Origin of the sequence: Microcoleus sp. LEGE 07076 (assembly GCF_015207455.1) — a bacterium.
Lineage (GTDB): Bacteria > Cyanobacteriota > Cyanobacteriia > Cyanobacteriales > Microcoleaceae > Microcoleus.
Map to the genome: position 1 here is coordinate 1 of NZ_JADEWV010000027.1, position 46298 is coordinate 46298.

At 45.6% G+C, this 46298-nt stretch carries 32 protein-coding genes and 1 pseudogene; 14 read left to right on the forward strand and 19 right to left on the reverse strand.

The window, feature by feature from the left end; all coding sequences use genetic code 11:
• Positions 1-3286, reverse strand: a 3286-nt coding sequence (locus tag IQ270_RS06755; protein WP_193972478.1) for a PAS domain S-box protein, incomplete at its 3' end; no start/stop codon positions are given.
• 328 nt (positions 3287-3614) lie between these two features.
• Between IQ270_RS06755 and acnB the strand changes: the two genes are divergently transcribed.
• The 7 genes from acnB (at position 3615) to IQ270_RS06790 (ending at position 9198) form a co-directional block, all read left to right on the forward strand.
• A complete protein-coding gene (gene acnB, locus IQ270_RS06760; RefSeq protein ID WP_193972479.1) occupies positions 3615-6230 on the forward strand; it encodes a bifunctional aconitate hydratase 2/2-methylisocitrate dehydratase in 2616 nt (871 codons plus the stop codon).
• Positions 6231-6492: 262 nt separating this feature from the next.
• The gene (locus tag IQ270_RS06765; RefSeq protein WP_193972480.1) at positions 6493-6951 is read left to right on the forward strand and encodes a hypothetical protein; all 459 of its coding nucleotides are present in this window, start codon (positions 6493-6495) and stop codon (positions 6949-6951) included.
• A 3-nt stretch (positions 6952-6954) separates the two neighbouring features.
• A complete protein-coding gene (locus tag IQ270_RS06770) occupies positions 6955-7410 on the forward strand; it encodes a nucleic acid-binding protein (protein ID WP_193972481.1) in 456 nt (151 codons plus the stop codon).
• Between the two features lie 8 nt (positions 7411-7418).
• The gene (locus tag IQ270_RS06775) at positions 7419-7583 is read left to right on the forward strand and encodes a hypothetical protein (protein WP_193972482.1); all 165 of its coding nucleotides are present in this window, start codon (positions 7419-7421) and stop codon (positions 7581-7583) included.
• 210 nt (positions 7584-7793) lie between these two features.
• The gene (locus IQ270_RS06780) at positions 7794-8222 is read left to right on the forward strand and encodes a hypothetical protein (RefSeq protein ID WP_228056131.1); all 429 of its coding nucleotides are present in this window, start codon (positions 7794-7796) and stop codon (positions 8220-8222) included.
• A 52-nt stretch (positions 8223-8274) separates the two neighbouring features.
• Positions 8275-8688 carry a nucleic acid-binding protein gene (locus tag IQ270_RS06785; protein WP_339384360.1) on the forward strand — a complete coding sequence of 138 codons (414 nt, stop codon included), beginning with the start codon at positions 8275-8277 and terminating at the stop codon, positions 8686-8688.
• 96 nt (positions 8689-8784) lie between these two features.
• Positions 8785-9198: a cupin domain-containing protein gene (locus IQ270_RS06790; RefSeq protein ID WP_339384364.1), complete on the forward strand. Its 414-nt coding sequence runs from the start codon at positions 8785-8787 to the stop codon at positions 9196-9198.
• 401 nt (positions 9199-9599) lie between these two features.
• Here IQ270_RS06790 and IQ270_RS06795 read toward each other — a convergent pair whose 3' ends face one another.
• The 6 genes from IQ270_RS06795 to IQ270_RS06820 form a co-directional block, all read right to left on the reverse strand.
• Positions 9600-10262: a pentapeptide repeat-containing protein gene (locus IQ270_RS06795; protein WP_193972484.1), complete on the reverse strand. Its 663-nt coding sequence runs from the start codon at positions 10260-10262 to the stop codon at positions 9600-9602.
• Positions 10263-10426: 164 nt separating this feature from the next.
• Positions 10427-12076: an ABC transporter substrate-binding protein gene (locus IQ270_RS06800; RefSeq protein ID WP_193972504.1), complete on the reverse strand. Its 1650-nt coding sequence runs from the start codon at positions 12074-12076 to the stop codon at positions 10427-10429.
• A gap of 308 nt (positions 12077-12384) precedes the next feature.
• Positions 12385-13923 carry an adenylate/guanylate cyclase domain-containing protein gene (locus tag IQ270_RS06805; protein WP_339384361.1) on the reverse strand — a complete coding sequence of 513 codons (1539 nt, stop codon included), beginning with the start codon at positions 13921-13923 and terminating at the stop codon, positions 12385-12387.
• A gap of 7 nt (positions 13924-13930) precedes the next feature.
• Positions 13931-14284, reverse strand: coding sequence for an STAS domain-containing protein (locus IQ270_RS06810; protein WP_193972485.1), 354 nt, complete (start codon positions 14282-14284; stop codon positions 13931-13933).
• Between the two features lie 38 nt (positions 14285-14322).
• Positions 14323-14901 carry an ATP-binding protein gene (locus tag IQ270_RS06815; protein ID WP_193972486.1) on the reverse strand — a complete coding sequence of 193 codons (579 nt, stop codon included), beginning with the start codon at positions 14899-14901 and terminating at the stop codon, positions 14323-14325.
• 172 nt (positions 14902-15073) lie between these two features.
• Complete coding sequence (locus IQ270_RS06820) at positions 15074-17047, reverse strand: PP2C family protein-serine/threonine phosphatase (protein WP_193972487.1); 1974 nt, start codon at positions 17045-17047, stop codon at positions 15074-15076.
• A gap of 610 nt (positions 17048-17657) precedes the next feature.
• Between IQ270_RS06820 and IQ270_RS06825 the strand changes: the two genes are divergently transcribed.
• Positions 17658-18221 (forward strand): hypothetical protein, encoded by a 564-nt coding sequence (locus IQ270_RS06825; protein WP_193972488.1) that lies wholly within the window; start codon positions 17658-17660, stop codon positions 18219-18221.
• A 193-nt stretch (positions 18222-18414) separates the two neighbouring features.
• Here the strand turns inward: IQ270_RS06825 and IQ270_RS06830 are convergent.
• Positions 18415-19687: pseudogene (locus IQ270_RS06830) on the reverse strand (RNA-guided endonuclease InsQ/TnpB family protein).
• 566 nt (positions 19688-20253) lie between these two features.
• The gene (gene mnmA, locus IQ270_RS06835; RefSeq protein ID WP_193972489.1) at positions 20254-21330 is read right to left on the reverse strand and encodes a tRNA 2-thiouridine(34) synthase MnmA; all 1077 of its coding nucleotides are present in this window, start codon (positions 21328-21330) and stop codon (positions 20254-20256) included.
• Between the two features lie 187 nt (positions 21331-21517).
• Here mnmA and IQ270_RS06840 point away from each other — a divergent pair, with 187 nt between their 5' ends.
• Positions 21518-23152: an NAD(P)H-hydrate dehydratase gene (locus IQ270_RS06840; RefSeq protein WP_193972506.1), complete on the forward strand. Its 1635-nt coding sequence runs from the start codon at positions 21518-21520 to the stop codon at positions 23150-23152.
• Between the two features lie 166 nt (positions 23153-23318).
• On the opposite strand, the gene IQ270_RS06845 is transcribed toward IQ270_RS06840, so the two are convergent.
• The 5 genes from IQ270_RS06845 to IQ270_RS06865 all read right to left on the reverse strand — a co-directional run bounded on the left by IQ270_RS06845 (position 23319) and on the right by IQ270_RS06865 (position 33859).
• The gene (locus tag IQ270_RS06845) at positions 23319-29270 is read right to left on the reverse strand and encodes an AAA family ATPase (protein WP_193972490.1); all 5952 of its coding nucleotides are present in this window, start codon (positions 29268-29270) and stop codon (positions 23319-23321) included.
• Positions 29271-29525: 255 nt separating this feature from the next.
• Entirely contained in the window at positions 29526-29999 is a 474-nt protein-coding gene (locus IQ270_RS06850; RefSeq protein WP_193972491.1) for a TerB family tellurite resistance protein, read from the reverse strand.
• Between the two features lie 153 nt (positions 30000-30152).
• A complete protein-coding gene (locus tag IQ270_RS06855; protein ID WP_193972492.1) occupies positions 30153-32102 on the reverse strand; it encodes a M61 family metallopeptidase in 1950 nt (649 codons plus the stop codon).
• A complete protein-coding gene (locus IQ270_RS06860) occupies positions 32099-32779 on the reverse strand; it encodes a Crp/Fnr family transcriptional regulator (protein ID WP_193972493.1) in 681 nt (226 codons plus the stop codon). The genes IQ270_RS06855 and IQ270_RS06860 overlap by 4 nt, the downstream gene beginning before the upstream one ends.
• 231 nt (positions 32780-33010) lie before the next feature.
• Positions 33011-33859 carry a 3'(2'),5'-bisphosphate nucleotidase CysQ gene (locus IQ270_RS06865; protein WP_193972494.1) on the reverse strand — a complete coding sequence of 283 codons (849 nt, stop codon included), beginning with the start codon at positions 33857-33859 and terminating at the stop codon, positions 33011-33013.
• Positions 33860-34110: 251 nt separating this feature from the next.
• Between IQ270_RS06865 and IQ270_RS06870 the strand changes: the two genes are divergently transcribed.
• Positions 34111-35160: a glycosyltransferase family 4 protein gene (locus tag IQ270_RS06870; RefSeq protein ID WP_193972495.1), complete on the forward strand. Its 1050-nt coding sequence runs from the start codon at positions 34111-34113 to the stop codon at positions 35158-35160.
• Positions 35161-35452: 292 nt separating this feature from the next.
• Here IQ270_RS06870 and IQ270_RS06875 read toward each other — a convergent pair whose 3' ends face one another.
• The 3 genes from IQ270_RS06875 to IQ270_RS06885 form a co-directional block, all read right to left on the reverse strand.
• Positions 35453-37378: an alpha-amylase family glycosyl hydrolase gene (locus IQ270_RS06875; RefSeq protein WP_193972496.1), complete on the reverse strand. Its 1926-nt coding sequence runs from the start codon at positions 37376-37378 to the stop codon at positions 35453-35455.
• 290 nt (positions 37379-37668) lie between these two features.
• Positions 37669-38532 carry an Npun_R2479 family HD domain-containing metalloprotein gene (locus tag IQ270_RS06880; protein WP_193972497.1) on the reverse strand — a complete coding sequence of 288 codons (864 nt, stop codon included), beginning with the start codon at positions 38530-38532 and terminating at the stop codon, positions 37669-37671.
• A gap of 342 nt (positions 38533-38874) precedes the next feature.
• Positions 38875-39093 (reverse strand): Mo-dependent nitrogenase C-terminal domain-containing protein, encoded by a 219-nt coding sequence (locus IQ270_RS06885; protein ID WP_193972498.1) that lies wholly within the window; start codon positions 39091-39093, stop codon positions 38875-38877.
• A 415-nt stretch (positions 39094-39508) separates the two neighbouring features.
• Here IQ270_RS06885 and IQ270_RS06890 point away from each other — a divergent pair, with 415 nt between their 5' ends.
• On the forward strand, positions 39509-40324 hold the full coding sequence (locus IQ270_RS06890) for a cobyrinic acid a,c-diamide synthase (RefSeq protein ID WP_193972499.1): 816 nt from the start codon (positions 39509-39511) through the stop codon (positions 40322-40324).
• Between the two features lie 69 nt (positions 40325-40393).
• On the forward strand, positions 40394-40774 hold the full coding sequence (locus tag IQ270_RS06895) for a VOC family protein (protein WP_339384362.1): 381 nt from the start codon (positions 40394-40396) through the stop codon (positions 40772-40774).
• A 48-nt stretch (positions 40775-40822) separates the two neighbouring features.
• Here the strand turns inward: IQ270_RS06895 and IQ270_RS06900 are convergent, their stop codons facing one another.
• Complete coding sequence (locus IQ270_RS06900) at positions 40823-41983, reverse strand: NAD(P)/FAD-dependent oxidoreductase (protein WP_228056133.1); 1161 nt, start codon at positions 41981-41983, stop codon at positions 40823-40825.
• Between the two features lie 15 nt (positions 41984-41998).
• Complete coding sequence (locus IQ270_RS30760; RefSeq protein ID WP_228056134.1) at positions 41999-42187, reverse strand: FAD-dependent oxidoreductase; 189 nt, start codon at positions 42185-42187, stop codon at positions 41999-42001.
• A 455-nt stretch (positions 42188-42642) separates the two neighbouring features.
• On the opposite strand from IQ270_RS30760, the gene IQ270_RS06905 reads away from it, so the two are divergent.
• Positions 42643-43455, forward strand: a complete 813-nt coding sequence (locus tag IQ270_RS06905) for an SDR family oxidoreductase (RefSeq protein WP_193972500.1) — start codon at positions 42643-42645, stop codon at positions 43453-43455.
• 39 nt (positions 43456-43494) lie between these two features.
• Positions 43495-46125 carry a glucosidase gene (locus tag IQ270_RS06910; RefSeq protein WP_193972501.1) on the forward strand — a complete coding sequence of 877 codons (2631 nt, stop codon included), beginning with the start codon at positions 43495-43497 and terminating at the stop codon, positions 46123-46125.
• The last annotated feature ends 173 nt before the right edge of the window (positions 46126-46298 follow it).

Sequence of the window (46298 nt, forward strand, 5' to 3'; positions counted from 1 at the left end):
GCATTGGGCATTGCCGAACTTCCTGCTTCCCTGTATCAGTTAAATCCGTTAAATCCCGTACATTGCTCGTTGCCGAACTTCCATTTCTCTTCGTTATTAACATTTCTTGCCAAACGCGCAGTTGCCGGCAAGCTTCCCGCAGCACCCAAGCTCCCAGAGGCACGATCAAACCAGTTTCCTCAGCTACAGGAATAAAACTAGATGGCGGCACTAGACCCCGAACCGGGTGATGCCAGCGCACCAAAGCCTCAAAACCCTCGATCGCACCGCTGGCGATCGAAACAATCGGTTGGTAGTGCAAAATAAAGTGCGAATATTCATCCTTGCTCGAACCTAATTCCTCCTTACCAAAAATAGCCAACCGCAGGTCATTTTCTAACTGCAACAGCGACATAGTTTGGTCGTGCATCGCCAAATTAAACACCTCGTGGCGGGCCTTGCCCAAAGCTTTAGCGCGGTACATAGCAATGTCAGCATCGCGCAGGAATTCTTCTGGGTGAGCGTACAGATTCGAGTCGGATCTGTCGGCTGCTGCGAGTTCGCCTCGACTGAAAACAATACCAATACTAGCGGTGGTAAATACTTCGTGTCCTTCGATCTGAAACGGTAAAGTTAGTTCTGCTTGTATTCTGTTAGCTACTTGGGTGGCATCGCTGAGGCTCTGAATGTGGTCTAGCAGGATGGTGAATTCGTCTCCCCCCAGTCGGGCGACAGTATCAGAAGCTCGCACGCAGGTTAGCAGCCGCTCCGCGAAGGCAACTAGCAGTTTATCCCCAAGAACGTGTCCTAAAGAATCATTAACTACTTTGAAGCGGTCTAAATCTAGGAAAAGTAAACCAAATTTGTAATCGGGGGACTGATTCGATCGGCGGATGGCTTGTCCCAGCCTGTCGATGAACAAAACCCGGTTGGGCAAACCCGTCAGCGCGTCGTGAAAAGCGCCGTGCAGCAGTTGCCGTTCTACTCGCTTGCGTTCGGTGACATCTCTGATAATAATTTGGGCGGCGGCCGAGCCTTGATAAGTAGCGGGAATGCCGGCCACTTCAACGTCGATGATTTGTCCGTCGAGGCGCATCAGTTTTTGTTCGGCAAGCTCGATCGGCTGATTTTCTTGCTCGACTTGCCTCATGCGCTCTTTGGCTGTTTCCAAATAGTTTGGATGGACAAAATGCAATACCGGAAAGCCGATTAGCTCTGCCGGAGAGCTCGCACCTAGGAGTTTTGCGCCGGCAGCATTGATGTAGGCGATTTTCCCTTGACTGTGAACGGCGATCGCTTCGGGAGATAGTTCTACTAAACGGCGATAGCGTTCTTCACTTTCTTGCAGAGATAATATTAACTCGCAGCGCTCTTTTTCGGCTTGCTGGCGTTCAAGTTCCATTTGGTGAACTGCCAGAATTTTACCTATGCTTTGAGCCATCAATTCTATGATTTCTATTTCCTGGTATTCAAATTTTTTTTTCTTGACTTCTGGCGAACTAAAACTCAAAGTTCCGTAGGTTTTATTGTTAATAAATATTGGCGTTCCGATGTAAGATTCCGATTGGCATTTTTGATAAGCTGGATGTTTTTGCAGATCAATATCTGCTCCTATATGAGAGCAGGTAACAGTTTTTTTTAGTTCAATTACCGCCGCGCAGTAAGTCTCGCTGAGGTTCAATTGCAAGCCGCGCACGAAGTATCCTAAATTTGTTGTCGCTGCCCGCACAATAAAAGTTTCATTTTTAACTTCAGCCATGATGCCGATAGAAAGTCCAAAAATCAAACAGCCTGCGGTTAGATAATCGTCAATCAGTTCTTGAAAGTTTTGATAATGATAAGTTGTAATCCGGTGCAAGTGTTTGAGATTAGCGCTGAAAGCTGCTAAAGCTTGAGAATTTAAAAATAATTCTGCTTCGGCTCGCTGGCGGTCGGTGATGTCTGTCTGCACTCCAATAAAGTGGGTTAAGTGTCGTCGCGAGTTGTACACCGGAGCGATCGACAGTTCGTGCCAAAAAGGGGTGCCGTCTTTCCGAAAGTTCCGCAGGATAACTTGAGCTTCTGTGCCTTCTTCCATCGCAATTCGCAATTGTTTGGCAGTGGCTGTGTCGGTGTCGGTGCCATCCAAAAATCCGCAATTTTTCCCAATTAACTCGTCTCTGCTATAACCAGTAATCCGCTGAAAACTGGGATTGACATAAATAATCGGATTGTCTGCAACCGTCGCGTCGGTGATGGCAATGCCGTTGCTGCAACTTTCGATCGCCCGTTCCATCATTTGCAAGCGCTGTTGCGATCGAATCCGATCGATCGCCGCAGCTAACACGTTGGCGATCGCTTCTACAAAATAAACGTCATCTTGGCTGAAAATTCGCTTTTGGCTGGTGTGAACCCCCAAAATGCCCCAAGCCGGCGTCGCAGAAGTGTCGGCTGGTTCTGCTTGTCCCAAGAAACTCTCCAGTCCCCGATTGCCCGGAACGATAACAGTCAGGCCGCTGACAGCCCGGTGGTTGTGCAGCAGCGGCAACTCGCTAAAACGGGTTTCCACCCGCAAATCTTCGACGATCATCGGTTTGCCAACTAGCAATGTGTAACCTGCTTGCGATCGGGCAGAAGCCGTAACAGTAGCGCTGCCGACGACCCCGGGCTGCCACCCAGCCCCCGCTCGCAAATGAAAAGCATCGCCTGATGGCAACAGTTCTAGCAACTGACAATAATCAACGTCCAGCGTTTGAGCAATTAAAACCGCAGCTTTGTCCATCAGTGCAGACAAATCTGTTTCGGCCAGGGCCTGCTGCCCCAAGTAAGCGACGGCCGCTTGCTGGCGGGCGCGCAAGTGGATGGAGGCGAGCAATTCCTGCTCGTTGGCTGCTGCTCGCTTGCGATCGGTAATGTCGGAGAACACTGACAGCACAGCTTTTTCCGACAGCAATGTCAAATACCGCATCGATACACTTGCCCAAAACAGCGTGCCGTCAGCTTTTTTGAGGCGGACTTCTGTCTGGCGGACAATTCCGTTGCGGGCGAGGGCATCCAGCAATTCCTGGCGTTTTGGGAGGTTGTGGTAGAGTGTTTCGGCTTTTTGGCCGTCGATCTCAAATGCTTTGAACCCGAAAGCCTGATGGCATAAATCGTTGGTATAAATAATCGTGCCATCAGCCAAACTGCTGACGATCGTAGGCATCGGAATTGAATTGGCGATCATCGTCAGCAGTAATTCTTTAGTTGTTTGCAGTTCTGGGTACAACTCTGGTTTGACGGCCGAACCCTGACAGTGTTCACCATTTTCAGGGATAAAACTTTCCATTTTTTAATTGATCCATTTCTGCGGACAAATTTAAATTTGCGGTAACTAAGGATTTCAGATGCAGAGGACGATCGACATTACCTCCCTGCCACATTAATTTTAACCAAAACAATGCAAGTCAACGCCCTAAAACTTCTCGGCTGGAGTTTAAGCTGCACCCTCGCGACAAAGAAGATATATCTTTTAGTATGAAAGTCTACTGTTTTTAAAGTTGCGTTAAGTTTTTATAAGAGCGGGTGCTTTGCCAAATATGTAGCGCCAGCGCCTAATCTAAAAAGTAATGTCACTCGCAAACAACTACCCAACACAATCCTGAGAGAGAACAGAAATGCTTGAATCTTACCGCCGTAACGCTGCCGATCGCGCAGCACTGGGAATTCCACCGCTGCCCCTAGACGCCCAGGAAACCTCAGAACTCTGCGAATTGCTGAAAAATCCGCCACCGGGAGAAGAAGAAGCCTTAATCGAATTATTGCGCGATCGCGTGCCCCCAGGCGTAGACAGTGCCGCCTACGTCAAAGCAGGTTTTCTGACCGGCATCGCCAAAGGCGAAATCCACAGCCCCCTAATTACTCCCAAATGGGCAGTTTATTTGCTGGGGACAATGATGGGCGGTTACAACGTCCAATCTTTAATCGATTTACTCCATCCTAGTGCCGAAGTCGCCATTCCCGCCACCGCAGCCCGGGCCTTGAGCAAAACCCTGCTGGTATTCGACGCTTTCCACGACATTCTCGCCCTGTCGGATACCAATCCTTACGCCAAGCAAGTAATAGATTCTTGGGCTGCTGCCGAGTGGTTCACCGGCCGCCCTCAACTAGCCGAAGCCATTACCGTTACAGTCTTCAAAGTACCCGGAGAAACGAATACCGACGACTTGTCTCCGGCACCCCAGGCTACCACGCGGCCCGACATTCCCCTGCACGCTTTGGCGATGCTGGAGAGCAAGATGCCGGGGGCCTTGGAAACGATCGCCCAATTGAAAGAAAAAGGCCATCCCGTCGCCTACGTCGGCGATGTTGTCGGCACCGGTTCCTCGCGAAAATCAGCGATTAACTCAGTGCTGTGGCACATTGGTAACGATATTCCCTTTGTTCCAAACAAGCGCAACGGCGGATATATTCTAGGAAGTGCGATCGCCCCGATTTTCTTCAATACCGCTGAAGATTCCGGCGCACTGCCGATCGAATGCGATGTCGCCAAAATGGAAACCGGAATGGTGATTACCATCCATCCCTACAAAGGAGAAATCACCAACGAAGCCGGAGAAATCATCTCCACCTTCACCCTCAAACCCGACACAATCATAGACGAAGTTCGCGCCGGCGGCCGCATTCCCCTATTAATTGGACGCACCTTAACCGACAAAACTCGCGAAGCTTTAGGACTAGGAATTAGCCCGATTTTCACCCGTCCAACAATTCCCGCCGACACAGGTAAAGGCTTCACCTTAGCCCAAAAAATGGTAGGGAAAGCCTGCGGTTTAACAGGCGTGCGTCCCGGCACATCTTGCGAACCGTTAATGACCACAGTCGGTTCCCAAGATACCACCGGGCCCATGACTCGGGACGAATTAAAAGAACTGGCTTGTTTGGGATTTAGCGCCGATTTGGTAATTCAAAGTTTCTGCCACACCGCCGCCTATCCGAAACCTGTTGATGTCAAAACTCACCACGAATTGCCCGATTTCATGGCACAGCGCGCCGGCATAGCTTTGCGTCCCGGAGACGGCATTATTCACTCCTGGCTGAACCGGATGTTATTGCCGGATACAGTGGGAACCGGCGGCGATTCTCACACTCGTTTTCCCTTGGGAATTTCCTTTCCTGCTGGTTCGGGATTGGTAGCATTTGCTGCCGCCTTGGGCGTGATGCCTTTGGATATGCCGGAATCGGTCTTAGTGCGCTTCAAGGGTGAATTGCAGCCTGGAGTAACGCTGCGGGATGTGGTGAATGCAATTCCCTATGTAGCAATTCAAAAAGGTTTGTTGACAGTCTCCAAACAGAATAAGAAAAATGTCTTTTCGGGGCGGATTATGGAAATAGAAGGTTTGCCCGATTTGAAGGTCGAGCAGGCTTTTGAATTGACCGATGCCTCGGCCGAGCGTTCTTGCGCCGGATGCACGATTAAATTGAGCCCGGAGACTGTTTCTGAGTACATTCGCTCTAACATCGCGCTGCTGAAAAACATGATTGCGCGGGGTTATGAAGATGCGCGGACGATGATGCGTCGGGTGGCGAAGATGGAGGAATGGCTGGCTAATCCGGTGCTGCTGGAAGCGGATGCTGATGCGGAATATGTTGAAATCATTGAAATTGATCTCAACGAGATTAAAGAGCCGATCGTGGCTGCACCCAACGACCCGGATAATGTTAAGTTGTTGAGTGAGGTTGCGGGCGATCGGGTTGACGAAGTATTTGTCGGTTCCTGCATGACAAATATCGGTCACTACCGCGCCACTGCGAAGGTGTTGGAAGGTGCAGGAGAAGTCAAAACTCGCCTGTGGATTTGTCCGCCAACTCGGATGGACGAACAGCAACTGAAAGACGAAGGTTATTACAGTATTTTTGGAGCGGCGGGGGCGCGCACGGAAATGCCGGGATGCAGTCTTTGTATGGGCAATCAAGCGCGGGTTAAAGATGCGACAACGGTGTTTTCAACTTCTACTCGCAACTTCAACAACCGGATGGGCAAAGATGCACAAGTTTACCTCGGTTCGGCGGAATTAGCGGCAGTTTGTTCGCTGCTAGGTCGCATTCCCACAGTCCAAGAATACCAGGAAATTGTGGCGAAAAGAATCGACCCTTTTGCTGGCGATTTGTATCGGTATTTGAATTTCGATCAAATTGCTGGTTTTGAGGATGAAGGGCGAGTGATTGCTTTGGAAGATATGCCTCGGATTGAGGATATTTTGGGAATTCCCGAGGGTGTGTTGAGCAAGTAATATCCTCGAAATTTAGTGAAATGGTTGTTTTGAACCGCAGATGAACGCAGATGAACGCAGATCAAATTTATCTGCGTTCATCTGTGTTAATCCGCTGACATCTGCGGTTCAGAAAAATCCCAGAATCAGGATGAATCATCCCCCGCCTCTTGTTTACATTACAATATAAGTAGAGGCGAGTTCGATCGCCAATCTCTAATTCCCATCCAGAATATCGATCGACCTACGAATTCCTATAAATCCGATTGAGGAGAAAAAAAGTATGTCTGAACGAGCTTTAATCACTGAAAACCCAGAGACACCAACTTCAGCGCCAGAACCTCGCATTGGCAACGAAATGGTAGAGTTTCTCAGTCTAATTCAGCAAACTCCGAGAGAATATTGGCCGAATTTGCTTAAAATGATGCGGTTATTTGTGGAAACTGTGACAGTTAAGCCCGGATTTTCGGAACCCGCCGAGACACCCGAAAACGTAGATTTTACTAAGGTGTCGAAGGAGAGCAGTATCAGCAGAAATCAAGCTATGACCAGACTAATGCTAACGGGGCTAAAGGAAGGAAATGAGGATAACGAAAAACCAGAAATTATCGATCTTTTACAGCAGCACGAAGCTCTGAGCAAGCTGTTACAGTCTTGGGTAGATGATGGAGATGAACAGGAACAAACAGAAACCGCTGAAGTTCTCCGCAAGGCACTAGAAGAAAACCCGGTGCATATATAGTCCATGAGCAAAATAGTATTGTTAGATTCTGGGCCTTTAGGAATTGTTACAAATCCCAAAGCCGCCTCTCCTTTATATCAAGAGGGTAAGCTCTGGCTGCAATCTTTGCCACTTAAAGGTTATATTGTAATGCTCCCTGAAATTGCTGACTATGAGGTGAGGCGCGAATTAATTCGTGCAGGTAAGGCGGCAGGTATTAGACGACTTGATGAACTTAAATCGCAAATTCCATACCGTCCTTTGACTACGGAGGTAATGCTTCTAGCTGCTCAGTTGTGGGCGGATGCACGAAGGAGAGGAAGGCCGACAGCAGAACCCAATGCACTTGATGGCGATGTGATTCTGGCGGCTCAAGCTATATTATTAGCAAATCAAGGAAATGAGGTGGTGATTGCTACCACAAATGTGGGGCATTTGTCTCAGTTTGTCGATGCTCGTGAGTGGCGATCGATCCAGTAAAGTTTAAGTTGTCACGAGTAATACCAATTTATCAAATTTATGTAAGAGTATTTGTAGGGTGTGTGGCGATCGATCGTACCGAAAAAAAACGAAAATCTCATAACAGCGACGCACCGACAATATTTAAGGAAACAACTCGGACGTTCACTCAAGCCAAAATTTGTGTTGTTTAGAAGTTGAGCGTTGAGAGTTTACAGTTGAGATTTAATTACGGCAATCAAACCTTTCATCCGTCAAGAAGCCTAGGCTTTATTCACGAGATTATTTACGTCCGCACCCGATGTGGCGGTTGCTATAGCAATATTTTTTCATGCTTGGTATAACAAATTTCAACATAGACTATTTTGTTAAACTAAAGAGTAACTGAGAGCAAGGAGATAATTATGTCCGAACAAGTTAAAGAAAGCGAACTCCCGCCAGCTATCTCTGTTTCATCCCCGGAAGCCTCCCCAGCTATTTCGGGAGCCGAGAAAGAAAGCGAACTCCCGCCAGCTATCTCTGTTTCACCACCCAAAGCGTCTATGGAATGGCTCGTTTTGGAGATTGATAAAATTCCTCAAGCATACTGGCCGAATTTACTTGAGATTATTCGCCTGTTTCGCGAAAGTGTGATGATTAAAGCCGAACCAGTAGATGCTTGGGAAAAAGTTAAGCACGATTTGAACAATCCCGATCCAGTTGTGGATGCAGCAAGGCAGAAAGCTTTGAGCGAAATGCTGCGCTCGTGGGACGAAGAAGGAGATGAACAGGAGCAAAAAGAAACCTGGGAAATTCTCAGTAAGGCTTTAGATGAAGGTGGTGTTTCTATTTAACTGAATCATTATTATGAGGAGATTTGTAATTTTGGATTCAGGCCCTCTGGGAATGATCACAAATCCCAGAGCTACACCCCTTTGCCGGGAGTGCAGATTTTGGCTGAACTCTTTGCCGTCGCGGGGCTACAAAGCTATACTGCCTGAACTTGCTGACTATGAAGTGCGACGCGAGTTAATTCGTGCGGGTAAGGTGGCAGGTATTAGACAACTTGATTTACTCAAAACTGGGATTGAGTACCTTCCTATTTCCACAGAAGTAATGCTTTTAGCGGCTCAGTTGTGGGCCGATGCACGACTGAGGGGAAGGCCAACGGCAGATCCCAATTCACTTGATGGCGATGTGATTCTGGCTGCTCAAGCTATATTATTAGCAAATCAAGGAAATGAGGTGGTGATTGCTACCACAAATGTGGGGCATTTGTCTCAGTTTGTGGATGCTCGTGAATGGCGATTAATCTCTTAAAGCTGGATTCTGGGATAAAAACTCATGAATGAGCCGTTAGCGAAACTTGCAGCTATTCGATCGCACTTACATTCTGATATACTTTCAACTACAGATATTTTTACAGACACCGTTAGCGAGATCGACAGCATGGTGGAAACAGCGGACACAATCGAAAAAACGGACGATCGCACGCAAACCCGGTTTTGGGGTAAAGTTACAGTCATAGACGCGGGCGATCGTTACAAGATAAATCGCATCGAAGTCAAACCGGGGCATCACATCAGCACGCAAATGCACTATCACCGCAGCGAACATTGGGTAGTCGTCTCCGGTACAGCTAAAGTGATCTGCGATGACAAAGAGACGATTCTGATGCAGAAACAGTCAACCTATGTTCCCATGAATACTGCTCACCGCGTGGAAAACCCTGGCGTGATTCCCCTGGTGATGATTGAAATCCAGAATGGCGAATACCTCGGCGATGATGACATTATTCGCTTCGCCCAAGATGCTGACGAGGAAGATTGATCCGACATCAAAATTTGAAGCAATCGCAGATGTCATATCAATTTCGGTTGCACCGTCAGGTGGCTAGACCTCTTAGACCTCTTGCAAAAGTCAAATTTACCCCCCGCAAGTCCCCCCGGACGCGGGGAGAAACAAGAATAATCTTGCTCCCGAACCTTAATAAGGTCCGGGTTGGGGTGGGGTGCTTTGGATTTTTGCAACAGTTCTACTGTTGACTGTTGAGTGTTGACTCGATTTTATTATTCCTATGCAACCGGAAACGATGTCAGAGAAAAGCGCGGCGACAGGAAACGAGATAAATCCTATAATTATAACTGTAGGGGCAATTTCTGAAATTGCCCCTACATTATTATATTAAGCTTGTTAAAAACGAGCATCTGATTTAGCAATTGGCGATCGTCCTAGGGCAAAGCGGCATTTTTCAAATCTACATTCGCCATATTGGCATCCATTAAATTAGCACCGGTCAAGTCGGAACCGTTCAAATTCGCACCAGTCAAATTAGCACCGGTCAAATTTGCATCCCGCAAGTTAACTCCCTGTACGTCGATTCCCGACAAACTGCCGCCTCTGAGGCTGACATTAGCTAAGTTAGCTACAGACTGGCGAGCATTTCTCAGATTTGCGCCAGCCAAATCGGCACTTTCTAAATCAGCGCCGACTAAATTAGCGCTGGTGAGGTTGGTATTTTTCAAACTGGCAATTACTAAACCCGCCAAACTCAGGTTAGCCCTGGTTAAATCTGCATCCTCCAAATTTACCCCGTGCATTCTCGCAGCAATTAAACTCGCACCTTGCAATTTAGCTTGTTTCAGATTTGCTTCGTTCAGCTTGGCTTCGTTGAGATTGGCACCGCTCAAATTCGCACCCCTCAAATTCGCACCCCTCAAATCTGCTCCGCTGAGATTGACACCAGCAAGTTGCGCTCCTGTCAAGTCACATTTGGTACATTTTTTAGTTTCTAATAATTGTTTGACTTGTGATACGTTTTCTGCTTTGACTCCAGAAGCAAAACCGATCGCAATCAGCAGCGCTGTTGTTGTTGTTAAAATTCCAAATTTCATATATTCACCCTTGGCGATATCTCTCTCTATCTCATAATATCCCACGTTTTTCTAAAGGGTTGTGCGATCGGTCTCTTCGATAAACTGTGACAATCATCACCCTGTTATGCACAAAAGATGATATAATTATTGACATTTCAATTCCTCAAAATTCTTGTAAACAATTATTGCTTTTTCAGGAACCAAAAGGGAAAGGATTGCGTCGGTTCTAGACGGACACCAGTGATATTGTTCTGAGCAAAAGTATAGTCCTTATCCTGCCAAAGAGGGATGAAAGGTACATCTCTAGCTAGTATGTCCTGAATTTCGCCAAACAAAGCTTTGCGGGTTTGCGGGTTTGGTTCCTGGCGCTGCTGGTCGATCAGTTGATTTACCCGATCATTATAATAAAACGAACCCTGCCCCTGACTTGCACCTTTTTCGCACCCGCGGGCGGCCGAACCCGTCGCACAATCCAAAAACGGCTGAATGTAATTGTCAGCATCAAAAAAGTCGGCGTACCAATCCACCAAAACCGCAGGATAAATCCCCTTCTCTATATTTTGGAACAAAGTAGGAGATTCAACGCTGTTAACTTCTACCTGCATTATCCCGTCCATTTTCAGTTTGGCTAGGGCCTCGATCGTACTCGCCACTAACGCTCGTTTTGTGGAAGCCGAAGGATACCAAATTTGCAAAATCAACGGATTGGCCGCCGAGTATCCCGCTTTCGTCAACAATTCCTTGGCTTTTGCGGTGTTCGCGTCACCGTACATTTCTTGAAACACCGGCTTGTTAACGTCGAAGGTTGTGGGAATCAGACTGTACAGCGGCTGCGCTTGTCCCCGCAGTACGCGATCGTTAATCAGCGGGCGATCCATCGCCGCGGCGATCGCCTGTCTGACTTCTAACTTGTCGAGCGGTGGAGACTTGATATTCAGCGTCATATAACTAACTGTACTGCTTTCCCCGGCGATTTCCTGCCACTTTCCTTTTTTTGCTTTCTCCTCCAAGCTGCGAACTTGGTCTGCATCCAGAGACAAATAAGCCACATCGACTGCACCAGTCCGAAAAGTATTGAACAAATTTGACGAACTAGAAAGCAGCAACAAATCAATTCCTTGATTGACAGGTTTTTCCCCCCAATACTTATCAAATGCGTCAAACTTCAGAGAATCGCTACCGTACTTCGCCAGTTTATAGGGGCCAGTTCCCACAAACGTATCGGGTTTAAATTTAGCGTCCCCAATCTCGTAAGCTTTCGGAGAAATTGCACAAAGACCGGCAAATGTCAGCAGGGAAGGAAAAGCAGCAAAAGGCTTTTTGAGTTGAAAAGTTAATTCGTATTCGCCCGTCGCTTTCACCGATTCTATGGCATCGCCCAACAAGAAAGCCGGACGGCCCCCATTTTTGATAAACCGCTGCAAGGAAAACTCCATTGCTGCAGCGTTAAACGGTGTGTCGTCGTGAAAAATTACACCTTGACGCAAGGGAATTGTATATGTCAATCCGTTTTTGCTAACTTTTGGCATTGCTGTGGCTAAGCCGGGAGTTAACTCAGTAGTTCCCGACTTGTAGGTGTAGAGAGTGTCGCCCAAATTGCGGAGCAGTTGTCCTGATATAATTTCGTAAGCGTCAGCAGGGTCGATCGTCCGCAGTTTCAAGGTTGTGCCAATTGTCACGCGATCGTTGTTGGGCGAATTTGGCGAATTGGGCGATCGAGTTGTCCCCGTACCGCAGCTTGCAGTTAACAAGCAGCACAGACAAAACACAGCTATAAATTTAATTAGTGAAGATTTTATAGATATTTTAGGCTGTTGCTTGTTAATTTCCATTGTCATTTTGCGAAATAATTTAAACTACAATCATATCATTTTGCTTGAACTTTACGACAGGTAAATTCAAATAGAGCCAGAACCTCGCGCATTTGCACTTCCAGATGACTGAGAGGGCCCGCACTCTTGGCACCGCCCCTACCTGTTGACTGTTGACTGTTGACTGTTAACTGTTGGCTGTTGACTGTTGACTGTTAGTTGTTAGTTGTTATTTGTTATTAGAATTGAGAATTGGAAAGTGGGAATTCGTAGCAAGTAACCAATAACCAATAACCAATAACCAATAACCAATAACCAATAACTAATGACTAAATTCCCTTGAGGAGCGATCGCCAATCCCGACAGCGTTTCAGGTAAATGCGAGCTACCAGATCGCTCGGATTTGTCCGCAAACACTCTTCAAACAATTTTCCCGCTTCTCGGAACTCTTTGCGATCGCACAACAACATCGCTTCAGTATATACAGCCAGATTTGCTAGCTTTGCAGACAAAATTTCCGCAGGATCGGCATCAAATACCTCATAGACTGTGACATATTGAGATTTTCCTTTAACCTGTACTTTATCCACAATCCGAATAGCATAATCAGCCGGATTTCGCAACCTTTCCAAAGTTTCCTGAGAAATTAACAGAGATACGCCGTAATCTTTAGTCAATCCTTCAATCCGAGATGCCAAATTAACAGCATCGCTAATCACAGTGCTGTCCATTCGGTTTTTGCCGCCCACAGTCCCCAGCATCAAAGAACCCGAATTGATACCAATGCCAATTTTAATCGGGATGTAGCCGACACTTTGACGGCGTTCGTTGTAATCAGTCAGAATGTTTAGCATCGCAATACCCGATTTCACTGCATCATCTGCAAAGTCGCTAAACAAAGCCATAATTGCATCGCCGATGTATTTGTCAATAAATCCGTTATTGCTAGTAATAGCCGGCTCCATCCGCGACAGGTAAGCATTGATAAAATTAAAATTTTCTTGCGGCGTCATAGTTTCCGAAAGCTTCGTGAAGTCCCGGATATCGGCAAACATCACCGACATTTCCTGCTGCACTTGGTCGCCTAAATTGACATCAATAATACTTTCGTATCCCAATAAATTCAGAAATTGATGTGGCACAAATCGCCCGTAGGCATCAGTTGTTTCTGATTCGGCATCGAGGGACTTCTCCAAAACATTATTGAGTTCAAAGAGTTTTTTGATAAATTTATGACGGTCTTCTTCAGCTTGTTTACGTTCGGCGATTTCTTGAAAAACTGCGATCGCAAAAGCAACTTTTCCACGCTCATCAAAAATTGGTCTTCCCCAAATCTCTAGGGGAATTTTGCGCTCAGATTGATGAATTTCTATATCGTCAACCCTCGCACTTTCGCCCCTCAAAGCTCGGACAAGCGGCAATTTCTCAGCAGGATAAATAGTATCAGTTCCCTCTATATAAATTTGATAAGTTTCTGACAAATTCTCAACTGCATTTAACGGCAAAACCCCTTGGCCGAGTAACTGCTGTCCGGCGTGATTGATGTAGTAAGGTTTGCCTTGAGAGTCGAGAACCGCCACACCTACCGGAATCGCTTCCAAAAATTGAGCCAGCTTGATTTCGCCTTCCCGCACCGCCTCCAATGCCCGATAGCGCAACTGGGTTTCAATAGTATCGGAATGTTCAGCAGTAGTTTCCAGCAATATTTCTAGATCCGCTTTTTCTTCCTTCAAGTCTTCCACTTGCTGGCGCAATCTGTCTATTTCTAAAAGTAGCTGTTCTCTAGAGAGTTGTTTTTCCACCATAATCCGAGAATCTGCGCCTCGACTAACAGAAAAATGTTCAACAGCCTGCACCATAAAAGTCATCGTATATTTATACTAATAATTCCAACTGCAAACTCGGCATCAGGCGCTGGAAATTCTTCAAAGATTTACCTTGCCAAGCTATGCGTTGAGAGCCTTGTACCGCCATTTGCACCCGAGCTTTTTTGCGAACCTCGATAATGAACTTTGACAGCATATTGATGCCAGAACTGTTCAAAAATTCTAACTGCTGCAAATTGAGGGTAATTTTTGTCAGTTCCCCCTGTGCAACCTCGCTCAGCAACTCTGTTATCGGGGCGTACTCCGCAGGCCCGCTCAGCCTGAGAGAGCCAACAAAACTCACGGTTGCCGTTGCTGGATCGTAACAGATCCGGTAATCTTCTGTCTTAATTTCCCTGATCATAAAAAGTCCCTAAGATATTATCGATCGCCGCGCCAGAGCTATACTGTTAATTGCACCATAGTTGTAACCGAAATTACTTCCGGGTGTGTTTGTACGGTCTGGAACTTCCAGCCTATTTTGGCACCATAATCGTTGAGCATGGTCAGCAAGCCCAATCTAGAATGAGTACAGTTGTCGTCAACAGCATTTTTTTCCAACTGCTGAATGTAAAGCTCGCTTGGCTCAAAAGCCAGCAACTGCTGAATGTAAGCCTGAAACTCGCTCACAGTTTGTGGAGGGATGCTGTTAGCAACTGAGAAAATCACTCGGGAGTTCTCTAGTTGCAGTTTAATGTCGATCGGGTAATCGGAAGTTTCATCATTAAACTTCATCGCATTCTCTAATAACTCGTTAGCAATGTAGCTGACAGCGCTTTTAATTTCTACTTGTCGGTCAATTGTCGATGGGTCGTCTTTGTTTCCCGGAAAAAAACTCGTCAAGTAGTCACCCAGAAAATCCGCCGACAAACCGTTGTTCCGCCACCGCTGCTTCAGGGGAATAGAACTAGGCGAAAATCCAATTATTAAGTATTCTTGGCTGGGCTCTTCCTCGATGAAATCGCCGAAAGTCTGAATCATATTATTTATTGTTATTTGTTATTTGTTATTTGTTGGTTGACTGTTGACTGTTGGCTAAGAGGGCGGGCACTCACAGGCACCGCCCCTACTGGCTGTTGACTGTTGACTGTTGGCGAGTTGCTACCAATTCCCTGCGCGGGCCAATTCCCTGCGCGGGCCAATTCCCAATTACTTATTTTTGTTTTAGTACCAGCAATGTGATGTCATCAAAAACTTTTTGTTTGCCGATGTGCGATCGCACGTCCTTGATTACAGCCTGCCTGATTTCACTAGCGGTTTCTCGCCAATTAATCTGTATTACCTCAATTAACCGCTCTAAACCGTAAAGCACTTTATCCATATTTTCAGATTCCGTAATCCCATCAGTGTACAGCACTACCACATCTCCTGAATACAGATGCACAACGGTTTCAGCAACAAATTCAGCAATATCTGCATCCAGCCCGATCGGGAAACCCAAATCGATCGTATCAAACCGCTCAACAGCACCGTTACACCGCACTAAAATCATTTCTTCGTGCTGTCCGCTCAACTTCAGTATCCCATTCTGATAGTCTAGCAAAGCAAGGCTAGCATTTTTATCGCACTTCATCCGCTGTACATTATCATAAATTGCACTGTTAATAGCAGTTAAAAATCTCACCGGATCGGGTTCGTTGTAGGCGAGTAAAGTTCGGACTGCCGTTTGAACCATAATCATTAAAACCCCGCTCTCCAATCCGTGTCCCGTGACATCGCCAATGCCAATTTTAACTCTACCTTCATGCTGGAGCACATCGTAATAGTCGCCGCCTACTTCCTCAGCAGCTTCCATAAATCCCGCAATATCCAAGCCGATAACTTCCTTCAGTTCTAAATCTTTCGGCAGCAGCATTTGCTGAATCTTGCGAGTGACATCGAGTTCGGCGCTCATCCGCATATTTTCAGCTTTTAGGCGATCGTTGAGAACAGTAATTTCTTGGTTAGCATGAATTAAAGCGTCAGCAATTTTGTTAAACGAACCCACTACTTGACCTAGTTCATCTCTATTATCCAAACTAATTTTGTGGTTAAAATTGCCGCTAGCCATCTTTTTTGAAGCTTCGTCCAGCACAAATACAGTTTGCATAACAGCCGTGTAAAAAGATACAAATAAATAAATTACTATCGCTAAAATAATCGACACGAAAATAGCAATTACGCGTTTTTTTGCAACAAAGCTATAAATCCGCTTTTGCACTAAAAAATCTAATTGATCGACACTTTTGTCCCACAGTTGAAAACTCGAAGTCAGAACTCGATCGCTGCCATCTAAATAGGCCGGATATTCGACCACCGCTGTAGGATAAATCAGTTTATCTAGTTGCCCAGTTAGCTGTTCTACTGCCGAGTTAAAATTTCTCAAAGGCTCGCTTAATTTCGGCCGCAAATTCCCATGAGGATTATTGCTAAATCCTACCTCCATATTGATTGCTAAATCCTGATTGAGTTCTCTCAATTTGCCCGCCAAAGTAATGATTTGCGCTCTTTCAGCAGGTGTGGCATAGGAACGCGCGCTTCTTGTTTGAGAAATCAGCCTAATCTCTGACAATATTTTTTGCATTTCGGGAAGTTTCAGCAAAGTAGCATCCATCAAATAATAGGTATCTAAATCTGGGTCTAATATTAGATTGGAAGTATCGCCGACGCGCAGGCTCAATTTATTAATGTCGGCAGCTAAACGTTGATATACAAAATCGTAAGTTTCTATGCTCCACTGTCTGCGGCGCAGTTTAAAATTTTGCCAGTCTTGATAAATTTTATCAAACTTTTTGCTGACCATTAAAGTGGTGCTTAATTGGAGGTCGATATTTGCTAGAGATTGAAAACTTGACTCTATCTTAGCTTCTAAAACTTTCCTGGGATCGGAATTGCTTAAATTGGGATTTAAATCATGATTGTTTAACAGTTGAAGTTTCGGTATGTATTCCCTCAACTGTCGCAGCGGGCGCAGATATTGATTGCCGTAGATTTCTTTTTGGGCAAAATCTACCCTGCTGTTAATTTCGGAAATTAGCAGGTACATGACCAAGGTTAAGGGCATGGCAAAGAGAAAACCGATTAAGGTGAATTTTTGAGGATAGCTCAGCCGATTCATTAAATGGATTCCGAGGGATTTTTTGTTCATAATTAATTCATTTCAACAATATTGTACTAAAAAAGTAGCGATCGCTTCTTTTTTTGCTCCCTCCCAAAAACGGATATAGGTTGCCGCAGGGCCCTCGTGGAGAGTTCAAAAGCTTAGACTCGGGTGCTTGCTCCCAGATTCATCTTTGGGGTAAATCTAAAATCTCAAATTGATGCTTCGATCGCACTTTCAAACCAGAGCGCTACAATTAATCAGCGGTAACTCAGTTAATTGGAAATGCCTTCGGATTCTGTTGTAACAGATTGTGGGGCATCCGTTGAATATCGGGCAGCATCTGGGGCGCCGCAAAAAGTGTTTTTCTCGCTTGGCGATGGCGCAAGAGCTCGCAAGTTATAAAACTCGCTTTTCGTGGAGGCACGCTCAAACGGATTCCTCAGAGGCTCCCGAATATCGCTAGCTCAGCTCGCCTCCCTGAGTTTGAAACACTTTTAGCAGTGTTGGCACGACAGATATAGTCATTTATACTGAGATTCTCGATCGCAATCCGATTGTTTTCAGAATATTTACTTAGCCCTAATTTTTTTTCAATACCAGTAAACTAAAAGTAAAAAGAGCGATCGCGCATTGTGTAAAGTGAGGCAGAGGGCGTATGATGAAACGAATCTCCGAAAACAACTCTCAAAACAATCACAACCGAGCTCGAAAGCAGCCGCATCTTTTCATCTTGGCTTTAGTGCTGACAGGAATGCTGGCTGGGGAAATGTATCCAGCCTTCGTGCAGACTGCGGAGGCTAACGCCGGTGTTCTCAAAGATTCCCTCGCTTGGTGGGAAAGTCAACAGCAGTCAACGGCGGTGTCTCAAAAAATTAGCTATTCTGGATTGGCACTCAATACTGCAATTTCCTCTGCGGGGAATTTGGCAGAGAGTACGCGCCAAAATCCCCCGAACCAATTCCCTGCAACCGTAGCAGCAGCGGTTATCAAAGATTTGTCGCGCCAAACTCGGATTGCTGCTGACAAGTTGAAAGTAACTGAATCGAGCCGCCAAAGTTGGCCGAATAGTTGTTTGGGGCTGGCGAAAGCCGATGAAATTTGCGGTCAAATGATTGTGGAAGGTTGGCGGGTTGCGGTTTCTGACGGCCGCCAAACTTGGGTTTACCGCAGCAATGCTAGGGGAAATGTGTTGCGCTTGGAAAAGAAAGTTAGTCATTAGTCATTAGTCATCGGTCATTAGTTTTTAGCTGCTGCGGTATCGTAACTGCTGTGTCGTTACCAAAAACTAATAGACATCTTCTAAAAAGCAGGTTTTGAACAGGCCCGATGCCTGTTCCACAATCATTATGGGAGATGTCCGACTTCTAACTAAGAATCGAAAACTTAATAACTTATAGCTGGTAAAAGTATAGTCATTTATAGACATGAGAGGCTTCGAGTCCCTCCCCCTTCGCTTTTACTTTGAGCGGATTAACCCGCCTCGGCCCAAGTACGCAGCTCTCTATCAAGAGTGCTAAAAGCATTTGGGATTGCTTTTCTGAGGATGTTATAAGAACCATTAACATCGGAATTAATTAATTGACCGATTGATGTTCTGTACAATCCTCTTTTGATTCGCCTGCCACTAAATATGACATTCGACGCATCAATATGTCCGTAAACAGGAATTGGATCTAGGTTCAAAAAGCTCGACTTAGAGGTGTAAGACTCTTCTTGAACTATCACTTTAATTGCCACCAATCGAGTTTTGTATTCCAACATCTCAATTAGTCTAGCGTGAGGAATATTGACAAAGTTTTGATTAGTGCGTTTGGAAAAGTCAATTCCGGTTTTCCACTGTGCATTTTTGCCAATTACTAGCGTCCCAATTTGATGCGCCGTCAAAATATCGACGATTAATCGGCTGGTGTGATGCAAGTAATTATCTACTTTTTGGTGGCGACACCGGGTCAAGCGTTGAATCCGTGATGATGTCTGGCTATTTCCTTTTAATTGAGACTGCAATTGGGCCTTACGTTTGTTGTAGAACTGGTTAATTGACTTTAATGGTCGCCCGTTAACCAAAAGAGGGATAAATCCCGGTTGATTTGAAGTTAGCGCCGCTAAATTGTCCAGTCCCAAATCAATACTAGCTACGAAGTTGTTACGGATAGCGGTGGACTCCGGTTCATCGTAAATGACCTCAATTACATAAGCATCGCATTTGGGAACCAATCTAACTTGACAAATTCGTTCGGGATTTACTTTGGTTTTGATTAAAATCTCAGTACCTGACAGTTTAATAATTCCACTTTTCAACTGCCTGCGGCTAATCGCTTGCATTGTATAAACCAGGATGTTTCGACCTTTTACTTTATCTTTGTACTTAGGTAGTTTTGGACGACCCGTAAATTTAGAGGCATCTTTTTTGTAAGCTTTGAGAGCTTCAAAAAATGATTTCCAGTTTTTATCTAACAACATCAAGATTTGCTGGCTTACTTTGGCGGGCATTGCCTTGTAAGCTTCGTGAGATTTCATCAAACGATTCATTTCGTTGTAATTGATGTAGCCCCATCCATACACAAAGCTTTGACGGATGACATAATTGGCTGCATTGTAAAGATGCTTCGATTTGAAAGCTAGTTCGTCAATCTGAGCAAAACGGTATTCGGTAGATTTGATGATGTGACGTTCTGTTAGCTGCATTCTGAACCTCCTTCTTTCAGCTCGGCGATTGTGGGGAGTAGTCAACTATAATTAAACCACTTTCTGTCTGTCATGCCGGATGTGGCAATGCCAGAAGGCTTGGACGCCTCCCCATGCGGTTGTCTAACTTATTATTGTTTTAGCGTAGTTTGATAGTTTTATTTTTAACATCCTGATTACATGATACCACAATCGCTTATCCCTGCTTACAAACTGAATGAAGTTTTATAATACCAATTTCATCAAGTTATGCTACTATCGAAAGTTTGACTCCCCCCCGAAATCGCGGGGGGGTAGATATGTAGCGCTATTTTATGAATTTGGTATTAAATACCTCCTACAGTCTTCTCTCCTGTAAGTTGCAAGAAAGAAGGAGGCAGAGCCTCGCCTATCTGCATTACCAGGCTCTGCCTGGTAACGAGCAAAATAAGCTTTGAAACCATCAAAAGTCAATCACTTTCCTAGATTCCTGACTATTCCTACCTCCTCTAATTCTGACTTCTGACTCCTGACTCCTGACTCAAGGCCTTAACGAAAAGACTTTTTCAACAAGCCCTAACTAATGACTATTTTTCGATGATGCCGCCGCCTAAGAGCACGTCTTTGTCATACCAAACAGCGGCTTGTCCGGGGGTAATGCTCAACTGCGGTTCGTCAAAAATCACTTTGACTCTTGTACCGCCGGCTTTTGCTTCGGTTTGGGAAGTTTCTACAGGAATAATTGTAGCGGGGACAGGGTACGATCGATAGCGAATTTGTACCGAAGCCCGAATCGGAGCAGTCGGTGCGGCTACAGAAACCCAATTTACTTTCTGGACGCTACACTCAGATTCTACTGCCAACTGGCGATCGCCCACAATTACCCGATTGCCAGGAGCATCGAGTTCAATCACATAAAGCGGTGCCGGTGCACCAATGCCGAGGCCTTTCCGCTGGCCGATGGTGTAGTGATGCACCCCGTCGTGCTGTCCGAGCACCCGACCTGACTTGTCAACAATGTCACCTTTTTGCGGCGCAATGTATTTGTCCAGAAAAGCCCGCATCGAGCCGTTACTTTCCACCAAGCACAAATCCTGACTTTCCGGCTTTTCCGCAGTGCTCAAGCCAAATTTCGCCGCAATTGAGCGAGTTTCTGTCTTGGTAATTTCCCCCAAAGGAAACTGCGTACCGGCAAGTAAATCTTGTGTTAAATCGTACAAAAAATAAGACTGGTCTTTGGCAGGGTCGATCGCCCGCAGCAACTGATAGCGCCCCGTATCGCTATCATAAGCAATACGGGCGTAGTGTCCTGTGGCAATCTTTTCTATTCCGAGTTCTTCGCGAGCATAGCGCAGCATCGGCCCAAACTTCACAGTTTTATTGCACTGCGAACAAGGCAGAGGCGTAATTCCGGCGCTGTAACCCTCCACTAGATAATCGACAATACTTGCTTGAAAGACCTCGCGGCTGTCCACAATGTGGTGGGGAACGCCCAAATCTTCGCAAATTTTAGCGGCATCGACCATTCCCTCAGAGCAGCACTGACCTTTGCCTTTCATCAGCCACAGCGTTAAACCCACCACTTCATATCCTTGATGGTGTAAAATTGCGGCGGCTGCGGAACTATCGACCCCGCCGGAGAGGCCTACAACAATTTTGTTCATGATTCGGAGAGAAATTGCTATTGTTAATCTTACTTTGTTCGATCGAGCTAATTAGACATTTCCCATAATTCTCGCTTCGCCAGCAAGCCTGCTCGCTTACAGGCTTGTGAGGATGCGTCTATTCATTGTACCACAAAAATACTACAACCTGCGACTGCTGCTGTTAGCTGAAATTTTAGCACTAATTATGACTGTTCAAAAATTTGTTGTCACCGCCGACCAAATGCGGCAAATAGAAACCAGAATCTTTGCAGCGGGAATGCCCGTAGCAGCTTTAATGGAAAAAGTCGCGCTGCTGATTGTTAAACGCATTCAGCAGCTTTTGAAGTCAGAAGTCAGAAGTCAGAAGACAGAAAAAAAAAGGCAGAGTTCAGAAAAGGAAGATATTGTTAATTCTCAATTGCCAGTTATCGGGGTGTTGGTTGGGCCGGGACACAACGGGGGCGATGCTTTGGTTGTGGCCCGCGAACTGCACTTTCTAGGGTTCCAGATAGTTATTTACTGTCCGTTTTCTAAACAGAAAGAACTCACCCAAAATCACGCTGCTTACGCGCGTTCTTTAAATATTCCATTTGTTGAAAAAGTTGCCAGACTGACGAATTGCGATTTGCTCGTAGATGGTTTGTTTGGGTTTGGATTAGTACGAGAAATTACTAACCCCACAGCCGCCGCAATTGACGAAATAAATAATTTAAATATACCGATTTTTAGTATTGACATTCCTTCGGGAATTCATACAGATACAGGAGCAGTTTTGGGGACGGCAATCCGGGCAAAACATACATTGTGTTTGGGTTTGTGGAAAATGGCATTTCTGCAAGACCGAGCATTAGAATATATCGGTACGTCGGAATTAATTGATTTTGATATTCCAGCAGCAGATATTGCAGCGATATTGGGCGATTTCCCAGCAATACAACGCATTACCAAACAATCTGCGATCGAGCATTTGCCTTTGCCCCGATCGCTAATTTCGCACAAATACACCAACGGTAACTTACTAATTATTGCAGGTTCTCGCCGCTACAGCGGAGCCGCAATTTTGGCAGCATTGGGAGCAAGAGCAAGCGGTGTGGGAATGCTGTCAATTGCCGTTCCTGAGTCGATCAAACCGATGTTGGGCAGTCATTTGCCAGAGGCTTTAGTTATCGGATGTCCCGAAACCCAAAGCGGTGCAATTAAGGAGTTGCCGGTAGCAATTGATTTGAGGGGTTACGATGCGATCGCGGCAGGGCCAGGTCTGACATTGGAAGCCGCCATAGCTGTAGAATCTTTACTGGAGTGCGATCGACCTTTGGTTTTAGATGCCGACGGTTTAAATATCCTCGCTCAACTCGGTACAGTCCCGATTTTGGCGGAACGCCGAGCACTGACAATTATTACCCCTCATCCGGGCGAATTCAAGCGTTTGTTTCCGGAATTAGCAGGCTTTGCGGGCGGCGATCGAATTGCCGCAACTCAAGCAGCAGCTCAGCTTTGCGGTGCAGCAGTATTGCTCAAAGGAGCCAGGGTTTGCATAAGTTGGCAGGATGAGGGCGATGCTACCATCACCTACCTCAATCCCGAAAGCACCCCAGCCCTCGCCAGAGGCGGCAGCGGCGACGTTCTGACAGGCTTGTTGGGGGGACTGTTAGCCAGCGCGTTAGCGAAGCCCTCGAAGAGGATCGCCCGCAATTCTCCCCCGCAATCAGTTGCAGCAACAGCAGTTTGGTGGCACGCTCGATCCGGAATCGCCGCAGCAAAAGAACGGACGGAATTAGGAGTAGATGCCTTTACTTTGACACAGTATTTAATTCCAACATTGCGAGAATTTTGTGAGTAAACAATCTACAGTATCTTCTAGGGCGTTCACCGCGCACATCATATCAATTCCGGTTGCACTCCTGGGGAATTGTTGACTGTTGGCTGTTGATTGTTGACTGTTGAGCGGAGCGAAGCGGCCAAACAGGGCATACTTCACAACGCGATCGAACCGCTATATTTGCTCGCTAATTCTCATTGATAAAAATGCTGTACACCGGAATGGCGATCGCAAATTCTGTTCCCCTTCCCGGCAATGAAAGACATTCTAAACTTCCCCCGTGTTTTTTGGTGACTATATCGTGGCAAATTGGCAGTCCCAATCCGGTTCCTTTGCCTTCTGCTTTCGTCGTAAAAAATGGCGAAAACAATTTTTCTTTGATATGTTTTGACATTCCGATTCCATTGTCAGCTATCAGAATTTTTACTAGACGATTTGTCAGTTTTCCACTGCTGGTGGCAACAGAGGTGGAAATTGTAATCGCATTGGGGTTACTTTCTATCTGTTTGTAGGTTTTACCAAAATTAGATTCTTCCAAAGCATCGATCGCGTTAGCTATCAAATTCATAAATACCTGATTCAGTTGCCCCGGATAGCATTCTACTTTAGGCAATTCCCCGTAATTTTTGATGACTTTAATCGCCGGTCGATCGCTCGACGCTTTCAGTCGGTGCGATAAAATCATTAATGTGGTATCAATTCCTTCGTGAATATTTACTGGTTTTTTCTCAATCCCGTCGGTTCGCGAGTAATTTCGCAAAGATTGCATGATGTCGTGGATGCGATCCGTTCCCAATCTCATCGAGTCAATCAGCTTCGGCAAATCTTCTACTAAATATTCTAATTCAATCGCTTCTATTTCATCTAAAACTTGTGGCCCGGGTTCGGGAAAGTTGTCTTGATAAACCTGAACTAAATTTATCAAGTCGCTAATATAGTCTTTGGCATGATGCAAGTTACCAGAAATAAAGCTGACGGGATTGTTCACTTCGTGGGCTACTCCTGCTACCAGTTGTCCGAGTTGCGAGATTTTTTCTGTTTGAACTAATTGCGCTTGAGTTTGTTGGAGTTGAACGAGTATTGCTTCTAAATCTTCAGCTTTTTCTCTCAATTGAACTTCTGATGTTTGCAGGGCAGTTTCGGCGCGCTTGCGATCGCTAATATCGCGATTAATTACCAGGGCGTGGGGTTGGCCACCATACTCGAAAAAGTTTGATTTTATCTCAAGATCGCACAGCGTACCGTCTTTTCTCTGTATGACAGCTTGACAGTTAAATTCTTCGCCTCTGCTGACAGTTTGTTGGAACTCGGCGAATACAGGCAGATACTCTGGCATAATATAGTCGGGCGGATTTAACTGCAAAAACTCTTCCTGAGAATAGCCAAAAATTTGAGAGACTGCGGGGTTAGCTGCGACGACTTTACCCGTCTGCAAATCTACCAGCGAAAGTCCGTCTGCTACTGTCTCAAATATGCTGCGGTACTCGTATTCTTTTTGGATAAGTTCGAGTTGGAACTGTTGCAGGGTTTTGAGAGATTCAGCCAACTCGCGGGATTTCTGTTTTTCCTGGGCGTAGAGACGGGCGTTTTCAATGGCGATCGCCGCTTGTGCCGTTAATAGCTGCAACAGTTCCAGGCGATCGCGCGTAAATGCTCCTGTTGCCCGATTATTCTCTAAATACACAATCCCAATCAACTTGGTTTGATACAAAATTGGCGCGCATAAAATTGATTTTGGTTGGCAATTTTGAAGGTAAACATCTGATTTGTAAATAGTTTCCTTAGCAGCATCGCTCAACACCAGCGGTTGCTGAGTTATCCCAACGTACTTGACTATAGAAATAGGAATATCTGAACTATTTTCCAGAAGCATTGACTCTGGCAATATTGCTGAGTCGCGGTCGATAGTATCGGACAGTTCAACAAACAGTTGCCCGTCTCGTTCTAAAATAATGCAGCCTTTCTCTGCGCCAGCATTTTCTAAGATAATGTACAGCAGTTTTTTTAACAAATTTTCTAAAACAATTTCACTATAAATTGCCCCAGATGCTTTGATTACAGTTGCTAAATCCAAGATATTAGCATGACTAGATGTACTCGCAGTTACGGTTGCAGCAATCCGCAAATCTACAGATTCAGGAAATAAATTGCCATAGTATTGTTCGAGTTGGCGGACTTTCGCTGTTGCGCCCCACTGGAGATAGCAAACTCTGGCATTGCTGAAGTAATTCTTGACAAAAATTAGCCGATTTTGGGATAAATAAAATCTGCCAGCTAATTCGTTAACCAGCGCGGCATCTTGAATGAAGCCGTTTTCCATCGCCAGGGCGATCGCACAATCGTAGCATTCTGACGCTTCATAGTTTTGTGCCGACAACCGCGCCGCTTCCGCCCGGATGGCTAAATATTTGTGCTGATAATTTGCAGGGCAGTTTTTCGCAAACTCTCGAAGTTCTTCCAGGCAAATGTTAAACTGTTCTAGGTATAGTTGGCGATCGTCCTCGCTGGCATTTGTACAAGCAGCAGCAAGGGCTACAGCCCGGTGGAAGCGAAAAACCGGACCCAGAAAAGTCCCGCCAACAGCAGCCAAAAATTTAACACCTATATTGGCATATTCTAATGCCCGATCGACCTCGCCAAACCAATTAGCCGCCGTTAGCTTGTAGAGATAAACCATAAAAGCAGTGGTGAAATCTGCCGAGGCTTCAGCAAATTCTAACAGCGATTGTTCGTCGATGAAATTTGGCGGATTTTCTGGACTTTCGGCAGGACAAGTAAGTCGATAAATAGCCGATTTATTTAGCAAAAAATATGCTAGCATATTCCGGTCTATTTTTTCCAAAACCGAAATAAATTCCTCGACAACTGCGACGGTTTTTAGCAGCGATTCATTCCCGAAAAAGCTCAGCCAAAGACAATTAACCGCAGCATATCCCGACCACTGATAAGCACCTGTCTGCAAACCGCTATTAAAAGCTTTGATGATAAAAATCTTGCACTCATCAATATATTTAATGTGGTGCAAAGTAAAAGCCCCCCACATCTGCAAAATATAAGCGCCTAACTCTTTAGCATCCCAGCGTTCGTACAAATCGAGAGACAGTTCTCCTGCTGCACGACTATCCTCAACTTCGCCATATTTAACAATCAAAGTAAAGGCATACAAAATGTAGCCAAAGGCGGAAATCCGGCAGTTGCCATGTTCGACTGTCGCCTGCACCAACTTCATCGCGCACAAGAAGTGAGCGTTGGAATTTGTCAAAAAAGCGATCGGGAAAATTTCTTTCAAAATCCGGTGTGCGAAGAGTTGCAGCGGATCGGTGAGTGTCGGTAAATTGGCTAAATCTGCGATCGACGGGCCAATCATCCTCTTCGTCTCGGCTAATTCCCTGGCTAAAAAATCATCATCCGGGTACGCTTCAAACTCAATACCCAAAGAACTTAAGGTTTCGATACCCAACTGATAAGCAGCAGGTAAATCATTTTTCATCCGCAGACAAATCATTTTCAATTCATTAATCTTACACCGTTCTAACAATGTCCTAGTTCGGGGTAAAATCCCATCTAGAATTTCCAAACCTTCATCATTTTTGCCGTTCAAATATTCCGCTTCGCCGAGTTCAAAATACAGCCCCAAAGTTAACTCATAATTATCTTCCCAGCTTTGGGTCGGCAAAATGTTGCAGCCACACTGAAAAAAAGTCAACGCAGTTTCAAACGCAGAAGCAGCTTTCGCAGTTTTGCCAGCCTGCAAGTTTAACTGGGCTAATTCATATTGTTGACTCAACTCGCAAATTAACCCGCAACCAAAATTCAAATGATTTACAATATCAAAAATTCGCTCTTGCCGTTGGGCTTCGCTGCTCGATAGTAATAACAAACGCCCGATCTTCAAATGCACCGGTGCTTTATCTTCGTCAGAAATCATGGCATAAGCAGCTTGCTGAACGCGATCGTGCATAAACTTGTAGCGCACCTTTCCGGGCGTTTGGCCCAATTTATTCAACTCTTGGGCCTCAAATACTTGCGGTATCCGATAGCTATTGTCTACAGGTAAAATCAACCCCACCTGCAACGCTTCCCACAAATCCTGCGCTGTTTCCGTCCAAGATTGTCCGCTAGCCACCGACAGCACATCCAAACTAAACTGATTGTCGATACAAGCAGCTAATTGCAAAATGCGCTGGGTTGCAGTTGACAAAGTTTGAATCTTTTCCACCATCAAATCAACAACGTTTTCCGAAATATCCTGGCGTTCAATATATTTAATATCCCACTGCCACTCAGCAGCCTGCGGGTCAAATCTCAACCAGCTTTTGTGGTGAAAATACTTCAGCATTTGTTTGAAAAAAAATGGATTGCTGTCAGTTTTTTTCACGAGCAAATTTGCCAGGGGTAGTGCTTTTTCAGCAGCACAGTTCAAAGTTTCAGCCACTAATTGAGTAGCGAGGTTAATTGCTAACGGTTCTAAAGTAATAGCTGTCATCGGAACTCCCGCTGCCCGAATTGCCTCGTTGGCCAGCATAAATGGATGTGTGGGGCTGACTTCGTTATCCCGATAAGCAACAATCACCAGTAAGTAAGGGATTTTTTGGAGGCAATTTTGTTCGTACATTTTGACTGTTGCAGCATCTATCCACTGGCAGTCATCGAGAAACATTACTAAGGGATGTTCGGCTGTGGCAATTGCTTGGAGGAACTGCTGCATCACTCGGTTGTAGCGGTTTTGAGATTCTATGGGACTGAGTTCTGGTACGTCTGGTTGCGGGCCTAAAATTAACTCTAATTCGGGGATGGCTTCGATCGCAATTCGAGCATTAACATCCAAGACACCCAGCAATTTTTCCCGCCACAACTCAATCTGAGCTTGGCTTTCGGTCAATATTTGCTGCACCAAACTCCGCATGGCTTGATTGAAACAAGCATAGGGAACATTGCGCTTAAATTGGTCAAATTTGCCCGAAACTAAGTAGCCGCGCTGCTTGGTTAAGTTGCGGAGAATTTCGTGTACTAATGCTGATTTGCCAATACCGGAATAGCCACCGACTAATACTATTTCGCCTCTGCCTTTGCTGACTCGTTGGAAGCTTTGCAATAATTGTAATATTTGTGGTTCTCGCCCGTAAAGTTTTTGCGGAATTAACAACTGACTCATCGCGTCCAGTTGTCCGAGAATAAAGTGAGAAATTGTACCTTGGCTCAAATTTTGGTTTTGGCAGTTTTCTAAATCTGCTAGCAGCCCCGCGGCGCTTTGATACCTATCTTCGGCATTTTTTGCCATGAGTTTTTCGGCAATTTCTGCTAAAACTTGGGGCGTTTGCGGGTTAAATTGTTGAATAGGAATTGGTTGTTTGGCAATGTGACAGTGGACTAATTCCAGCGGATCGCTGCTGTCAAATGGCAATTTTCCTGTCAGCAATTCGTAAAAGGTGACACCTAGAGAGTAGAAGTCGCTGCGGTAGTCTACCCCGCGATTCATCCGCCCGGTTTGTTCCGGTGACATATAGGCGAGAGTTCCTTCTAGGCGATCGGGATTTTTTAATTGCGGGGTTTCTTTATTCAACCGCGAAGCAATGCTGAAATCAGCGATTTTTACTTTATTTGTTTCGGAATTTATGATAACATTGGCTGGCTTGATATCTTTATGAATAATTTTGTTTTGATGCAGGAATACTAAACCTTTTGCTAATTGGATGGCGATGTTTAAGAATTGGTCGATCGGCAATTGGTAAGGCGCGGTTGCTGCTGCGGTAACAGTTGTGCGATCGGCTGCGCTTTGGCCGCACTCTGGCGGTTGAGTTTCCAACACCGGATCAATGCTGCTTGTAGCATTCTGGGCCTTTGCCATCCACTGTTTGAGGGAAATGCCTCCAAAATCTTCTAAGACTAATACCAAGCAATTCGGGTGAGTTTCTAGGCGATCGACTTTGACAGCGTGTTCGCCATCAAGATACGCGGCGATCTGATATTCGTGTTTTAAGCGAGTTATTTGTTCTAGAGTAGGATATTCTGTCTGTAAAACTTTGAGGATGGCAGGCTGTCGGTTTGTCAGCGATACCGCCCGATAAATAACCGTGTTAGTTCCCTGATGGATGACTTCTTGCAAGTCATAGCCAGAAATCCTTAAAGCTGGCAGCATAATTTTTGATTCCTGTCAGTATATTGGTTTCTAATTCTATAGTGCACCATCCTGAACAGAAACAACATAGAGAAATTACGCAGAGAAAAGCCTTAAAATAGTACCAGTTGAAACCAGGTTTATGCAAACAAAATCCTGCGCTCGCGGGTTGAACAAGACTAAACTGTTAAATTTACTACATTATTTGTTCAAACCCGCAGACAAGTAGACGCAATTTTGACGGCTGGCGCAGTTTCAACCGCCGACTGTTCTGTTCTAGCCTTGGATGAAATCTTCTAATTTCTGAGCCATATTCTCGACAATTCCCTCGGAAGTATCTGCCGCCGATACTTCGGCTTCAATACGCTTCACCGCATCCTCTGGAAGATTCAGCAACTGCACTAATTTTTGATAAGCTGCGGCTTCTTCAGCGTTAATTTTGGGTTCGTCGGGAGTGCGAGAACTAGAAGCAATGACTTGATAGCCGAGTTGCAATACTAATTCTTTTTCTGCTTGAGTTTCTAGTTGGTGAATCAACTCGTCAAGGGGGATATTTTGCATGATGTAATCCCGGAGTTCTTGTTGTATTTGTTCTCCTCCGGCACCGGCATCAAACAAACTGCAAAAGCGATCGAGCATTAAATTAACTTCTTCTGTCGCGAGTTCGCCGTCAGCCCAGGCCATTGAAGCAACTATTCTCAGCAGGTTCATTTGGCGGGGCGTAATTGATGGAGGTGGTGGGGTTTGCATAATTTTAATTGGTAATTTGTTATTAGTTAGTTGTTATTAGTTAGTTGTTAGTTGTTATTTGTTATTTGTTATTAGCTAATGGCAACGCCCAACTGCCAACTGCCAACTACTAACTGCCAACTGCCAAATAACAACTGACTACTAACCATGATGTCACAATTTTGATAGGGGAACACCCAGCCATCCAGTAAAGTTTTGTTTCTGAATTGGGCTGGGTCGATCGACTGGTACGATCGAGTAATGGCCCGGGCGCGGCTTGGCGAGAGTGACAGAACAAGTCCGCAGTTCGTCTTGGTGAAACACTGTCACCTCTAAGGTGTCACCAGGCTGGTAATCTTTTAGCCTTTCGCCGGCTTGTTCTGCGTTTGCTACCCTCCAACCGCCGATCGCCAGCAACTCGTCCCCAGCGTCAATTCCGGCCAACTGCGCCGGAGATTCTGCTTCCACAAATTTAATCATTTCCCGCCCGTTTTCCGTTCCCAAAATCCAACCGGTGCGAGGAATTTGGTTGGTTTCATCTACTGAAATTTGCAGCCCGAAAGGTTCGAGATATTTGTTGTAAGGCAGCTCTTCTGTGCCGTCTACATACCGCGCAAAAAAGTCGCTCAAATCCAGATCGGCGACCGACTCGATCGCCCTTTGCAACTGTTCGGGAGTAAAGCCGATTTCTGTCGGTCGCGAGGGAGTATTTAACCGTCCGTTGGATGTTGTCTGCCCCGGCTTGGCCTCTGTTTCCGACTTGAGGTCAAAATCGTCGTTTTCAGCAGAACCACCCTTCCCAAACTGCTGCCACATCAAACGCATCACATCGTCGAGCGATCGGGCGTTACCGTGTTTTGCTCGAATCAACAAATCGAGCAAAAACGAAACAAGTTCCCCTTTCAAATAATAAGAAACCTGCGAATTATCGCTATTAGCATCTCTGCGATAAAGTTTAATCCAAGCATCCCAGCTCGATTCGCTTGCCGGCTGCACCTTCCGCCCCGGAATCGTCTGCAATCGAGTGATTTCCTTCGATAAATTTTGGAAAAAACCTTTCACATTGTAGAGACCAGAACGAAAAGGAATCACCAAATCGTAATAACTCGTCGTGCCTTCAGAAAACCATAAAGAAGGAGTATAGTTTTCTTGTTCGTAGTCAAATACTTCGAGAGCTTTCGGTCTAATTCGCTTGACATTCCAGAGGTGAAAAAACTCGTGAGCCACCAATTGAATAAAGCGTTCGTACTTTTCCTTAGCCCGAAAACCAAAACGCGGATAGTTGAGAGTGCAGCTCTCCTTGTGTTCCAAGCCGCCAAAACCGGAGCCGGACAAATGCAGAAAAAACACATACCGTTCGTAAGGCAAACCGCCGAACATTTCGGCCTCAACTTCAATGACTTTCTTGATATCTTTGATCGCCCGATCCGGTTCTAAATTGCCTTTCCCCCAAACCACTAGCTGGTGGGGTTTTCCCATCACTTCAAAATCGTAAGCTTCGTGACAACCAATCTCAAAAGGACTATCGACAAGGGTATCAAAATCCACCGCAGCAAAAGTAAGATTCTGCCCGGAAACAAAAGGCAAAGTAGTCACTGTGCGCCATTTGGGTTCCGGCGGTACAACGGTCACGATGTAGGAGCTGCGCTCAAAACCTGGCAAGAAAAAGCACAGAGCTGCTGGATTGAAATAACCGTGACTTAAGTCTAAATGATTGGTTCGCACTGTTAGTTCGTTGGCAAAAATCTGGTAGCAAACCGTGATATCTGACACTGAATTTGTCTCGATTTGCCAGTGATTTTTGCTTTGCTTGCGCCAAGGTAAAAGTCGTGAAGCGCAGCTATCCCGTAGGGAATCGCCGGTTAGCGAAGACTCCGACGAGGATCTCGCTCGAAAATCTTGCAGGTGGCGGGCGTACTCTCGAATCAAGTAAGAACCGGGAGTCCAGACAGGCATTTTTAAATCCAGCAGCGGCTGCGACCAACCTTGCACGCGCAAAGTCACTTCAAACAGGTGGGATTCCGGATTGGGCATCGCCACCCAATATTGAATTGTCGGTGCTGTTGGCTGCGCGATCGCGTTGCCGGCAGCGGACGAAATATCCAAAGAAGTAACATCAGTCATTGACTTGCTAAATTAATCAAGTGTTTGAGGTTGATCAAATGAATAGTTTGGCGCTCTGGATCGATTTTGAGCCAGCCTTTACTATCGAGTTTTTCCATAATTTTGCTGGTTTCATCTAAGGTGATATCTGTCACATCAGCTAAGTCTTGATAAGGGATGTTAAAGATATCTTTGCCTTCAGCAGTGTTTTGACCGTAGTTTTCTGCCAGCTCGACTAAAGTATTTGCTAGTTTAACCGCTGGTTGGCGGTTGCTCAGTTGAGAGCGCTGATTGGTTTGGCGGAGCCGCCGCACCATCAGTTGCAGCATCCGGTGGTGCAATTGCGGATCTTTAAACAGGGTTTGGATAAATCGCTGGGCCGTGACGCTGATCAGCCGCACGGGCGATAGAGCAAGTACGTCATTCGATCGCGGAGATTCGTCAAGAATCGCCATTTCGCCGAAGAAAGCACCCCGTCCTAAAATAGCCATCGATACAGCTCGATCGTTTGACAAGCGCCGGACTTTGACCCAGCCGGACACCACAAAATAAATGGCGTTACCCCAAGAATCCTCCATCACTACAGCTCGGCCCGGGGGATACTCATGCTTGACGGCATTGGATAGCAGCCCTCCCAAGGTTTCTGGGTTGGCACCCTTAAATAGGGGGAACAGCTCACTGAAAGCTTCTGTCTTCATGCAAACTCGCGGAGGTGGGAAATATGATTGAGCGACAGCGAACAGCTAGGGAACGATCGCTGTTTGAGAAAACAAACAATCTGTTGCTGCTACATAAGATTGACACAAAGCGAACGAGACCTACATCTCAGACACAGGGGAAACTTGCTTCTGGCAGCTTATGCAATTGATGATAAGGGTACAGAGGCGCGCTTCACCTAAAATTGGCAGATTCTTTAATTTTAAACGGGTTTACAAAAGTGTGAGTGCCTTTTGCACTTTGCCCAACAGAGATTCTATGTAGTCGGGCCAGCCGATCGCGATCGACTGCGTGTGAGCCAGAGACTCCGGCTCGATCGCATCTTTCGTCCATCTCAGCGGTTGACCTTGCAAATCGCAACAAACCAATCCGGCGGCTTTTGCTAGAGCCAGGGGGCCGGCGGTATCCCACACTTTAACTCTGCCGTTGAAATACAGGTACAAACCGGCTCGACCTTGTATAACTTCCATCACTTTTAAGCCAAAGCTGCCGAGCGAGTAAAATTCAGCTCCCGGGATGCTTTGGGCGATCGCCCGGGCGTAGTTTTTCTGGTCTTTGTCTCCGAGAATAATTTTACAATTTTTCGCTGTCGGAGCCGGGGGCTGGCACGGGGCGATCGGCTGCGGCGCGGCGGCTGCGACACTTTGGAACAATCCCCAATCTTTGCCCCCAAAATACATTTTGTCAAAAGCCGGAGCATAGATCCAACCTGCCACCGGTTCGGCCTCAACCAGTAGCCCCACCATCACGGCGTAGTGCTGTTTTCCCTGAATAAATCCCTCCGTCCCGTCGATCGGATCGATGCACCACAGCCGCTGGTAATTGGCCGAGTAAGCTGCTCTGGAGGCGATGTTTTCCTCTGCGATCGTGCCGTCTTCAGGAAACAAAGCGTTAAATGCTGCCGATAGTTGTCCGTCTAAGTAGCGATCGATACTCGTCACGTAGTCGTCCGGGCCTTTCTGGCAAACTTCAAAAGGTTGCGCCGCCAGCTTGCAAGCTTCTTGACCGCACTCGCGCATAATGTAGCGAATTTTTTGGTCTTGTTCTGGAGAAATATACATGAGCTTAAAAATAAATGTTTTAGCTAACTTTCAGAATAAAAGCTTAGTTCATTTAAATCGATCGACCTATGTCACTGTTTTTTACTCGTACAGGATTTGAGCGCGGGTGTCCTTGAAACCCGGTTTGCACTCCGGTCGATCGGGCAGTTGCCCTACAAGCCCCAGACAGGATTCGCCTCGCAACCTCCTAGGATAGAATCTTCTGAGGTTAAGTTAATTTATGCCAGCACCAGAATTATCAGGAGAATATTTTGAAATACCATTTGGCGTTAAGTCGCAAAATAGACCTCGATGGCATTGACCGCGATGCCCAACTCGGAAAATGCCCCCGCCACGTCATGCAGAGCGTCAGAGACCGCTTAAATGCCACCGTTCACTACCCGGACGGCGAGGCGATATCCTCGACCGACAAGCTGCGATCGAAAATTTCTTCCAAACCCGAACATTGGGCCGCCGCGCGCAAATTGTCCGAGCAAGTCAGCAGCGGCGACGCGATATTTTGTACGGGCGAGGACATTGGTATTCCAGTGGCGGTGCTGTGCGGCGCTAAACCAGATCGCCCCAAAATAGTTGTACATTTCCACAATATCGATCGGCCGCGCGGCCGAGTCGCCCTAAAACTCTTCGGTTTAGCCGACAAAATTGACGTATTCACGGTCAACGCCCGCCCTCAAACTGAGTTCGTCCGCAGCTATTTAAACATACCCGAATCCCGCATTTTAGTGCTGCCAGAACAGACAGACACCAAGTTTTTCACGCCGGGCCCGGTTTCTGCCGACAAAAAGCGGCAGACAGTTGTTAGCGTCGGACTAGAAAAGCGCGACTACCGAGTTCTAGCAGCAGCAACTGCTGACTTAGATGTTGATGTAAAAATTAGCGGCTTTTCTAAAGATGCCAAAGCTTTATCGCAAGCTTTCCCCGATACTATGCCCGAAAATATGTCCCGCAAGTTCTACGAATGGTCGGATTTAGTGGAGCTTTACCGCGATGCAGACGTAATTGCAGTTTGTTTGGCAGACAATAAATATGCTGCTGGAGCTACGGGTTTGCTGGAAGCAATGGCCTGCAAGCGACCCGTCGCCATTACTCGCACTCAAGGTCTCGTAGATTATTTAGCGCCTGATACTGCTAAAGTTGTAGAGGTGGGAGATGCAGCAGCTTTGCGCGAGGCGATCGTCCAGTTGCTAAAAAATCCTCAAGAAGCAGAAGCTCAAGCGCAGCGCGGCTACGAAATGGTTGTCAACCACCACAACAGCGAACATTATGTCGATGTTTTAGTCGAGAAATTGCGATCGCTTTAATAAAACTGTAATATCAATTCCGGTTGTACCGTCAGGTGATTGTTGACTGCTGACTGTTGACTCGATTTATTATTCCGATGCAACCGGAAACGATATAAGGTGTTCTTCGGCGCACCCTACATAATTAGATTAAAGTGATTTCTATTGAGTCAGTCCTAGACGCAAAATTAATTTGACGCACTAATTATAGCGGTAAGGTGCTCTTCGGTGCACCCTACCGAGATCGTTTCTGGTTGCATCGGTATTGTTCAAATTTCCCAACAGTCAACAGTCAACAGTCAACAGTCAACTATTAAGACTCCCGTCCGCTAGCCCACTTATCCCGCCATTTCACAGTCCCTTCCGAAGCTAAAACCCAGCGGCGACAAACCAGATTTTCTCGCAGCGGCGACAGTCCTTCCCGTAGCAGCGCATACTTGTAAGCAATCAACTTCCCCGCACTTTCATCAAAAGGAATTTCCCCAAACCAAGTATTAGTATTGATATACTCAAGCGGGTAAGCCTTACTAATATCCCAATTCCCCAATTCAGGACAATCTCCAATCACCACAATTCTTTCCCCAGGCTGACTTTGAACGCTGTTAAGCTGCGCCCGCACAATAGTTTTCGCCTTAACTCGCTCTCCAACGCGGCTAAAAATCATTACTTCCCCCGCACCAAGCTCTAAATCGTACAGCATCCCCTGTTTAACTTCAAACTTGCGGCGCGATAAAACCTCCGTATGCTCTCCATCAGGTAACTCAGTATCAACCGCTTCAACCGTAACACCATCGCCGCGATTCATCGCCACAAACACCACAGAATCGCGATAGCGGCGCACGTAACAATAAACATCAGGAGTTAGATATTTTTGCCACTGACTCCCCATCGAAATAGCTGGATTCAGCCGCCGCAATCCAGACAGCAGCCGCACATCTCGGTAAAGAGGCGAATCACTATCCCACTTTTCCATCATCGGGCGGTTGTAAGGGTCATTTCCCCCTTCAGTATCATCGTGCAGATACTGTTCGGTGCCGTAATAAATGCAGGGAATGCCGCGAGTAGTCATAATTAAACATATCGCCAATTGCAGCATTTGCCGATCGCCATTCAACGACTGAAACCTCGGCATATCGTGATTGTCGATAAACGTGATCAACTCCGTCGCCCCGTAATAGCGGTGATCCAAATCCAGGATATCTTGGATTAAATGAAATCCACCTTCTGCCCCCTGTCCCAAAGCTTCTCGAATTGCCACGCACAAACCAAAATCTAAAATAGTCATCCCCGACTCGTTGACAAACTCCACAGAACGATCGTTTCTAGGATCGCTGTAAATCCACTCGCCAAAGATGAAAACATCAGGTCTGTGAGTGGTAATGTCTGCATTGAATTCCTGCCAAAACCAAATCGGCATATGCTTTACCGTATCAACCCGCAAAGCATCAACACCTCTGTCCAACCACTGTTTAATTGCGGACTTAATGTAACTGCGATACGCAGTATTGTTTTCATTAAAAGTTGCTAAACCAGACAGTTCGCAGTTTTGGACTTGCCATTCATCTTCCCAGTTTTTAACTTCGCCGTAGTGGTGATACCAATTGTTTTCATCATTGTTAAAATCAGCTATTTTTACGCCATCGTCGTAGAGTTCCCCTTTCTTGCCGCTAAAATCTGGGTTGCTGTGATTGCAGACTATATCGAGGACGAGTTTCATGTTTCGCTGATGCAACTCGTATACTAATTTGTCAAATACCGTATCTTTATTTTCTTGTGTTTGGTTGACAGAAGGATTATCGCCTTTGGCAATAAATCGGGGATTTAGTCGCTTGAAATCTTTTATCCAGTAGCCGTGAATCGCAGCTTGTTCGATAAATAATGCTTCAACTTGCTCGAACAGCGGGGTCAGCCAAACTGCGGTAACACCCATATCTTTTAAGTAGTCGAGTTTGTCGATAACTCCCTGCAAGTCGCCGCCCCAATATTTGCCCCAATCTTTACCTTCAGGATCGTAAAGTTCGGGATTTGGGCCTTCGTTATTTTCCGGGTCGCCGTCATGAAAACGATCGACTACAATGAAATAAATTGTTTCTTGGCGAAATTCAATGTCTCTGGTGTAGAGGAATTCTAAATCGAGTTCGCTTTCAGGTTGAACTTCTGCTATCAGAGACTCAATTTTTTCTTCTGGTTCGGTAGTTTCGTATTGAGAGGAAGTTTGAGTGGGAGTGACTGATGTCATGAGAGGTATTTTTTGATATTGTAAGACTGGTCAGTTATTTGGAGTTAGAGTCGGAGATAGCTTTCTCATCTGACTGACTGACTTTTACAGCATCATACGGAATTTACTGGTTTAATAAAATCTGTCTTTAGACAGATGGCCCAGTCGTTTATAGGTTCGATCGTTCGGACTGAGCGTTCTCAAAGTTTGATGAGGACTCAAGTCCGAACGATCGAACCAATTGTATTGCGATCGATCTAGGGGACATAATATCAGCCGTCGCGTGCGATCGCCCGACATCAACCCAAAACCTACGTAAGGACAGCCACCTCCTCAACTTCCACTTCAGAATGCTCCACCCGAAACACATTTGCATTCAGGTTAGCAATAATTTGTTTCCCCTGCTGCGTCAGTTCCAAATAGCCGATCGCATCCTTGACATACCGATAAACCACATTCCAATAAAACTTCGGATACCCCTCCCGCAAATCCCCCGGATTGCGATATCCCAACACCTGATTTTGACCAGTCTCCTCAAACTCGTAAAACAGCGCAGAAATCTTTTGCAAATATCGCGGATCGCTCAACTGACCGATTAAATCCGCCGCCCGCACCAAACCCGGATAATTCACAGTATCTTGATGATCTTCGCCCGCCGGAACCGGGAAACGAGTTAACTCAATATTCTGCTTAACCAAGTCAGCATCAATCAATCTGTGACCTCCAAAACGCTCTTCAACAAACATCTTTCCCCGATCGACATGATAAGGCGTCAAACTCGCATCCGTCGCCCCCCGAGGTAGTGTTAATTTCAAGTCGCCTATTCCCGTCGCATAAAGTCCCAAATCTGTTCTATCTTGACGGCAAACCCCCTTGACGTACCCGATATCGTGGCACAGCAAAGCAATGTGGAAATGCAGCCAATGTTCACAGGAAACACCACCCTCGCGGATGTGCTTGCCTCGCAGAATTTCTTGTCCTACCAATGTCACTAAAATAGTGTGTTCTACATTGTGGTAGAGGGCATCGCTATTAGCAATATTTTGTAAAGCCATATCTGCTACCCAACCAATAATCTCGCCATAGTCAGATTTGAACCCGCCGTAGGTGTGGCGGTAGCCTTCAATTAGCCGATTTACAAAAGCGTTAATCAGCAGTTCAGTTGCGTTAAACATATTCACTTGCCTGAGCTAAATTAGCTTGTTAAATTATTTTTATACTTATTGTTTTTGCGGCTACCGTTTGATCGTATACCTGTTGTCAAAACTAATCCTACAAAAAAATTGTTTTTTTCAATTCTGTTTGTCAGGTGTGTCGCACCCCAGGACTACTGTTGCATAATTGAGAATTTGTATTATTTTTGACTTAACCGCTACGATGGATGGCTGCTCCTATCTAGAGGCATCCACTGATATTATCAAAGATTATGGCTTAAATTCGGGATCTCGCAACTAGCAGAGCGATGCACCCGCTAAATAATTCAACTCGACGGGCGATCGAGGTATGACACCCCTCAATCAGCAGTACCGCGTTACATCTTCGCCCCACGTGTCAGCCAAAAACGAGAGCGATGGAAAACGCAACCCCACTAATTCTTCAAATACCGGATTCAGCTTGCACATCGAGGGTATGCCGAAAAGATGGTGTCCCCATAGCTGGATATCTCTCTCAAAAGGACACTGTGCGGGTATAAGTTGGCACAACCACCGAGCTACTTGCCGATCGCCCACTGCCATGCTACCGAGCCACTGTCGCGCTGGTTGGACGACTATCTTGCCAAAACTTAAGTATTGACACCGATTTTTACTAAAAAAACTTGTAGTTTAGTTCATGATTTACCTCAGTAATTATTACTAATAAAAACTTCTGAATCGCTTTTCTTAATTATCAATCACACCCCCTGCGATCGCTGTGACGCGAACAAGTTTTTGCCGTGACACTCACCGCCCAAAAATGTGATACGTCAATCTCACACTTGTGATTACAAGTTCGCAAAAATGTGAGATACATCACCTTTTGTACTCCCTAGATCGTGTATTATAAAAAAAAGCAAAAAAATCTCGCTACTTTTTAACTCGCCGCATCTACTTTACCCTGCTACTTACCTGCCATACATTACCCGCTCAACTTACAAACATAAAGTTTCAGGCAATGATTAAAAAAAAAGATAAATATGCGGACGTTTCTCAACGGACCCACACAGATATCGTATTGGAAAAAGTCCCACTAGAAGTCAAAGCTTGGGCTGAGAGTTTGCCTTGGAACCAGCGGCGCTACGTCTTATCCCTTTCTTACATATTGTGTGCATCTACTCCCGAGTTACAAGCCGAATTTTTAGATGACTACACAGCCGACGGCTTAGTATCAAAAATGTTTGAAGATGTAGATACTCTCAACCGAGTCAAAGAGTATTTAATCACATTCCAAGTCAAAAAAGAATTAAACGAATCTGATTTAAGAAGCTACATCAAACAATTTTATATTCACTCAGCTCAACAAGCGCGCCGAGAAACAGATCAATATTTAGAATCAGCAGTCCGCTTTGTCTTGAACACAGAAGAACGCAATAATGTTTTTAACTACATTTTGGGTTTTGAATTTATTAAAATGATGTTTCAAATGAGCTGGTTGCAACATGAAAGATTAGCCAGACTGCAAAAAAGTCAATCGCAGTTTATTGAAACTTATATCAAGCCGATTCAACACGCGCACAGAATTAATGGCATAATTGTGCCGAAAGATGAGAGAATTTTTTTTGCTAGACGCACCTATTACGTTGAACTGCCTAACATTTCTTACAGAAAACTCATTGAGTTAGTCATGGCCAGTTTTACCACAGAAATGGTGACTCAGTGCGGGTTTTCCATCAGCCGTCACTCTCAAGCTTTCCACTTTGACTGCGATTACATTTACGATCCAGAACCAGAAGAAGAAAGATTTCCTACTGACTTGCAATTTATTCATTAAACTTGTTCTATTAATTGTGAATCGGGCATTTTGCCCGATCGCGCTTACTGGCTTTTGAGGATTCGTCAAGTGCAGAAAATTCGAGCCATTGGATTGACGGTCAAAAATGCCGATCGCTCCCAGGATTTCTATACCAAAGCACTCTCCTTTGAATTTGTTTCTGATACTACAGTTGAAAGGCAAAATTACAGCGACCTCAAAAAAGTCGAGAAGGCAAAAATCCGCATTGTTACTTTGCAGCTTGGAGATGAACAGATTGAGTTGATGGAATATCTGAACGTTGAAGGAAAACCCATCCCCAAAGATTCCCAAAGTAACGACTTGTGGTTTCAACATCTGGCAATTGCAGTCAGTGACATGGATCGCGCCTATGCACGTCTTAAATGCTGGGCGAACTTACTGTTTTATAAAAAGCTGGTGGAACCCGCCAGCCCACGCCCAAAAAATTAAATTACAATCCAGTACAGCCGATCGCAAAATCTTACTGAATATTAGCCCTTAAATATCTGTGCCGTCCTGGCTATCCCCTAACATTTGCATCAATTTTCGGGCGACGACAACGCCGACTACCGCACCGCCGATCCATTTAACCGCATCAGCAGTGTGAATCGGGTGCAAGTGGCGATCGAAAATTTCATCTTTGAGCCATTCCCCTGTTACTTTTAAATTATGAACCGGAGCGGGCAATAACTCTAAGTAACTACCTTGGCGGATTAAGTGACCGAGTTCTCCGGTAACTTCAAAAGTATTGTAAATGTTAGCCACACTTTCTTCTATCCCCAGTTTTAGCAGCGTTCCCCGCAGGTTAACTTCCGCAGGTTTGAGCTCATTTCCCAAAGCCAGAGCATTCAAATTGTGAGCGATTGCAGCTCCCTGCTGATAAGCAACTTGAGCGGTTGGAGGTAAAGAATTGCCTTGCACTGCTGCACAATCTCCCCCTGCAAAAACTTCAGGAAAATCTAGCAGTTGCAGTATAGGGTTCACTAAAGGGCGACCGTGTTTGTCTCGGGATTTCTCAGAAATTTCTAAACTTTTTATGAGTGAGTTGATGTTAGTTCCCGTCGTCCAAATTACCGTAGCTGTTGATAAGCTTTCCACCTGTTCGCGGCGCTGGTATTCAACTTCGTTAGGGCGAATAGCTGTCGCTTTTGCCTCCATAATAAATTCTACTGGTACTGTGCGTTTTTGCAGAGCATTTGTCGCAATTTCGCGCAGGTGACTATTAATATCGTTCTCCAGGATTTGCTCGCCGTGATTCAGTAAAACGACTCGTACTTCCTCTGCATTGCCGCCCATAGCAGCATACCAATTTGGCACTAAATCGCCTAATGTACCTGCCATTTCTACCCCGGAAGCTCCAGCACCTATGACGGTGACAGTTAGGAATTTGCGGCGCTTTTGGGCATCTTGAATCTGAAGGGCTTGTTGCAAGCAGTCGCGCAGGTGTTTGTCAATGGCGATCGCATCTTCTCCGGTACGCAGAGGGAACGCATTCTCTCGAGCTCCCTCGACTCCAAAATATCCTGTAACGCTGCCTAAAGCCAAAACTAAATTGCTGTAATTGTAAGCATCTCCCGATGTTACTTTGACTTCTCGCTGTTGTAAATCAATGGATTGAACGGTATCTTTAACAAAAATTACACCGCTACCTTTTAGCAATTCCTGATAGCGCGGTCAAACTTCTTCTGCACCCATCTCGCCGCTAAAATATTCGTAAAGTAAAGGCTTAAAGCAAAAGCGATCCTCTTTTTCGATCAAAATTACAGAACGGGGATAGTGTTGGTGGCTCAAGTGTAACGCTGTAAATAGTCCAGCAAAGCCGCCACCTACAATTACAGTTTGATAGATTGTGTTGTTCATCATACTGTTTGTTAAATTTGATAATTTTCTGGATGCACTAATTGTACAAAAATGCAGCTTGATTCTAACTAACTTCAACTTAGATCGGGTTCGGTCGATGGCGATCGCAAAAATGGTTCGCGCGTGCGTCAGTCAGTGTCCGCTCCCTGCGGACAACCCAACTCTGCACGCGCGATCGAATCTGACTGCGGTTAATTGACAGGACATGATATTAGAGGTAATTCTTATTCAAAGGTATCTCCCTTAAGAAGTATATAATTTAAAACTATATACTTCTCAAGCTAGAAATAAATTTCAGCGGTAATGGCTAGACGCTATAAATAGCATAAGATTCAACTAAAGCAATCTCTTGTATAGACTATTTTTATAACAAATTTGACACAAGTTTGTTATCAATTTGACTAATAGAGTCTATATAATAAATGTCAAATAAATTTTCAAAATGACGGAGAAAAAATATGAGCTTTTCCCCTGAGCTTCTTAAAGGCCAAAAAGCTCTGGTAACGGGCGGAAGTTCTGGTATCGGCGAAGCGATCGCCCGTGCTTTAGCAGCAGCAGGTGCATCTGTTGCAGTCAATTACCATTCGGGAGATCAAGAGGCACAGAAAATTGTCGAGGATATCAAAGCCGGGGGTGCAGAAGCGATCGCCATTGGTGCCGATGTCAGCAAAGAAGACGAAGTTAAGGCGATGTTCGGTCAGATGTTGAAGGAATTTGGTACGATCGACATTCTGGTTAATAACGCAGGTCTGCAAAAAGATTCGGCCTTTACAGACATGACACTCGACCACTGGAACCTAGTCATTGGAGTCAACCTAACCGGACAGTTTTTGTGTGCTCGCGAAGCTGCTAAAGAATTTATGCGGCGGGGCGTACAACCTCATATTTCTGCGGCTGCTGGCAAAATTATTTGCATGAGTTCAGTACATGAGGTAATTCCTTGGGCGGGTCACGTCAACTACGCTGCGAGTAAAGGCGGTATAAATATGATGATGCGGAGTATTGCCCAAGAACTTGCACCCCAGAGAATTCGAGTTAATAGTATTGCGCCAGGGGCAATCAAAACCCCCATCAATACATCAGCATGGAATACGCCGGAAGCCGAAGCAAAGCTATTAAAACTGATTCCTTACGGTCGAATTGGGGTAGTAGAAGATATCGCGAAAACTGCTGTTTGGCTGGCTTCGGATGACTCTGATTATGTCTGCGGTGAAACGATGTTTGTGGATGGCGGCATGACTTTGTATCCAGGATTTGCTACAGGCGGCTAATCGAGATTATGCAATCTGAAATATTCTCGGATAACTGCAATGGGTGCTGAAGACAAACGAATTCAAGAAAATGCTGAAATGAAAGCGCACTGGAACCGATGGGGTTCTTATTTAAGCGATCGCCAGTGGGGAACAGTCCGCGAAGATTATTCCCCAAACGGTGAGGCTTGGGAGTATTTCCCTCACGATGCTGCGCGATCGCGCGCCTACCGTTGGGGTGAAGATGGATTAGGGGGATTTTGCGATCGCCACGGTCAAATTTGTTTCGCCCTAGCAATGTGGAACGGCCGAGATCCGATTTTGAAAGAGCGTTTTTTTGGACTTACCAACAGTCAAGGAAATCACGGAGAAGATGTCAAAGAATACTACTTTTATTTAGACAATACCCCAACTCATTCTTATATGCGCTGGCTGTACAAATATCCGCAGCAAGCATATCCCTATACTTTGTTGGTTGAGGAAAATGCCAAGCGCGACAAGTGTCAGCCAGAATATGAGTTGATGGATACGGGAATTTTTGAGGGCGATCGCTATTTCGACATCGTTGCTGAATACGCCAAAGCATCCCCAGAAGATATTTGCATTCGCATCCGCACTACTAACAGAGGTTCAGAAACAGCAACCCTTGACTTATTACCGACTTTATGGTTTCGCAATACTTGGTCTTGGACTGATAGCAAAAAATCAGCATATGTGGCTCGATCGGGCGATGGAGTTATCAAAGCTCACCATCAAAAATATGGCGATCGCTGGCTATTTTGTGAAGGCAATCCTCCCCTGTTATTTACAGAAAATGAAACCAACCTACAGCGTCTCTACGGTGTCGCCAATACCTCACCTTACGTTAAAGATGCTTTCCACGAATTAATCGTTCGCGATCGCCAGGGGGCTGTCAATCCCGCTCAAATCGGTACTAAAGCCGCCGCCCACTATCACCTAGAAATTGGTGCAGGAGAAACCGCAGTTATTCAACTCAGATTTACTGATGTTTATACCGACAATGCTTTTAGCCAAGAATTTGCAGACACCTTCATTCAAAGGCAAAAAGAAGCAGATGAATTTTACGAATTCCTGACTCCAAATCTTGAGGAAGATGCCCGCAACATACAGCGTCAAGCCTTTGCTGGATTGTTGTGGACAAAACAGTTTTACGCCTACGATGTTCGCACTTGGTTGCGAGGCGATCCCGCAGAACCAATACCGCCGGCGCAGCGTTTAAACGGTCGCAATTCTGACTGGGGAAACTTCAATGCAGAAGAAGTCATTTCCATGCCAGATAAATGGGAATATCCTTGGTTTGCGGCCTGGGATTTGGCATTTCACTGCATACCGATCGCCTTAATTGATGCTGACTTTGCCAAGCGCCAATTACTACTGCTAACTCGCCAGTGGTATATGCACCCAAACGGTCAAATTCCCGCTTATGAATGGGCATTGGGAGATGTCAACCCACCCGTGCAAGCTTGGGTCGCATGGCGAGTTTATAAAATTGAACAAAAGCGAGTAGGTAAAGGCGATCGCCACTTTCTAGAACGGATGTTTCACCGACTGCTGCTCAACTTTATTTGGTGGGTAAACCGCAAAGATCCTCAAGGTGCAAATTTGTTTCAAGGCGGCTTTTTAGGCTTAGATAATATAGGGGTATTTGACCGCAGCAAACCCTTGCCGACTGGCGGCTATTTGGAACAAGCAGACGGTACTGCGTGGATGGGAATGTTTTCGCTAAATATGTTAGCAATTGCCTTAGAACTTGCCCGCGAAGATCCAGTGTACTCGGATATGGCGCTCAAATTTTTTGAACACTTCCTTCACATAGCCGATGCTGTCAACCATGTCGGCCCCCAAAAAATAGGTTTGTGGGACGATGAAGACGGCTTTTATTACGATGCTCTGTCTCTGCCTAACGGTGAATGTTCCTTGCTAAAAGTCCGCTCAATGGTGGGGATGACGCTACTATTTGCCGTCGATACCTTGGAAACTGAATTATTAGAAACAGTGCCGGGATTTAAAGAGCAAATCGATTGGTTGATGAAGAACCGCCCAGAACTGACAAAGAATATTGCCAGTATGGAAATTCCCGGAGTCGGCGAGCGCAGGCTGCTTTCAATTACCACCCCCGAAGGATTGCAGCGCGTCCTCAAAAGGCTGCTGGATAAAAATGAATTTCTTTCGCCCCACGGCATTCGCTCCCTCTCTCGCTATCATTTAGAACATCCGTTTATCTTTGAGTGGGATGGCACAAAATATCAGGTAGACTATGAGCCTGCTGAGTCTACAACTGAGCAATTTGGTGGCAACTCAAACTGGCGCGGCCCGATTTGGTTTCCGTTAAATTTCTTATTAATTGAATCGCTGCAAAAATATTACCATTATTTCGGTGATGACTTCAAAGTAGAATTTCCTACTGGCTCTGGAGTTATGATGAATTTATGGGAAGTTGCCTTGCAATTAGAGCAGCGGCTAAATAGCATTTTTATCAGAGGGAAAGATGGTAAAAGACCAGTCTATGGCGGTTTGGAAAAGTTTCAAAACGATCCTCACTGGCAGGATTTGATTTTGTTTCACGAATACTTTCACGGTGACAGCGGTGCAGGATTGGGCGCGTCTCACCAGACGGGATGGACTGCTGTGGTGGCGAAACTGATCCAGCAAGTGAGTGACAAACCATGAAACTGACAATGTTTTGTTTAAATCGATATTTAGATCTGAAATTGGAAATTTTAAGCAAACCGAATTGCGATCTAACCCAATACGGTTCACTTAACATATTTAGGCCCCGGAGATCCCCCTCTCATCCCCCTGGTTGTAGGGGGACTTTGATCGGAATCTTGTCCCCCCCTTTT

Coding starts and splice junctions, on each gene's coding strand:
- acnB (WP_193972479.1), top strand. CDS start 3,615: ATGCTTGAATCTTACCGCCGTAACGCTGCCGATCGCGCAGCACTGGGA.
- IQ270_RS06765 (WP_193972480.1), top strand. CDS start 6,493: ATGTCTGAACGAGCTTTAATCACTGAAAACCCAGAGACACCAACTTCA.
- IQ270_RS06770 (WP_193972481.1), top strand. CDS start 6,955: ATGAGCAAAATAGTATTGTTAGATTCTGGGCCTTTAGGAATTGTTACA.
- IQ270_RS06780 (WP_228056131.1), top strand. CDS start 7,794: ATGTCCGAACAAGTTAAAGAAAGCGAACTCCCGCCAGCTATCTCTGTT.
- IQ270_RS06785 (WP_339384360.1), top strand. CDS start 8,275: ATGATCACAAATCCCAGAGCTACACCCCTTTGCCGGGAGTGCAGATTT.
- IQ270_RS06795 (WP_193972484.1), bottom strand. CDS start 10,262: ATGAAATTTGGAATTTTAACAACAACAACAGCGCTGCTGATTGCGATC.
- IQ270_RS06800 (WP_193972504.1), bottom strand. CDS start 12,076: ATGGAAATTAACAAGCAACAGCCTAAAATATCTATAAAATCTTCACTA.
- IQ270_RS06805 (WP_339384361.1), bottom strand. CDS start 13,923: ATGACTTTTATGGTGCAGGCTGTTGAACATTTTTCTGTTAGTCGAGGC.
- IQ270_RS06810 (WP_193972485.1), bottom strand. CDS start 14,284: ATGATCAGGGAAATTAAGACAGAAGATTACCGGATCTGTTACGATCCA.
- IQ270_RS06815 (WP_193972486.1), bottom strand. CDS start 14,901: ATGATTCAGACTTTCGGCGATTTCATCGAGGAAGAGCCCAGCCAAGAA.
- IQ270_RS06820 (WP_193972487.1), bottom strand. CDS start 17,047: ATGAACAAAAAATCCCTCGGAATCCATTTAATGAATCGGCTGAGCTAT.
- IQ270_RS06825 (WP_193972488.1), top strand. CDS start 17,658: ATGATGAAACGAATCTCCGAAAACAACTCTCAAAACAATCACAACCGA.
- mnmA (WP_193972489.1), bottom strand. CDS start 21,330: ATGAACAAAATTGTTGTAGGCCTCTCCGGCGGGGTCGATAGTTCCGCA.
- IQ270_RS06840 (WP_193972506.1), top strand. CDS start 21,518: ATGACTGTTCAAAAATTTGTTGTCACCGCCGACCAAATGCGGCAAATA.
- IQ270_RS06845 (WP_193972490.1), bottom strand. CDS start 29,270: ATGCTGCCAGCTTTAAGGATTTCTGGCTATGACTTGCAAGAAGTCATC.
- IQ270_RS06850 (WP_193972491.1), bottom strand. CDS start 29,999: ATGCAAACCCCACCACCTCCATCAATTACGCCCCGCCAAATGAACCTG.
- IQ270_RS06855 (WP_193972492.1), bottom strand. CDS start 32,102: ATGACTGATGTTACTTCTTTGGATATTTCGTCCGCTGCCGGCAACGCG.
- IQ270_RS06860 (WP_193972493.1), bottom strand. CDS start 32,779: ATGAAGACAGAAGCTTTCAGTGAGCTGTTCCCCCTATTTAAGGGTGCC.
- IQ270_RS06865 (WP_193972494.1), bottom strand. CDS start 33,859: ATGTATATTTCTCCAGAACAAGACCAAAAAATTCGCTACATTATGCGC.
- IQ270_RS06875 (WP_193972496.1), bottom strand. CDS start 37,378: ATGACATCAGTCACTCCCACTCAAACTTCCTCTCAATACGAAACTACC.
- IQ270_RS06880 (WP_193972497.1), bottom strand. CDS start 38,532: ATGTTTAACGCAACTGAACTGCTGATTAACGCTTTTGTAAATCGGCTA.
- IQ270_RS06885 (WP_193972498.1), bottom strand. CDS start 39,093: ATGGCAGTGGGCGATCGGCAAGTAGCTCGGTGGTTGTGCCAACTTATA.
- IQ270_RS06890 (WP_193972499.1), top strand. CDS start 39,509: ATGATTAAAAAAAAAGATAAATATGCGGACGTTTCTCAACGGACCCAC.
- IQ270_RS30760 (WP_228056134.1), bottom strand. CDS start 42,187: ATGATGAACAACACAATCTATCAAACTGTAATTGTAGGTGGCGGCTTT.
- IQ270_RS06905 (WP_193972500.1), top strand. CDS start 42,643: ATGAGCTTTTCCCCTGAGCTTCTTAAAGGCCAAAAAGCTCTGGTAACG.
- IQ270_RS06910 (WP_193972501.1), top strand. CDS start 43,495: ATGGGTGCTGAAGACAAACGAATTCAAGAAAATGCTGAAATGAAAGCG.